The organism is Escherichia sp. S10b (assembly GCF_028421345.1).
Taxonomy (GTDB): domain Bacteria; phylum Pseudomonadota; class Gammaproteobacteria; order Enterobacterales; family Enterobacteriaceae; genus ECMA0423.
This window is the reverse complement of record NZ_JAHZSO010000166.1, coordinates 115,344-171,447: the sequence shown is the minus strand read 5'-3', so window position 1 is coordinate 171,447 and position 56,104 is coordinate 115,344. Positions and strand designations below refer to the sequence as shown.

At 51.1% G+C, this 56,104-nt stretch carries 46 protein-coding genes, 1 tRNA gene and 1 pseudogene (1 of these 48 running past the window's edge); 23 read left to right on the top strand and 25 right to left on the bottom strand.

Annotated features, from left to right (window positions below; genetic code table 11):
• Window positions 1–84: 84 nt before the first annotated feature.
• The 5 genes and pseudogenes from FTE26_RS15905 to actS all read right to left on the bottom strand — a co-directional run.
• Window positions 85–558: pseudogene (locus tag FTE26_RS15905) on the bottom strand (Rha family transcriptional regulator); the annotation flags it as partial.
• A gap of 923 nt (window positions 559–1,481) precedes the next feature.
• The gene (locus FTE26_RS15900) at window positions 1,482–2,141 is read right to left on the bottom strand and encodes a DUF4145 domain-containing protein (protein WP_000852869.1); all 660 of its coding nucleotides are present in this window, start codon (window positions 2,139–2,141) and stop codon (window positions 1,482–1,484) included.
• Complete coding sequence (locus tag FTE26_RS15895) at window positions 2,134–3,765, bottom strand: site-specific integrase (protein WP_000920420.1); 1,632 nt, start codon at window positions 3,763–3,765, stop codon at window positions 2,134–2,136. Before FTE26_RS15895 ends, FTE26_RS15900 begins: the two co-directional genes overlap by 8 nt.
• A gap of 134 nt (window positions 3,766–3,899) precedes the next feature.
• A tRNA-Gly gene (locus tag FTE26_RS15890) sits at window positions 3,900–3,973 on the bottom strand.
• Between the two features lie 78 nt (window positions 3,974–4,051).
• A complete protein-coding gene (actS, locus tag FTE26_RS15885; protein WP_001272558.1) occupies window positions 4,052–4,807 on the bottom strand; it encodes an amidase activator ActS in 756 nt (251 codons plus the stop codon).
• Window positions 4,808–5,221: 414 nt separating this feature from the next.
• Between actS and xdhA the strand changes: the two genes are divergently transcribed.
• From xdhA to xdhC, 3 genes are read left to right on the top strand one after another with little or no spacing between them, the layout of a single operon-like run.
• Window positions 5,222–7,519, top strand: a complete 2,298-nt coding sequence (gene xdhA, locus FTE26_RS15880) for a xanthine dehydrogenase molybdenum-binding subunit XdhA (protein WP_000388148.1) — start codon at window positions 5,222–5,224, stop codon at window positions 7,517–7,519.
• A 10-nt stretch (window positions 7,520–7,529) separates the two neighbouring features.
• The gene (gene xdhB, locus FTE26_RS15875) at window positions 7,530–8,408 is read left to right on the top strand and encodes a xanthine dehydrogenase FAD-binding subunit XdhB (protein WP_000459182.1); all 879 of its coding nucleotides are present in this window, start codon (window positions 7,530–7,532) and stop codon (window positions 8,406–8,408) included.
• A complete protein-coding gene (xdhC, locus tag FTE26_RS15870) occupies window positions 8,405–8,884 on the top strand; it encodes a xanthine dehydrogenase iron sulfur-binding subunit XdhC (RefSeq protein WP_001016586.1) in 480 nt (159 codons plus the stop codon). The genes xdhB and xdhC overlap by 4 nt, the downstream gene beginning before the upstream one ends.
• Before the next feature lie 39 nt (window positions 8,885–8,923).
• On the opposite strand, the gene FTE26_RS15865 is transcribed toward xdhC, so the two are convergent.
• Window positions 8,924–10,702, bottom strand: coding sequence for a sigma-54 interaction domain-containing protein (locus tag FTE26_RS15865; protein ID WP_000417808.1), 1,779 nt, complete (start codon window positions 10,700–10,702; stop codon window positions 8,924–8,926).
• Window positions 10,703–11,180: 478 nt separating this feature from the next.
• Here FTE26_RS15865 and ygeW point away from each other — a divergent pair, with 478 nt between their 5' ends.
• From ygeW to arcC, 5 genes are read left to right on the top strand one after another with little or no spacing between them, the layout of a single operon-like run.
• Window positions 11,181–12,368 carry a knotted carbamoyltransferase YgeW gene (gene ygeW / locus FTE26_RS15860; protein WP_001303128.1) on the top strand — a complete coding sequence of 396 codons (1,188 nt, stop codon included), beginning with the start codon at window positions 11,181–11,183 and terminating at the stop codon, window positions 12,366–12,368.
• Window positions 12,369–12,425: 57 nt separating this feature from the next.
• Window positions 12,426–13,622: a diaminopropionate ammonia-lyase gene (gene dpaL / locus FTE26_RS15855; protein WP_000110492.1), complete on the top strand. Its 1,197-nt coding sequence runs from the start codon at window positions 12,426–12,428 to the stop codon at window positions 13,620–13,622.
• A gap of 57 nt (window positions 13,623–13,679) precedes the next feature.
• A complete protein-coding gene (locus tag FTE26_RS15850; protein WP_001107117.1) occupies window positions 13,680–14,891 on the top strand; it encodes a YgeY family selenium metabolism-linked hydrolase in 1,212 nt (403 codons plus the stop codon).
• A gap of 52 nt (window positions 14,892–14,943) precedes the next feature.
• A complete protein-coding gene (gene hyuA / locus FTE26_RS15845) occupies window positions 14,944–16,329 on the top strand; it encodes a D-phenylhydantoinase (protein WP_001264452.1) in 1,386 nt (461 codons plus the stop codon).
• 47 nt (window positions 16,330–16,376) lie between these two features.
• A complete protein-coding gene (gene arcC / locus FTE26_RS15840; protein ID WP_000037992.1) occupies window positions 16,377–17,309 on the top strand; it encodes a carbamate kinase in 933 nt (310 codons plus the stop codon).
• Window positions 17,310–17,349: 40 nt separating this feature from the next.
• Here the strand turns inward: arcC and yqeB are convergent, their stop codons facing one another.
• Together yqeB and yqeC are read right to left on the bottom strand one after the other, a co-directional pair.
• Window positions 17,350–18,975 (bottom strand): selenium-dependent molybdenum cofactor biosynthesis protein YqeB, encoded by a 1,626-nt coding sequence (yqeB, locus tag FTE26_RS15835; protein ID WP_001020374.1) that lies wholly within the window; start codon window positions 18,973–18,975, stop codon window positions 17,350–17,352.
• A 47-nt stretch (window positions 18,976–19,022) separates the two neighbouring features.
• Window positions 19,023–19,793: a selenium cofactor biosynthesis protein YqeC gene (yqeC, locus tag FTE26_RS15830; RefSeq protein ID WP_001298920.1), complete on the bottom strand. Its 771-nt coding sequence runs from the start codon at window positions 19,791–19,793 to the stop codon at window positions 19,023–19,025.
• A 102-nt stretch (window positions 19,794–19,895) separates the two neighbouring features.
• Between yqeC and mocA the strand changes: the two genes are divergently transcribed.
• The 8 genes from mocA (at window position 19,896) to ghxQ (ending at window position 33,224) form a co-directional block, all read left to right on the top strand.
• On the top strand, window positions 19,896–20,474 hold the full coding sequence (gene mocA / locus FTE26_RS15825) for a molybdenum cofactor cytidylyltransferase (protein WP_001272856.1): 579 nt from the start codon (window positions 19,896–19,898) through the stop codon (window positions 20,472–20,474).
• Between the two features lie 321 nt (window positions 20,475–20,795).
• Window positions 20,796–23,894 (top strand): putative selenate reductase subunit YgfK, encoded by a 3,099-nt coding sequence (gene ygfK / locus FTE26_RS15820; RefSeq protein ID WP_000502429.1) that lies wholly within the window; start codon window positions 20,796–20,798, stop codon window positions 23,892–23,894.
• Window positions 23,895–23,896: 2 nt separating this feature from the next.
• Window positions 23,897–25,225 (top strand): putative aminohydrolase SsnA, encoded by a 1,329-nt coding sequence (gene ssnA / locus FTE26_RS15815; protein WP_000906276.1) that lies wholly within the window; start codon window positions 23,897–23,899, stop codon window positions 25,223–25,225.
• 50 nt (window positions 25,226–25,275) lie between these two features.
• Window positions 25,276–26,055: a molybdopterin-dependent oxidoreductase FAD-binding subunit gene (gene ygfM, locus FTE26_RS15810; protein WP_000572462.1), complete on the top strand. Its 780-nt coding sequence runs from the start codon at window positions 25,276–25,278 to the stop codon at window positions 26,053–26,055.
• Window positions 26,052–28,922, top strand: a complete 2,871-nt coding sequence (locus FTE26_RS15805) for a molybdopterin-dependent oxidoreductase Mo/Fe-S-binding subunit (RefSeq protein WP_000583611.1) — start codon at window positions 26,052–26,054, stop codon at window positions 28,920–28,922. Before ygfM ends, FTE26_RS15805 begins: the two co-directional genes overlap by 4 nt.
• Before the next feature lie 164 nt (window positions 28,923–29,086).
• Complete coding sequence (xanQ, locus tag FTE26_RS15800; protein WP_001280215.1) at window positions 29,087–30,487, top strand: xanthine/proton symporter XanQ; 1,401 nt, start codon at window positions 29,087–29,089, stop codon at window positions 30,485–30,487.
• Window positions 30,488–30,504: 17 nt separating this feature from the next.
• On the top strand, window positions 30,505–31,821 hold the full coding sequence (gene guaD, locus FTE26_RS15795; RefSeq protein ID WP_001295158.1) for a guanine deaminase: 1,317 nt from the start codon (window positions 30,505–30,507) through the stop codon (window positions 31,819–31,821).
• Between the two features lie 35 nt (window positions 31,822–31,856).
• Window positions 31,857–33,224 carry a guanine/hypoxanthine transporter GhxQ gene (ghxQ, locus tag FTE26_RS15790; protein ID WP_000012163.1) on the top strand — a complete coding sequence of 456 codons (1,368 nt, stop codon included), beginning with the start codon at window positions 31,857–31,859 and terminating at the stop codon, window positions 33,222–33,224.
• A gap of 35 nt (window positions 33,225–33,259) precedes the next feature.
• Here ghxQ and FTE26_RS15785 read toward each other — a convergent pair whose 3' ends face one another.
• Complete coding sequence (locus tag FTE26_RS15785; protein WP_000838404.1) at window positions 33,260–33,748, bottom strand: 4Fe-4S dicluster domain-containing protein; 489 nt, start codon at window positions 33,746–33,748, stop codon at window positions 33,260–33,262.
• Window positions 33,748–35,667, bottom strand: coding sequence for a formate-dependent uric acid utilization protein YgfT (gene ygfT / locus FTE26_RS15780; protein WP_001378370.1), 1,920 nt, complete (start codon window positions 35,665–35,667; stop codon window positions 33,748–33,750). Before ygfT ends, FTE26_RS15785 begins: the two co-directional genes overlap by 1 nt.
• Window positions 35,668–36,102: 435 nt before the next feature.
• On the opposite strand from ygfT, the gene uacT reads away from it, so the two are divergent.
• Window positions 36,103–37,551: a urate/proton symporter UacT gene (gene uacT, locus FTE26_RS15775; protein ID WP_001295374.1), complete on the top strand. Its 1,449-nt coding sequence runs from the start codon at window positions 36,103–36,105 to the stop codon at window positions 37,549–37,551.
• A 1-nt stretch (window position 37,552) separates the two neighbouring features.
• On the top strand, window positions 37,553–37,678 hold the full coding sequence (gene yqfG, locus FTE26_RS15770) for a protein YqfG (RefSeq protein ID WP_001050745.1): 126 nt from the start codon (window positions 37,553–37,555) through the stop codon (window positions 37,676–37,678).
• On the opposite strand, the gene FTE26_RS15765 is transcribed toward yqfG, so the two are convergent.
• Window positions 37,675–37,746, bottom strand: a complete 72-nt coding sequence (locus FTE26_RS15765; RefSeq protein ID WP_120795390.1) for a protein YqfH — start codon at window positions 37,744–37,746, stop codon at window positions 37,675–37,677. The two genes, yqfG and FTE26_RS15765, sit on opposite strands and share 4 nt — an antisense overlap.
• A 54-nt stretch (window positions 37,747–37,800) precedes the next feature.
• Here FTE26_RS15765 and idi point away from each other — a divergent pair, with 54 nt between their 5' ends.
• Complete coding sequence (gene idi / locus FTE26_RS15760; protein ID WP_001192790.1) at window positions 37,801–38,349, top strand: isopentenyl-diphosphate Delta-isomerase; 549 nt, start codon at window positions 37,801–37,803, stop codon at window positions 38,347–38,349.
• A gap of 42 nt (window positions 38,350–38,391) precedes the next feature.
• Here idi and lysS read toward each other — a convergent pair whose 3' ends face one another.
• From lysS to xerD, 5 genes are all read right to left on the bottom strand, one after another.
• The gene (gene lysS / locus FTE26_RS15755; protein WP_000003068.1) at window positions 38,392–39,909 is read right to left on the bottom strand and encodes a lysine--tRNA ligase; all 1,518 of its coding nucleotides are present in this window, start codon (window positions 39,907–39,909) and stop codon (window positions 38,392–38,394) included.
• Between the two features lie 9 nt (window positions 39,910–39,918).
• A protein-coding gene (gene prfB, locus FTE26_RS15750) for a peptide chain release factor 2 (RefSeq protein WP_001701073.1) occupies window positions 39,919–41,017 on the bottom strand; the annotation gives its coding sequence in 2 pieces (ribosomal slippage) (window positions 39,919–40,941 and window positions 40,943–41,017; 1,098 coding nt in all).
• Window positions 41,018–41,107: 90 nt separating this feature from the next.
• Complete coding sequence (gene recJ / locus FTE26_RS15745) at window positions 41,108–42,841, bottom strand: single-stranded-DNA-specific exonuclease RecJ (protein ID WP_000813220.1); 1,734 nt, start codon at window positions 42,839–42,841, stop codon at window positions 41,108–41,110.
• Between the two features lie 5 nt (window positions 42,842–42,846).
• Window positions 42,847–43,557: a bifunctional protein-disulfide isomerase/oxidoreductase DsbC gene (gene dsbC, locus FTE26_RS15740; RefSeq protein ID WP_000715214.1), complete on the bottom strand. Its 711-nt coding sequence runs from the start codon at window positions 43,555–43,557 to the stop codon at window positions 42,847–42,849.
• 24 nt (window positions 43,558–43,581) lie between these two features.
• On the bottom strand, window positions 43,582–44,478 hold the full coding sequence (gene xerD / locus FTE26_RS15735) for a site-specific tyrosine recombinase XerD (RefSeq protein ID WP_000806638.1): 897 nt from the start codon (window positions 44,476–44,478) through the stop codon (window positions 43,582–43,584).
• 111 nt (window positions 44,479–44,589) lie between these two features.
• Here xerD and fldB point away from each other — a divergent pair, with 111 nt between their 5' ends.
• Window positions 44,590–45,111 carry a flavodoxin FldB gene (gene fldB, locus FTE26_RS15730; protein ID WP_001055874.1) on the top strand — a complete coding sequence of 174 codons (522 nt, stop codon included), beginning with the start codon at window positions 44,590–44,592 and terminating at the stop codon, window positions 45,109–45,111.
• A 39-nt stretch (window positions 45,112–45,150) separates the two neighbouring features.
• Here fldB and FTE26_RS15725 read toward each other — a convergent pair whose 3' ends face one another.
• Entirely contained in the window at window positions 45,151–45,558 is a 408-nt protein-coding gene (locus tag FTE26_RS15725; protein ID WP_000244772.1) for a protein YgfX, read from the bottom strand.
• Complete coding sequence (gene sdhE / locus FTE26_RS15720) at window positions 45,539–45,805, bottom strand: FAD assembly factor SdhE (protein WP_000354046.1); 267 nt, start codon at window positions 45,803–45,805, stop codon at window positions 45,539–45,541. Before sdhE ends, FTE26_RS15725 begins: the two co-directional genes overlap by 20 nt.
• Window positions 45,806–46,047: 242 nt before the next feature.
• On the opposite strand from sdhE, the gene ygfZ reads away from it, so the two are divergent.
• Window positions 46,048–47,028 carry a tRNA-modifying protein YgfZ gene (ygfZ, locus tag FTE26_RS15715; protein ID WP_000886062.1) on the top strand — a complete coding sequence of 327 codons (981 nt, stop codon included), beginning with the start codon at window positions 46,048–46,050 and terminating at the stop codon, window positions 47,026–47,028.
• 76 nt (window positions 47,029–47,104) lie between these two features.
• Here the strand turns inward: ygfZ and trhA are convergent, their stop codons facing one another.
• Complete coding sequence (gene trhA, locus FTE26_RS15710) at window positions 47,105–47,764, bottom strand: PAQR family membrane homeostasis protein TrhA (RefSeq protein ID WP_000250274.1); 660 nt, start codon at window positions 47,762–47,764, stop codon at window positions 47,105–47,107.
• 163 nt (window positions 47,765–47,927) lie between these two features.
• Window positions 47,928–48,239 (bottom strand): N(4)-acetylcytidine aminohydrolase, encoded by a 312-nt coding sequence (gene yqfB / locus FTE26_RS15705; RefSeq protein ID WP_001182954.1) that lies wholly within the window; start codon window positions 48,237–48,239, stop codon window positions 47,928–47,930.
• Between the two features lie 44 nt (window positions 48,240–48,283).
• On the opposite strand from yqfB, the gene bglA reads away from it, so the two are divergent.
• On the top strand, window positions 48,284–49,717 hold the full coding sequence (gene bglA / locus FTE26_RS15700) for a 6-phospho-beta-glucosidase BglA (RefSeq protein ID WP_001344773.1): 1,434 nt from the start codon (window positions 48,284–48,286) through the stop codon (window positions 49,715–49,717).
• Window positions 49,718–49,773: 56 nt separating this feature from the next.
• Here the strand turns inward: bglA and FTE26_RS15695 are convergent, their stop codons facing one another.
• From FTE26_RS15695 to gcvT, 4 genes are all read right to left on the bottom strand, one after another.
• Entirely contained in the window at window positions 49,774–50,517 is a 744-nt protein-coding gene (locus FTE26_RS15695; RefSeq protein ID WP_000951940.1) for an SDR family oxidoreductase, read from the bottom strand.
• A 265-nt stretch (window positions 50,518–50,782) separates the two neighbouring features.
• Window positions 50,783–53,656 (bottom strand): aminomethyl-transferring glycine dehydrogenase, encoded by a 2,874-nt coding sequence (gcvP, locus tag FTE26_RS15690; protein ID WP_000195023.1) that lies wholly within the window; start codon window positions 53,654–53,656, stop codon window positions 50,783–50,785.
• A 118-nt stretch (window positions 53,657–53,774) separates the two neighbouring features.
• Entirely contained in the window at window positions 53,775–54,164 is a 390-nt protein-coding gene (gene gcvH / locus FTE26_RS15685) for a glycine cleavage system protein GcvH (RefSeq protein WP_001295377.1), read from the bottom strand.
• A gap of 23 nt (window positions 54,165–54,187) precedes the next feature.
• Window positions 54,188–55,282 carry a glycine cleavage system aminomethyltransferase GcvT gene (gene gcvT / locus FTE26_RS15680; RefSeq protein ID WP_000068701.1) on the bottom strand — a complete coding sequence of 365 codons (1,095 nt, stop codon included), beginning with the start codon at window positions 55,280–55,282 and terminating at the stop codon, window positions 54,188–54,190.
• A 290-nt stretch (window positions 55,283–55,572) separates the two neighbouring features.
• Here gcvT and FTE26_RS15675 point away from each other — a divergent pair, with 290 nt between their 5' ends.
• Entirely contained in the window at window positions 55,573–55,656 is an 84-nt protein-coding gene (locus FTE26_RS15675; RefSeq protein ID WP_122056850.1) for a hypothetical protein, read from the top strand.
• A 73-nt stretch (window positions 55,657–55,729) separates the two neighbouring features.
• Here FTE26_RS15675 and ubiI read toward each other — a convergent pair whose 3' ends face one another.
• Window positions 55,730–56,104, bottom strand: partial view of an FAD-dependent 2-octaprenylphenol hydroxylase gene (gene ubiI, locus FTE26_RS15670; RefSeq protein WP_001192185.1) — the 3' end only. 828 nt of this gene lie beyond the right edge of the window; the window shows 375 of its 1,203 coding nt (coding positions 829–1,203); its start codon lies off the right edge, out of view — the gene reads right to left on this strand; it ends in the stop codon at window positions 55,730–55,732.

Below are 56,104 nucleotides of genomic sequence, written 5' to 3'. Positions count from 1 at the left end.
CGATGTTATTCAGCGATCTGTTCAAATGTTATTACCCGATCTCGATGGAAGTTATTGAGTGATCTCCTTTCATGAAAATACGCAACGAAAGAGGCCACGATGCTGGAGAAGTGCGGTCATTAGCTTCTGAGCGGGCAGACCATAGGTTTTGCAGTAGTCGCCCCAAGTCACGCCTCGGCGGTTAGCGGACTGAATGGCTGCTCGCTTCTTCTGGTCTTCCAGTTGAAGGACTCGACGCTCTAACGTCTGAATATGGTCGTAACACTTGGCGCGGAGGTGAACGGAATAGCCAGCGACCAGAATGAAAGTATGCTTACGGTCGAGACGATACAGCGGCTGCTGTTTCCCCTGCGCGTTTAGATAGACATCTTCAGTCACCCCGATATGACTGCTCAGTTTTGAGCACTGCTCAGTTTTGAGCGCGTTAAGCTCCTCAGCCATATTGCGAATATCACGCAGGACATTTCGGTGCTCCTTGCCTGTCAGCTCAGCAATTTCAACTGAGGTCATGGAGACAAGCTGGTCGAGGTTAATGACGCTGATTTCTTGTTGGGACATTTACGTGTACTCCTTTTGTTTGCACCCTGAAGTCGCACCCCACTGACCTACTCAAGCCCCCACGTAAAGGGAGACCAGCAGGCAACAGGACGCAAACAGAATGACTTGAGGTAATTGGGGTTAGTGGTCTGCGATGACCATAGAGATGAAGGTTCGACAGCATGTCCGAGCGTGTGTGGTGATAGACTTAAGTCACGAGACCAAAGAACACACAGGCTGACCAGAGGCTGTCTTGCCTTAGGCTGGTGGCTAGCAAGCTAGCGTGGACCACGGTTTCTCGCTTGCCGTCTCTCAGGAGGTCAGAGGCGAGATATGGTCCCTATAGTGATAGTTTAGTCAAACAGGAATGAACTTCGGAGAACTTGACGCGAAAGTGTTCAGTACTTCCAGTTAGACCCGAAGCATGGAGACCACATCATAGCGACCGTAGTATACTTCGGGCTGACAGGACTGGAGGCTGGACTTAAAGTTCTTCTTATTGGAATTGTGATAACACAATCCATAACAAGATGAACTCATGGTCTCCTCAAGCCTGCTGGTCAGGCTCAAAGCTCCAACCTCAGACACCACTGGTCTAACCTCTTTGAGTTTCCGCCTGTCCACAAATGGATGGCAGACCTCAGCAATGATGTCTTGGTTCTTCAGTTATCCGCGCAGCGATTATCACAGAGCCAACTTAAAGTCGGATGTGGTCTACTGCTCCCCGCCTGTCAAAAGGGAAGATAGCTTACGTTAAAAGGAATGGTCTCAGGCCAAGGTGATTTAACACTAGGCGTCTGCGGATGGTTTCCAATCGGTCCGCTACCGGAAGCCTGAGACTTAATGAATGTGTGTATGGGTCGTGACTGCTATTAAGGTGGGGACTTAGGGTCTCTCCCCTATAGTGATAGTTTAGTCCCCCCCCTTCCCCTATAGTGTGGGTTTCATTCGTTAGCGGCCTGCTGCTGCTCCCTCGCCTGTCTGTCCTGATTCTCAATACCTTGACGTGGACCTTCAGGCATACTCTGGAACATAGCCTCAATTTCTTTCGGTCTCGTGATTCGGTCATCGACAATAATGTTCAGCAGCTTAAAGAGACCGTGTGCCAACTGCGGGTCATCATCAAGACTAATCTCTCCGGGATGGACCGCCTGATTGCCGACAATACGACAGATATCTGCCGCCTGCTGGATGCGTACAGGTAGTCCTTTCTGGACGAGTGACCGGATGTCTTTATTAATGTTTTCTCCCGGCTCGCCTAAGTGGACCATTAGCTTCTGAAGGCAAAGACGAAGGAGTGCAGCGGCCCCTTTAGGAGACAGATTAATGATGCTTCGGGCTTCCATATAGTCGGACTTGCAGTTATCTGGCATATCTGGATTTGGTAGTTCAACATTGCCAGCCGCCGGAATAATCATATTGCCGTCATACCAATAAGCATCATCACCGCAATGAGAGCATGTTGACATTCGGAACTCGGTTGTCCTTTGCGCCAACTCACGCGCACTTCCATACATCCTACGCCAGAACTGACGGGCATATACACCACAGTGAGGACAGTTAAAAGCCTCTGCTTCAAACACCGCCGGATAATACTCAGCCATTTAATCCAGTCTCCTTATAAACACCTGCCATCACATTAACCAATCTATCCACCTCGACCTCTTTAGCGTAACGGTCGTAAGTTATAGACCCTGAGCTATGACCCATAATCGCCTGAGCATACGCTAGCTCGACCCCATGTTGTTTTAACTGGGTCGCAACTGTATGTCTAAACGAGTGAAACGCTAAGCCGCTACGGTCAGCGAGAACTTTTGGTAACAAGGTCCGGTTAAACCATTTGCTCACCTGCTCACCGTAGCCATTCTTCATCAGCTTGAGGCCATCGAATACCATAGCATTATCACCCGCAGTCTTTCTACGGTCTTCCACGAGTGACATAAAGTCAGCCAATACAAAACCATAAGCACCATCTACCAACGGGACACAGCGGTCACTGTGGGCGTTCTTGATACTCTTACCCGGCAGGCTGCTATCGTCTTCGTTGATATGGATAAAAACGGTCCCAGCCTCAGTGGTCCTGACATCTTTAACCTGAAGTTGGGCCACCTCGTTAAGTCTTGCTCCAGTGATTGCAGCCAGAGCGGTGACGTAATAATGGTATGGCTTACCTGAGGTCTTCTGCGAGTACGCTTTAGCTGCGACCAGTAGTTGCCTTACCTGCTCAGGACTGAACGCATCACGAGCGTCGGAGGCTTTACGCTGCGGGACTTTCAGCTCAAGACCTTCTGTCAGGTTCTTAGCTATCAGGTCGTTGCGTACCGCCCACTTAAACACAGCAGCCATCTTGATAAGGTATTTATTGTTGATGGTAACGACATCCAAACAGTCAGTCTTAGACTCCCGGTTCAGCAGGTCAGACAGCGGTATGTCCTTAAAGCGTTGCTTGCGGTTCTTCGGTAGCTGCTGGAGGACTTCACGGACCCTAAGCATATCTGCACGGGTCGCCTTGCCGACATCCTGAATATCCAGATAGTCGAATATCTCGATTAGCGTAGAGTGTGACGCTCGGTTTTCGCTTAGGGTCGCTGGCTTCCAGTTCTGGGCGTTCTCCTGCTCGTACTGCTCAATGAGAGACGCGAGGGTCAGTGCTTTAGTTACTCGTTCCAGAGTCACGAGAGGTTCAGGGACTTCAGGCTCCGATGATACAGATAGGGAGACGGACGGTCTTAGACTGCCAGTCTCAGGCTCAAGGTAAGACAACAGGCCAGAGTTATCGCCCTTGAGTCTATCCTGACAGGCTTTAAGTACACCGATAACGTCATTGATATAGTGATGCTGGTCTACAGTCAGACGCTCAGTCGCTACAGCTTCCCGAAGGTTGGACTTGATGTCGTCGTACTGGTCAACGTAAAGCTGGTAGGACTCCGGGTCGTTAAGGTCATCACGGCTGACACTAAGTTCCCACTCGACAATGGTCTTCAGGTGCTCCCGTAGCTCCTCATAAGAGGCGTTAGGGTTATCTGCATGGATTGCTTTAAGTGCTGACTTGATGTGCCGTGAGTGAGCCATAGCGGTACGTCTATCCTTGGTCCGTAAAGATACTGACGCTAGTTTATAACGGTTGTGAGAAGGAAGCGAAGCGGTCAGGCGACTAGTGGTCTTCATCCTAAGACGGATGTAAAAGACACCATTACGCTGATAAAGGTAGGTTCTTGACTTGAGCATGTACTGAGACCTTAGGTCTGCTCACTACTTCAACAAAGTTAGTCACAGTGTTGGTTACAGTGAGTAAAACTATCGGAAGGCGTTAAGCCGTATCCCTTAGGATTCAGTAAGTTAGTAGACTTTAAGAAGTGTCATGGAGCGGGCGAAGGGAATCGAACCCTCGTATAGAGCTTGGGAAGCTCTCGTTCTACCATTGAACTACGCCCGCTTCGAGATGCGTAAGGCATTATAAACCTTACGCTCTCCTTAGCAAGTGCCGCGCTGCTGACTGCTGATTAATTCGCCATCAGCATTTTGGCTTGCTGCCCTGCGGCGGCAAGTAACGTAGCGGATCAATTGCCGTTGCACGGTAACGAATCTGGAAATGCAGGCGAACAGATGCCGCATCCGTGCTCCCCATAGTGGCGATTTTTTGCCCAGCCTTCACGCTTTGCCCATTATTTACCAGCATCGTGTCATTATGGGCGTAAGCCGTAATGTAATCTTCACTGTGTTTAATCATGATGAGATTACCGTAGCCACGCAGCTGGTTGCCCACATACACCACCTTTCCTGCACCCGCGGCGTAAATAGGTGTACCCCGTGGAGCTGAGATATCAATCCCTTTATTGCCGCCATCTGCTGTCGAATACGGCATGATAACTTTCCCTGTCGTTGGCCATAACCAACAACGTTGCCCTACTGGCGGCCAGGAAGATTTCGGTACCGCTGATGACGGTGTAACCGATGCGGTTTTGGTCGTTGATTTGGCGGTTGATTTACGTGTACTACTGCTACTTTTCGCCCCACCCAGTTTTAGTTTCTGACCAACTTCAATGGTGTAAGGGGGGGAAATGCCGTTCAGTCGCGCCAGTTCTTTTACGCTGGTTCCCGTGGTGCGCGAAATACGATATAGCGTATCCCCCCGTTTCACGGTGTAAACGGAGCCGGAATACGTTCCTGTATCGGATGATTTGCTACCCGAACAGCCCGCCAAAAGCAGTCCAACCGATAACAACATCACGATACCCAGAGATTTTTTATTCAGGCGTCCCGCACTCAAAATCTTTCCTCGCTTAAAAAACAAGACGCCTTATCATAGCAGCCAGCCTCTTGATACCCAATCTCTTGCTTCTGGAAAAACGTGGTAATAGAGAAAGAGGTTAATTTCATTTGGCAAAGGGAAGTATCATCAGCAAAATATTCGCTGTAGAGGTATCGAACTTCCTGACTTTTTACCCTATTTCCCATCCTGATGCGTAATAATCCCAATTTATCACATTGATTTTATCGCCACTCATATTGATACGTATCACTGCCCCTATTCAGAGTCCTGTTTCGTATCATATCTGTGTTTTTTTAACGTCATCACACTTCCTACCTCCCCTAACGCTTATCGTCGTTTCTGGCGTAAATCTTGCCTGCTTAGACTAAATCTTTGCCATAAGAACCAAATGTTCAAATCGAGGGGATTTCTATGGAAGCGCGGGAAGCAACCGCTACGGGTGAATCATGCATGCGCGTCGATGCCATTGCTAAGGTCACCGGGCGGGCACGATATACTGACGATTATGTTATGGCGGGCATGTGTTATGCGAAATATGTACGTAGCCCTATCGCACATGGTTATGCCGTAAGTATTAATGATGAACAAGCCAGAAGTTTGCCGGGCGTACTGGCGATTTTTACCTGGGAAGATGTGCCTGATATTCCATTCGCTACAGCTGGGCATGCCTGGACACTTGACGAAAACAAGCGCGATACCGCCGATCGCGCACTGCTAACTCGCCATGTTCGTCATCATGGTGACGCCGTTGCCATCGTCGTGGCCCGCGATGAACTCACGGCAGAAAAAGCGGCGCAATTGGTCAGCATTGAGTGGCAAGAATTACCCGTTATCACCACGCCAGAAGCGGCGCTGGCAGAAGACGCTGCACCAATCCATAACGGTGGCAATTTACTGAAACAAAGCACGATGTCGACGGGTAATGTCCAACAAACAATCGATGCCGCCGACTACCAGGTACAGGGGCACTATCAGACCCCCGTTATTCAACATTGTCACATGGAAAGCGTAACATCGCTGGCGTGGATGGAGGATGACTCGCGAATTACCATCGTTTCCAGCACCCAGATCCCGCACATTGTTCGCCGCGTGGTTGGTCAGGCGCTGGATATTCCCTGGTCATGCGTACGAGTCATCAAACCATTTGTCGGTGGCGGTTTTGGTAATAAACAGGATGTACTGGAAGAGCCAATGGCGGCATTCCTGACCAGCAAGCTTGGCGGCATTCCGGTGAAAGTTTCCCTTAGCCGTGAAGAGTGTTTCCTCGCAACCCGTACCCGCCACGCTTTTACCATTGACGGGCAAATGGGCGTGAACCGCGACGGAACATTGAAAGGTTATAGTCTGGATGTTCTGTCTAACACCGGCGCTTATGCATCTCACGGGCACTCCATCGCTTCTGCGGGGGGGAATAAAGTCGCTTACCTTTATCCTCGTTGTGCCTACGCTTACAGTTCAAAGACCTGCTATACCAACCTCCCCTCGGCTGGTGCGATGCGTGGTTATGGCGCGCCACAAGTCGTATTTGCCGTTGAGTCTATGCTTGATGACGCCGCGACAGCGTTAGGTATTGATCCTGTTGAAATTCGTTTACGCAACGCCGCCCGCGAAGGAGATGCTAATCCGCTCACGGGCAAACGTATTTACAGCGCAGGGTTGCCGGAGTGTCTTGAAAAAGGCCGGAAAATCTTTGAATGGGAAAAACGCCGTGCAGAATGCCAGAACCAGCAAGGCAATTTGCGCCGCGGCGTTGGCGTCGCCTGTTTTAGCTACACCTCTAACACCTGGCCTGTCGGCGTAGAAATAGCAGGCGCGCGCCTTCTGATGAATCAGGATGGAACCATCAACGTGCAAAGCGGCGCGACGGAAATCGGTCAGGGTGCCGACACCGTCTTCTCGCAAATGGTGGCAGAAACCGTGGGGGTTCCGGTCAGCGACGTTCGCGTTATTTCAACTCAAGATACCGACGTTACGCCGTTCGATCCCGGCGCATTTGCCTCACGCCAGAGCTATGTTGCCGCGCCTGCGCTGCGCAGTGCGGCACTATTATTAAAAGAGAAAATCATCGCTCACGCCGCAGTCATGCTACATCAGTCAGCGATGAATCTGACCCTGATAAAAGGCCATATCGTGCTGGTTGAACGACCGGAAGAGCCGTTAATGTCGTTAAAAGATTTGGCGATGGACGCTTTCTACCACCCTGAACGCGGCGGGCAGCTCTCTGCTGAAAGCTCCATCAAAACCACCACTAACCCACCGGCGTTTGGCTGTACCTTTGTTGATCTGACGGTCGATATTGCGCTGTGCAAAGTCATCATCAACCGCATCCTCAACGTTCATGATTCAGGGCATATTCTTAATCCACTGCTGGCAGAAGGTCAGGTACACGGCGGAATGGGAATGGGCATTGGCTGGGCGCTATTTGAAGAGATGATCATCGATGCTAAAAGCGGCGTGGTCCGTAACCCCAATCTGCTGGATTACAAAATGCCGACCATGCCGGATCTGCCACAACTGGAAAGCGCGTTCGTCGAAATCAATGAGCCGCAATCCGCATACGGACATAAGTCACTGGGTGAGCCACCAATAATTCCTGTTGCCGCTGCTATTCGTAACGCGGTGAAGATGGCTACCGGTGTTGCAATCAATACACTGCCGCTGACGCCAAAACGGTTATATGAAGAGTTCCATCTGGCAGGATTGATTTGAGGATAACATCATGTTTGATTTTGCTTCTTACCATCGCGCAGCAACCCTTGCCGATGCCATCAACCTGCTGGCTGACAACCCGCAGGCCAAACTGCTCGCCGGTGGCACTGACGTACTGATTCAGCTCCACCATCACAATGACCGTTATCGCCATATTGTTGATATTCATAATCTGGCGGAGCTGCGGGGAATTACGCTGGCGGAAGATGGCTCGCTACGTATCGGCTCTGCAACGACATTTACCCAGCTAATAGAAGATCCTATAACTCAACGTCATCTCCCGGCGTTATGTGCTGCGGCCACGTCCATTGCTGGACCGCAGATCCGTAACGTCGCTACCTACGGTGGAAATATTTGCAACGGTGCCACCAGCGCAGATTCTGCCACGCCAACGCTAATTTATGACGCGAAACTGGAGATCCACTCCCCGCGCGGTGTTCGTTTCGTCCCGATTAATGGCTTTCACACCGGGCCGGGCAAAGTGTCTCTTGAGCATGACGAAATCCTCGTCGCCTTTCATTTTCCGCCACAGCCGAAAGAACACGCGGGCAGCGCGCATTTTAAATATGCCATGCGCGACGCAATGGATATTTCAACGATTGGCTGCGCCGCACATTGCCGACTGGATAACGGCAATTTCAGCGAATTACGCCTGGCATTTGGTGTTGCCGCGCCAACGCCGATTCGCTGCCAACATGCCGAACAGACTGCACAAAATGCGCCATTAAACCTGCAAACGCTGGAAGCTATCAGCGAATCTGTCCTGCAAGATGTCGCCCCGCGTTCTTCATGGCGGGCCAGTAAAGAGTTTCGTCTGCATCTCATCCAGACGATGACCAAAAAAGTGATTAGCGAAGCCGTCGCCGCGGCGGGGGGAAAATTGCAATGAATCACAGCGAAACAATTACCATCGAATGCACCATTAACGAGATGCCTTTTCAGCTTCACGCCGCACCAGGCACGCCGCTCTCGGAATTACTCCGCGAACAAGGACTGCTAAGTGTCAAACAAGGGTGCTGCGTGGGTGAATGTGGTGCCTGTACGGTGTTGGTCGACGGCACAGCAATAGACAGTTGCTTATACCTTGCCGCCTGGGCTGAAGGAAAAGAGATCCGCACGCTGGAAGGTGAAGCGAAAGGCGGAAAACTTTCTCATGTTCAGCAGGCTTATGCGAAATCCGGCGCAGTGCAGTGCGGGTTTTGTACGCCTGGCCTGATTATGGCTACCACGGCAATGCTGGCGAAACCACGCGAGAAGCCATTAACCATTACGGAAATTCGTCGCGGACTGGCGGGAAATCTTTGTCGCTGCACGGGGTATCAGATGATTGTAAATACAGTTCTGGATTGCGAGAAAACGAAGTAAAAGGATATCCGGCCTGAATTCAGGCCGGATTCACTGAGGTTATGTGTTTAACAACTCATATTTCTTAATCTTGCGATAGAGCGTAGCAATGCCGATGCCCAGTTCATCAGCAACTTGCTTCTTGCTGTTATGACGTGAAAGCGCCTCGCGGATCATTTGCTTTTCCATCTCCTCCAGCGCCGTGCCGCCCGCATCATCGAGTGACAGGTGCGCCTCACTGACCTCTGTTACATCACTTTGCTCCGTTGTGCCATTATTCAGCAGATTTGGCGGCAATAGCGTGCTGTCGATAACTTCACCTGAAGGAACTACGTTAACCAGATATTCCATCAAATTGCTTAACTCGCGCAGGTTTCCGGGCCAACGATGCTTACGCAATATTTCGACGACATCGGGAGCAATGCCAGGATAAACCGATCCCAGACGACGGGTATGCAGATGTAAAAAGTAATGCACCAATAGTTCAATATCTTCCTGACGTTCACGCAGCGGTGGCAGAGTTATCGGGATAACATTAAGTCGGTAGAAGAGATCTTCGCGGAATTTACCTTCGGCAATGAACTGGGCCAAATTCTGATTAGTTGCAGAAATGATGCGAATGTCGACTTGTATTGGGCTACTGGCACCAATCGGCAGAATTTCACGCGCCTCAATAGCGCGCAGTAATTTAGCCTGCAACATTAATGGCATATCACCTATTTCATCGAGAAACAGCGTGCCCGTATTCGCCGCCTGAATCAACCCTGTTTTACCGTTGGCAGAAGCGCCAGTAAATGCGCCTTTAACATAACCGAACAGTTCGCTTTCCAGAAGCTGCTCCGGAATCGCGGCACAGTTGATAGCAATAAAGGGTTTATTCCGTCTTCCGCTCAACTTATGGATTGCTCGGGCGACGACTTCTTTACCCGTGCCGCTTTCACCAACCACCATAACGCTGGATGGGCTGGGTGCAATACGGCTAATGAGTCGTTTTAATTGCCGCATAACACGGCACTCGCCAACCAATTGTTCAATATGTGGTTCATCAGGTGCATTTGCTACAGAAAAACTGGTATGCGATTGGTGAAATGCCATTAAAAATAATTGTCGGCCCTGAATGTTATGCAATTGACCAATGATTAATTCACTTTTATCGTCCCACGAAACAATATGCTGCATATGTCCATGAGTAAAATTACTCTCAAATGTTAATGGTCTGAAACGGATAGGTTTCCCAATAATATTATTTTGTACAACACCAAGTGTTTTTAAGGCAGTCTGATTAACAAACTGAACCCGACTTTCATCATCAACAACTAATACGCCCTGATCCATATTATCGATCATGGTCGCGAATATTTTACTGATGTTATCTCCTGGCCCCTGATCCTCCAGAAGTTTCGAAACAAAAATGGTGGATATATGGCGAACATAATCAGAAAATTCGCGTAAATTATCACTGATATGCTCTTGTTGCTCGTGGGTAACGGCAATCAAACTTATCACCCCAACACAACGATCCTGTAAAATGACAGGCGTACCCAGAAATGCTTTTTCACGGCAATTTTCTTTACTATCGCAACCTTCGCAAAGGGGATCGAAGCGAGACTGTGTCACAACTTTTTCAGTTTTCGTTTCCAGGACGTGGCGGAGCAGGCGTGAGTTGCCGCTCAACTGGCGACCAAGAAACTTCCCATACGCGCCCGTTCCGGCGACGCGACACAAGTTTTCATCAACGATCTCAACCTCAAGCTGCAAAACGCTGGCAAGCATTCTGGCAAAACGCTGAATTGTCGGTTGAATTTGCATCAATACTGACTGCGTAGTAGCAAGCTCCATAGCTTTACCTTCCAGACTTACTTAAAAGTCGATCATTGAAGACGTTGATGGTTCACAGATCATGATGATATTAACTCAGGCGAAATTGGCTTTGATAAAAACATAAGATTTTTATCATTTTCTAATGAAATTATGGAAGAGATATCACATTTCTATATCAATATGAGAATTACGGCGGTGAGTTTATCAAACTGAAGAGAGATAGCCTGTCCCTTTATCTTATTTCTGATACTTAGCAGCAAATAAATAACGCGATAAAAAAAGCCAAACGTTTTCGTATTTTACAAACAACCGGAAGCTGGCATCAATTTGTGATCAACCCCACACATTATCCGTCAAATTAGTCTTTTGCAGCCCCGTGGATAATTCTGGCACACTTATTGTTAGTCCCAGGTATAGCTGTGAAAACACCAATCACTTTGGCAAGTCACAGTGAAATAAACCTCTTTGCCTGTCATTCCACTACCGGGACTTTATGATGAAAACTGTTAATGAGCTGATTAAGGATATCAATTCGCTGACCTCTCACCTTCACGAGAAAGATTTTTTGTTAACGTGGGAACAGACGCCAGATGAACTGAAACAAGTACTGGACGTTGCCGCAGCATTAAAAGCACTGCGTGCTGAAAACATCTCAACCAAAGTCTTTAATAGTGGATTAGGTATTTCCGTATTCCGCGACAACTCCACCCGTACCCGCTTCTCTTATGCTTCCGCGCTTAACCTGCTCGGCCTTGCACAACAAGATCTCGACGAAGGCAAATCACAAATCGCTCACGGCGAAACCGTGCGTGAAACCGCCAATATGATCTCCTTCTGCGCCGACGCTATTGGTATTCGCGACGATATGTATCTGGGCGCAGGCAACGCCTATATGCGTGAAGTTGGCGCTGCACTTGATGACGGTTACAAGCAGGGTGTACTGCCACAGCGTCCGGCTTTAGTGAACCTGCAATGCGATATTGACCACCCGACTCAGTCAATGGCTGACCTCGCGTGGTTACGTGAACACTTTGGTTCACTGGAAAACCTGAAAGGTAAAAAAATCGCCATGACCTGGGCCTACTCTCCAAGCTATGGCAAACCGCTCTCTGTACCACAAGGCATCATCGGTCTGATGACTCGCTTCGGTATGGATGTCACCCTGGCCCATCCGGAAGGCTACGACCTGATCCCGGATGTGGTTGAAGTGGCGAAAAACAATGCTAAAGCATCTGGCGGTAGCTTCCGTCAGGTCACCAGCATGGAAGAAGCGTTCAAAGATGCAGACATCGTTTATCCGAAGTCATGGGCACCTTACAAAGTGATGGAACAGCGTACCGAATTGCTGCGCGCTAACGATCACGAAGGCTTAAAAGCACTGGAAAAACAGTGTCTGGCACAGAACGCGCAACACAAAGACTGGCATTGTACTGAAGAGATGATGGAACTGACCCGTGATGGCGAAGCCCTGTACATGCACTGCCTGCCAGCTGATATCAGCGGCGTATCCTGCAAAGAAGGGGAAGTGACTGAAGGCGTATTCGAAAAATACCGTATCGCTACCTACAAAGAAGCCAGCTGGAAGCCTTATATCATCGCCGCGATGATCCTGTCCCGTAAATACGCCAAACCAGGTGCACTGCTCGAGCAACTGCTGAAAGAAGCGCAAGAACGCGTGAAATAACCCCTCGGGCCGATCAGCTGGTCGGCCCTCTATTTCCAGAGGCCAAAAGGATAGGATATGTCCGTTTTCTCATTGAAGATTGATATCGCCGATAACAAATTTTTCAACGGCGAAACATCACCGCTCTTTTCGCAAAGCCAGGCCAAACTGGCGCGCCAGTTCCACCAGAAAATAGCTGGTTATCGCCCAACACCGCTTTGTGCGCTGGACGATCTCGCAAACCTTTTTGGGGTGAAGAAAATTCTTGTCAAAGACGAATCAAAACGATTCGGTCTGAACGCCTTCAAAATGCTCGGCGGTGCGTACGCTATCGCTCAATTATTGTGTGAAAAATATCATCTTGATATCGAAACGCTGTCATTTGAGCACCTGAAAAATGCCATCGGCGAAAAAATGACTTTCGCGACCACCACCGACGGCAACCACGGGCGCGGTGTGGCGTGGGCAGCGCAGCAACTCGGACAGAATGCGGTGATTTACATGCCGAAAGGTTCTGCTCAGGAACGCGTTGACGCCATTCTGAACCTCGGTGCCGAGTGCATCGTCACAGATATGAACTATGACGATACCGTTCGCCTGACCATGCAACACGCGCAGCAGCACGGCTGGGAAGTGGTACAGGACACGGCATGGGAAGGTTACACCAAAATCCCAACCTGGATCATGCAAGGCTACGCAACCCTGGCAGATGAAGCCGTCGAGCAAATGCGTGAAATGGGCGTAACCCCGACGCACGTTCTGCTGCAAGCCGGTGTCGGAGCAATGGCCGGTGGTGTGCTGGGTTATCTGGTCGACGTCTATAGCCCGCAAAATCTGCACAGCATTATTGTTGAACCTGACAAAGCTGACTGTATTTATCGCTCCGGCGTCAAAGGCGACATCGTCAACGTTGGCGGTGATATGGCCACCATCATGGCAGGCCTGGCCTGTGGCGAACCTAACCCGCTGGGCTGGGAAATCCTACGTAACTGCGCCACCCAATTCATCTCCTGCCAGGACAGCGTTGCCGCATTAGGTATGCGCGTGCTGGGTAATCCGTACGGCAACGATCCGCGCATCATCTCCGGTGAATCCGGCGCTGTCGGTTTGGGCGTTCTCGCAGCGGTTCATTATCACCCGCAACGTCAAAGCCTGATGGAAAAACTGGCGCTGAACAAAGATGCCGTGGTGCTGGTTATCAGCACTGAAGGCGACACCGACATGAAGCACTACCGCGAAGTTGTCTGGGAAGGCAAACACGCTGTAGCACCTTAATCACTCTATTGGAACTACTCCCTGCAAAACGGGGAGTAAAAAATCTGGAGAAAAATAATGGCTAAGAATATTCCATTCAAACTGATTCTTGAAAAAGCAAAAGATTACCAGGCGGACATGACTCGCTTCCTGCGCGACATGGTTGCTATTCCCAGTGAAAGCTGCGACGAAAAACGCGTAGTACATCGTATTAAAGAAGAGATGGAAAAAGTCGGCTTCGATAAAGTTGAAATCGACCCGATGGGCAACGTTCTCGGTTATATCGGCCACGGCCCGCGTCTGGTGGCAATGGACGCTCATATCGATACCGTCGGCATTGGCAACATCAAAAACTGGGACTTCGATCCGTACGAAGGCATGGAAACTGATGAGCTAATCGGTGGTCGCGGTACTTCCGACCAGGAAGGCGGCATGGCATCTATGGTTTATGCCGGTAAAATCATTAAAGACCTCGGTCTGGAAGATGAATATACCCTGCTGGTTACCGGTACTGTGCAGGAAGAAGACTGCGACGGTCTGTGCTGGCAGTACATTATTGAACAATCCGGCATTCGCCCGGAATTTGTGGTCAGTACCGAACCAACCGACTGCCAGATATACCGTGGTCAGCGCGGTCGTATGGAAATTCGTATTGATGTTCAGGGTGTTAGCTGCCACGGTTCTGCGCCAGAACGCGGTGACAACGCCATTTTCAAAATGGGTCCGATTCTTGGCGAATTACAAGAACTCTCCCAACGTCTGGGTTATGACGAATTCCTCGGCAAAGGCACCCTCACCGTTTCTGAAATCTTCTTCACATCCCCAAGCCGTTGCGCTGTAGCAGATAGCTGCGCCGTCTCTATTGACCGCCGTCTGACCTGGGGCGAAACCTGGGAAGGCGCGCTGGACGAAATCCGCGCCCTGCCTGCAGTACAGAAAGCTAACGCGGTTGTTTCTATGTACAACTACGACCGTCCGTCCTGGACTGGCCTGGTTTACCCAACCGAATGCTACTTCCCGACCTGGAAAGTGGAAGAAGATCACTTCACCGTTAAAGCACTGGTGAATGCCTACGAAGGGCTGTTTGGCAAAGCGCCGGTTGTTGATAAGTGGACCTTCTCAACTAACGGCGTATCTATCATGGGCCGTCACGGCATTCCGGTGATCGGCTTTGGCCCGGGTAAAGAACCTGAAGCGCATGCACCTAACGAAAAAACCTGGAAATCTCACCTGGTGACCTGTGCCGCGATGTACGCTGCAATCCCGTTAAGCTGGCTGGCAACAGAGTAATTACTCTTCACTTATTCCCCTCCGGTTCGCCGGAGGGTTTTTGGAGTTTGCTATGCGCGTATTGATCAAAAACGGCACTGTCGTTAACGCAGATGGACAAGCCAAACAGGATTTGCTGATTGAAAGCGGGATTGTTCGCCAGTTGGGCAACAATATTTCGCCGCAGCTCCCGTATGAAGAAATTGATGCCACTGGCTGTTACGTTTTCCCTGGCGGCGTGGATGTCCATACGCATTTCAATATTGATGTCGGCATCGCGCGCAGTTGTGATGATTTTTTTACCGGTACCCGCGCAGCTGCGTGTGGCGGTACAACAACCATTATTGACCATATGGGATTTGGCCCAAACGGCTGTCGGTTACGCCATCAACTAGAGGTTTATCGTGGTTATGCCGCCCATAAAGCGGTCATCGATTACAGCTTTCACGGTGTGATCCAGCACATTAATCACGCAATCCTCGACGAAATCCCGATGATGGTCGAGGAAGGACTGAGCAGTTTTAAACTCTATTTAACCTATCAATACAAACTCAACGATGACGAGGTTTTGCAGGCATTACGCCGTCTGCATGAATCCGGCGCGCTGACCACCGTGCACCCGGAAAATGATGCGGCTATCGCCAGCAAGCGGGCGGAATTTATCGCCGCAGGGTTAACCGCGCCGCGCTATCATGCCTTGAGTCGCCCTCTGGAATGCGAAGCGGAAGCCATCGCCCGCATGATTAACCTGGCACAAATTGCCGGTAACGCCCCGCTCTATATCGTGCACCTGTCTAACGGCTTAGGTCTGGATTATCTGCGTCTTGCCCGTGCGAATCACCAGCCAGTCTGGGTTGAAACCTGCCCACAATACCTCCTGTTGGACGAACGCAGTTACGATACAGAAGACGGCATGAAGTTCATTCTTAGCCCACCGCTGCGTAACGTACGCGAGCAGGACAAACTGTGGTGTGGCATCAGCGATGGTGCGATTGACGTGGTGGCGACCGATCACTGCACCTTCTCGATGGCTCAACGCCTGCAAATTTCTAAAGGCGATTTCAGTCGCTGCCCAAATGGCTTACCCGGTGTGGAAAACCGCATGCAGTTACTGTTTTCCAGTGGCGTGATGACGGGACGTATAACACCGGAACGCTTTGTTGAATTAACCAGCGCAATGCCCGCCAGGCTGTTTGGCCTGTGGCCGCAAAAAGGATTATTAGCGCCCGGTTCCGATGGCGACGTGGTGATTATCGACCCACGTCAGAGCCAACAAATTCAGCATCGCCATCTCCACGACAACGCCGACTACTCGCCATGGGAGGGTTTTACCTGTCAGGGCGCGATTGTCAGAACCTTATCCCGTGGTGAAACGATTTTCTGTGACGGCACCTTTACAGGCAAAGCCGGGCGAGGTCGTTTCCTGCGACGCAAACCGTTTGTCCCTCCCGTGCTCTAACCACTGTCAGGGATCTATACACAATCAAGAATGATGAGTGAGGAAAAATGAGTAAGAAAATTGTTCTCGCCCTGGGCGGGAATGCGCTGGGCGATGACCTGGCCGGACAAATGAAAGCGGTAAAAATTACTTCTCAGGCAATTGTTGATTTAATTGCCCAGGGACATGAAGTTATCGTCACTCATGGTAACGGGCCGCAGGTGGGCATGATTAACCAGGCCTTTGAAGCTGCTGCAAAAACTGAAGCGCACTCGCCAATGCTGCCGATGTCTGTCTGCGTTGCCTTAAGCCAGGGTTATATTGGTTACGATCTACAAAACGCCTTAAGAGAAGAACTGCTTTCTCGGGGCATTAATAAACCGGTAGCAACGCTGGTTACTCAGGTCGAAGTCGACGCTAACGATCCGGCATTCCTCAACCCGACCAAGCCGATCGGTTCGTTCTTTACCGAGCAAGAAGCAGAGCAACTGACAAAACAGGGTTACACTCTGAAAGAAGATGCTGGTCGCGGCTATCGCCGTGTTGTTGCCTCGCCAAAACCGGTTGATATTATTGAAAAAGAAACGGTTAAAGCTCTGGTAGATGCAGGCCAGGTGGTGATCACCGTTGGCGGTGGTGGTATTCCTGTTATTCGTGAAGGTAACCATCTGCGTGGTGCCAGCGCGGTTATCGATAAAGACTGGGCCAGCGCCCGTTTAGCAGAAATGATTGATGCCGATATGCTGATCATTCTGACTGCGGTAGAAAAAGTGGCCATTAACTTCGGTAAAGAGAATGAACAGTGGCTCGATCGCCTGTCATTAAGTGATGCTGAACGCTTTATCGAAGAAGGTCATTTTGCGAAAGGTTCTATGCTGCCTAAAGTGGAAGCTGCCGCCTCGTTTGCTCGCTCTCGCGCAGGTCGTGAAGCACTGATTACCGTATTGAGCAAAGCGAAAGAGGGGATTGAAGGCAAAACCGGAACGGTGATTTGTCAGTAATTTTAAGGCCGGGTGGGTAATACCATCCGGCCATTTTCATTTAAGCCACTTCCAGCACTTCTTTTGTCGCTTTCACGCCCTGATGCATCAACATCATTAACGCCTCAAGTACGCCGCCGCCAATCGCCCGGGCTTTATCAGAAACGCTGGTGAAATCAGCCGTTTCACCACGAGGATCGATATCACCAATTTTAAAACCACCGACCACTGCCAGGCCGTCGTTCAACAAGCCACGCACCATCCCCGTCAACGGTGCTTTAATTTCATGCTCACCAATCCAGGCAATCACATCGCCCTCTTTCACCAGATCGCCTAATTTCACGTTGGATCGCATAATGCCTGCAGCAGGAGCACGGATCACCCGTCGGGTGGTATGCCCCATAATATTGCCAGGAACACCGGTATTCTCCTGCGCACAACCAGAGTAAATCACCTGACCGAGCCAGTGCCCGCGATTTGTTTCAATTACCGCATGACAATCCTTCCCTGCAGTAAAGCCCGGCCCAAGCGCGATTGTTACTGGTGCCATATCTGCCCGCGTTCCCAAATTCTGTTTCGCCAGAATAGCGTCCACCACGCAAAGCGGTTTCAGTTCATCAAGCAATGAACAGGCGGGATCTGCCATCACAGGGATGAATCCGCGTTCGGTAAGTTTCATCGCTTCCGCAGAGCTGGTTGCCAGGCGAGCAGTAACGCCTTCGACCGTCATTTCGCCATCGAACACGGCCTGGGCAAACGCCACGGTACAACGAATCACTGTCGGTTTTTCCACTTCCAGCATGATCACTTTAAAACCCGCATGATACAGACGTAGCGCCACACCACTGGCGATATCTCCCGCACCGCGAATCACCACCAGCTGGTGTCCGGAAGGATGAGAAGGTTTCATCATCAGCCCACCCGGCGCGTTATTTTTCACCTGTAATATTTCTGCCAGCACGCTGATGGCGATCTCCTGCGGCGTTTCCGCACCTATGTTGTAACCAACGGGCGCATGTAAACGGGCAATATGTTCTTCAGCCACGCCTTTCTCACGCAATTGACGCAGGAAAAGCTGAACCTTGCGGCGACTTGCCAGCAACCCCAACCATGCAATGGGCTGTTCAATGAGTTTGTCGAGGGCTTCACGATCCTGATTATTCGTGGCAATCAGGACAAAATTATCAGGGCGAATATCCAGTGCTTCCACTGCTGCACCAAACGACTCAGCATGGAGAAGCGTGGTTGATGGAGGGAATAGTTCAGGATTGAGGCTTTCGCGATAAATATCGGCAACGGCAATATCAAATCCTAATAGCGCCGCACTCTGGGCTATCGCCCGGTTGACATGCCCCGCGCCAATCAACACCAGACGTGGACGCATACCATGGACGCTGATAAATACTGACATTGCACCTCCACAATCTGACCCGACAGCATCCGCACCGTTACGAGCCATACGTCCATGGAATAATCGCGGCTTACGTTCCTGCAATGCCTGAAGTGACTCTTCAATCACCTTCCGCTCAACCATTCCGCCACCAATTGTACCGACGATAGAACCATCGGCGCGCACTAACATTTGTGCAGAATGGCGGGGAGTCGAGCCTCGGCTATCAACAATTTGCGCCATCGCAAACGGACAATTTTGCTCTTCGAGTTTTGCAGCCTCTGTGAAAATATTCATACCAACCTCAATGGATATCCTTTCAGTAACCCGGAATACCCGGGCCGCTAATTCACAAATCTGCGCGCGATTGCAGGATGTTCTTGTATATCGCCCAGCCAGATTGCCTCTACGTCGTGTTGTTGCAGCGGTTGAAGGAGCTCGCTTTGTGCAATCGCATTCTCACATTGAGAAAAACGGTTAATGAACCAGACTCGCCGACAACCTTGCGGTACGTTTTTAAACGCCCCCTGAGGGTGGCGAACCAGCGCAACGAGATCGCTCAGTTGCAAGGTTGCATCAGGTGTTAACCCGGTAATATCAGCAAACTGCGACCAGCGATGGACATTTTCTGTGCTCACTTTCGCGCCCAAAGTATGTCCTCCCATCACAGCAATCACGCAGCAACTGCTTTTGGGTATGCAAGGTTCGTGCTCATCAGGCGCTTTTAACGGCATTCCACGCGAGCCATCTGCTTCAATGAGAATTACGTCACACTCTGGTCGTTGCACCAGTGCATCAATCGCTTCTGGCGTAAATCCCTGCACTTTTCCCTGGTTCGCTTTCCAGCTGTGAAAACAAAATGAAATGGGGGATGTAAGAGACGCATGAGGAAGCATGGCGGGATCACGACAGAAAACCACGGGCCAGTGAGACGTTGGCATAAACATATGTGTCGTCGTCGTGATTAACACACGCCTGCCGCTAGCCTGGAGCAGTTCTGCCAGCCAAAAAAGCAAGCTGGTTTTCCCCCCAGCACCAACAACAGAAATCACAGTGGGACGTTTCTGCGCACCTAAATCAATGACTAATGCCGATGGGTCAACTATACTTTTCACGAGTCTTTATGACCTCTCTGGGATAAATTATCCCCAACTTAATCCATCAGGAAGTAACGCAATTATCAGGCGTTATTAGCCCCTATAAATAATGGAGCCACTATGTCAGCCATCGACTGTATAATTACCGCTGCCGGATTATCATCAAGAATGGGGCAATGGAAAATGATGTTACCCTGGCAACAGGGGACAATTCTTGATACAAGTATCAAAAATGCGTTGCAGTTTTGTAGCCGAATTATTTTAGTCACCGGCTATCGTGGTAATGAACTGCACGAACGTTATGCGAACCAGAGCAATATCACTATTATCCACAACCCAGATTATGCGCAGGGTTTACTAACATCAGTAAAGGCCGCAGTACCCGCAGTGCAAACAGAACATTGTTTTCTCACCCACGGTGACATGCCAACCCTCACCATCGATATTTTTAGAAAAATCTGGTCGTTACGAAATGATGGCGCAATACTGCCACTCCATAATGGCATCCCCGGCCATCCGATTTTAGTGTCAAAACCATGCTTGATGCAGGCAATCCAACGACCCAATGTCACCAATATGCGTCAGGCACTCCTTATGGGAGCTCATTATTCCGTCGAGATAGAAAATGCAGAAATAATTTTAGATATTGATACTCCGGACGACTTTATTACAGCGCAAAAAAGGTATACTAAAATTTAGAAAATGTAGTTAAACGATTGCGTTCAAATATTTAATCTCTCCAGCACTCTTTATCATAATGATAAGGAATCACTGATTTTGAGAAAAGAGAAAAAGTGATAAATGGGCTGACAATAATAATTTTCAGGAGTGATTTTAATTCTCATTTGGCACCTGTGAGTTCATTCACAAAAAGCCTTTAAGTTTCGAGCCGCCTCACATTTTTTTATATTTCCCGCCAAACCTGGCAAGAGTGGTGCGATTGTTGCTCTATCCCCCTAAACCACCGGATTTCTCAACACCGGTCACTCAATGATATCTGTATAAGCTAAGGAGAGGGTTATGGGGGATATTATGCGTCCCATTCCGTTTGAGGAACTTTTGACGCGCATATTTGATGAATACCAACAACAACGCTCAATCTTTGGTATTCCCGAGCAACAGTTTTACTCACCTGTAAAAGGTAAAACTGTTAGCGTCTTCGGTGAAACCTGTGCCACTCCCGTCGGCCCTGCCGCTGGCCCGCACACGCAGCTCGCGCAAAATATTGTCACTTCCTGGCTGACTGGCGGACGCTTCATCGAACTAAAAACCGTCCAAATTCTTGACCGCCTGGAGCTGGAAAAGCCCTGTATCGATGCCGAAGACGAGTGCTTTAACACCGAATGGTCTACCGAATTTACCCTGCTTAAAGCCTGGGATGAATACCTCAAAGCCTGGTTTGCCCTGCACCTTCTCGAAGCGATGTTCCAGCCTTCTGATTCCGGTAAATCGTTCATCTTTAATATGAGCGTCGGTTACAACCTCGAAGGTATTAAGCAACCGCCAATGCAACAGTTCATCGACAATATGATGGACGCATCTGACCATCCGAAATTCGCGCAATATCGCGATACGCTGAATAAATTACTCCAGGATGACGCATTTTTAGCCCGCCACGGATTGCAGGAAAAACGCGAAAGCTTGCAAGCCTTACCCGCTCGCATCCCCACCAGTATGGTGCAGGGCGTCACCCTCTCCACCATGCACGGCTGTCCTCCGCATGAAATCGAAGCCATTTGCCGCTACATGCTGGAAGAAAAAGGGCTCAACACCTTTGTGAAACTTAACCCGACCTTACTGGGATACGCGCGTGTTCGTGAGATCCTCGATGTCTGCGGTTTCGGTTACATAGGCTTAAAAGAAGAGTCATTTGATCACGACCTCAAGCTGACGCAAGCACTGGAAATGCTGGAACGCCTGATGGCACTGGCAAAAGAAAAATCACTCGGCTTTGGCGTAAAACTGACTAACACTCTCGGCACCATCAACAATAAAGGCGCACTGCCTGGTGAAGAGATGTATATGTCAGGCCGTGCGCTGTTCCCGCTCTCCATCAATGTTGCAGCAGTTCTCTCTCGCGCCTTTGACGGCAAACTGCCCATTTCTTATTCCGGTGGTGCCAGTCAGCTGACTATCCGCGATATTTTTGATACAGGTATTCGCCCTATTACTATGGCAACCGACCTGCTGAAACCTGGCGGCTATTTGCGCTTAAGTGCCTGCATGCGCGAGCTGGAAGGCTCCGACGCCTGGGGACTTGACCATGTTGACGTCGAACGACTGAACAGACTGGCAGCAGATGCGTTAACCATGGAATACACCCAGAAACACTGGAAGCCAGAAGAGCGTATTGAAGTGGCAGAAGACCTGCCGCTGACCGATTGCTACGTTGCCCCCTGTGTTACTGCCTGCGCTATCAAGCAAGATATTCCGGAATACATCCGTCTGCTTGGCGAACACCGCTATGCCGACGCGCTGGAACTCATCTACCAACGCAACGCTCTGCCCGCCATTACCGGTCATATTTGCGATCACCAGTGCCAATACAACTGTACCCGCCTGGATTACGACAGTGCGCTGAATATCCGCGAACTGAAAAAAGTCGCGCTGGAAAAAGGTTGGGATGAATATAAGCAACGCTGGCACAAACCAGCCGGTTCTGGTTCACGCCATCCGGTTGCCGTGATTGGTGCAGGTCCGGCGGGTCTGGCAGCAGGTTACTTCCTTGCCAGAGCGGGCCATCCGGTTACGCTGTTTGAACGCGAAGCCAATGCGGGCGGCGTGGTGAAAAATATCATTCCTCAGTTCCGTATTCCGGCTGAGTTAATTCAGCACGATATCGATTTTGTTGCCGATCACGGCGTGAAATTTGAGTATGGCTGCTCACCCGATTTGACCGTTGAACAGTTAAAAAATCAGGGCTTCCACTATGTTCTGATTGCCACCGGCACTGATAAAAATAGCGGTGTGAAACTGGCGGGTGACAACCAAAATGTTTGGAAATCACTCCCCTTCCTGCGTGAATACAACAAGGGTACAGCGCTCAAGCTGGGCAAACATGTGGTCGTTGTCGGGGCGGGTAACACCGCAATGGACTGCGCTCGTGCGGCGTTACGCGTTCCAGGCGTAGAAAAAGCAACGATCGTTTACCGTCGTTCACTGCAAGAGATGCCCGCATGGCGCGAAGAGTATGAAGAAGCGTTGCACGACGGCGTGGAGTTCCGTTTCCTGAATAATCCGGAACGTTTCGATGCTGATGGCACCTTAACCTTGCGCGTTATGTCGCTTGGCGAACCCGATGAGAAAGGCCGTCGCCGTCCGGTTGAAACCAACGAAACAGTAACACTGCATGTAGACAGCCTGATCACCGCCATTGGTGAACAGCAGGATACTGAAGCCCTGAATGCGATGGGCGTGCCGCTGGACAAAAACGGCTGGCCAGACGTCGACCACAATGGCGAAACTCGTCTGACTGACGTCTTTATGATCGGCGACGTACAGCGCGGACCATCCTCCATTGTCGCTGCTGTCGGAACCGCGCGTCGGGCGACCGATGCCATCCTTAGTCGGGAAAATATCCGTTCCCACCAGAACGATAAATACTGGAACAACGTCAATCCGGCGGAAATCTATCAACGTAAAGGCGATATCTCTATCACTCTGGTGAACAGTGACGATCGTGACGCGTTTGTCGCCCAGGAAGCCGCTCGCTGCCTCGAATGTAACTACGTTTGCAGCAAGTGTGTGGATGTCTGCCCGAACCGCGCCAACGTCTCCATTGCGGTCCCAGGCTTCCAGAATAGATTCCAGACGCTGCACCTCGACGCTTACTGTAACGAATGCGGCAACTGCGCTCAGTTCTGTCCGTGGAACGGTAAACCATACAAAGACAAAATCACCGTTTTCAGCCTGGCGCAAGACTTTGATAACAGCAGCAACCCAGGCTTCCTTGTGGAAGATTGCCGGGTACGAGTACGACTGAATAACCAAAGCTGGGTGTTAAACATCGACAGCGAAGGTCAGTTCAACAACGTACCACCGGAGCTGAACGATATGTGCCGCATCATCAGCCATGTCCACCAGCATCATCATTATCTGCTGGGCCGCGTGGAGGTGTAATCATGTTGATTCTGAAGAATGTCACCGCAGTGCAGTTACACCCGGCGAAAGTGCAGGAAGGCGTTGATATCGCTATCGAAAATGATGTGATTGTCGCTATCGGCGATGCCCTGACGCAACGCTACCCCGATGCCAGCTACAAAGAGATGCATGGTCGGATTGTGATGCCGGGAATTGTCTGCTCGCACAACCATTTTTACTCGGGGCTTTCCCGCGGAATTATGGCAAACATCGCCCCCTGCCCGGATTTCATCTCAACGCTGAAAAATCTCTGGTGGCGGCTCGATCGCGCCCTTGATGAAGAGTCGCTCTATTACAGCGGGCTGATTTGTTCCCTAGAAGCGATTAAGAGCGGATGTACATCGGTTATCGATCACCATGCCTCTCCGGCGTATATCGGCGGGTCGCTCTCCACATTGCGCGACGCATTTTTAAAAGTTGGCCTGCGCGCGATGACCTGTTTTGAAACTACTGACCGTAACAACGGCATCAAAGAGTTGCAGGAAGGTGTAGAAGAAAACATCCGCTTCGCCCGTCAGATTGATGAGGCGAAGAAAGCAGCAACCGAGCCGTATCTGGTGGAAGCACATATCGGTGCTCACGCGCCGTTTACCGTGCCAGATGCCGGTCTGGAGATGCTACGTGAAGCCGTGAAAGCCACAGGCCGTGGTTTGCATATTCACGCTGCGGAAGACCTTTACGACGTTTCCTACAGTCACCACTGGTACGGCAAAGACCTGCTGGCACGACTGGCGCAATTCGATCTCATCGATAGCAAAACGCTGGTCGCTCATGGGCTGTACTTGTCGAAAGATGACATCGCCCTACTCAATCAGCGCGATGCGTTCCTGGTGCATAACGCCCGTTCAAACATGAACAACCATGTCGGCTACAACCATCACCTTAGCGACATCCGCAATCTGGCGTTGGGAACGGACGGCATTGGTTCGGACATGTTTGAAGAGATGAAATTTGCCTTCTTTAAACATCGCGATGCGGGTGGTCCGCTGTGGCCTGACAGTTTTGCCAAAGCCCTGACTAACGGTAACGAACTGATGAGCCGCAACTTTGGCGCGAAATTTGGACTTCTGGAAGCCGGTTACAAAGCTGATTTAACCATTTGCGATTACAACTCACCGACGCCGCTGCTGGCAGACAATATCGCCGGGCATATCGCTTTCGGTATGGGCTCAGGCAGCGTTCACAGCGTGATGGTCAATGGTGTGATGGTCTATGAAGACCGTCAGTTTAACTTCGATTGCGATTCCATTTATGCACAAGCCAGAAAAGCCGCTGCCAGTATGTGGCGTCGGATGGATGCGCTGGCATAAATGACAGATGCCCTCTTCCCGCAGGGAAGAGGGTTAAATAAGGAAAGAAGATGATTGAACAATTTTTCAGGCCCGACTCTGTCGAACAGGCGCTGGAACTGAAGCGCCGCTACCAGGATGAAGCCGTCTGGTTCGCCGGGGGCAGCAAACTCAATGCTACACCAACCCGTACCGATAAAAAGATTGCCATTTCCTTACAGGATCTGGAACTGGACTGGGTTGACTGGGATAACGGTGCACTGCGGATTGGCGCAATGTCTCGCTTGCAGCCACTGCGTGATGCGCGATTTATTCCTGCAGCGCTGCGTGAAGCCCTCGGTTTTGTTTACTCACGCCATGTTCGTAATCAGTCGACCATTGGTGGTGAAATCGCCGCCCGCCAGGAAGAGTCGGTGCTGCTTCCCGTCCTGTTGGCACTGGATGCTGAACTGGTTTTTGGCAACGGCGAAACGCTGTCAATCGAGGACTACCTGGCCTGCCCATGCGATCGCCTGCTAACCGAAATTATCATTAAAGATCCGTATCGCACCTGTGCGACCCGCAAAATTAGCCGTTCTCAGGCAGGTTTAACCGTCGTGACGGCAGCCGTTGCAATGACAGACCACGACGGTATGCGAATTGCGCTGGATGGCGTCGCCAGTAAAGCACTGCGTCTGCATGATGTCGAAAAACAAAATCTGGAAGGCAATGCACTTGAACAGGCTGTCGCCAACGCCATTTTCCCGCAGGAAGATTTGCGGGGCAGCGTGGCCTATAAACGCTATATCACGGGAGTTCTGGTAGCCGACCTGTATGCCGACTGCCAACAGGCTGGGGAGGAAGCCGTATGATCATCCACTTTACTTTAAATGGCGCGCCTCAGGAGCTAACCGTTAATCCAGGCGAAAACGTGCAAAAGCTGTTGTTTAACATGGGAATGCACTCTGTACGCAACAGTGATGATGGCTTCGGGTTTGCCGGTTCTGACGCAATAATCTTTAACGGTAATATCGTTAACGCGTCCTTGCTTATTGCCGCACAGTTAGAGAAGGCAGATATTCGTACCGCAGAATCTTTGGGCAAATGGAACGAGTTAAGTCTGGTTCAACAGGCAATGGTTGATGTTGGCGTGGTGCAGTCTGGTTATAACGATCCAGCTGCAGCTCTGATTATCACCGATCTTCTCGATCGCATCGCCGCACCTACCCGCGAAGAGATCGACGACGCGCTTTCTGGTTTGTTCAGCCGCGATGCAGGCTGGCAACAATACTATCAGGTCATTGAACTGGCGGTTGCACGTAAAAATAATCCGCAGGCCACCATTGATATCGCTCCGACTTTCCGTGACGACCTTGAAGTCATTGGCAAGCATTATCCTAAAACTGATGCCGCGAAAATGGTGCAGGCGAAACCCTGCTATGTTGAAGACCGCGTAACGGCTGACGCCTGCGTCATTAAAATGTTACGTAGCCCACACGCTCACGCACTGATTACTCATCTGGATGTCAGCAAAGCTGAAGCCTTACCGGGCGTCGTTCACGTTATTACTCACCTGAATTGCCCGGATATCTACTATACCCCGGGTGGTCAGAGCGCACCGGAACCGTCACCGCTTGACCGCCGTATGTTCGGCAAGAAAATGCGTCACGTCGGCGATCGTGTTGCTGCGGTCGTCGCAGAAAGTGAAGAAATTGCGCTCGAAGCATTGAAGCTCATCGACGTTGAATATGAAGTGCTTAAGCCGGTAATGTCGATCGACGAAGCAATGGCGGAAGATGCGCCTGTCGTGCACGATGAACCGGTGGTGTATGTTGCTGGTGCGCCAGATACTCTGGAAGACGATAACAGCCATGCAGCCCAGCGCGGCGAGCATATGATCATCAACTTCCCGATCGGTTCTCGCCCTCGCAAAAATATCGCCGCCAGTATTCATGGTCATATTGGCGATATGGACAAAGGCTTTGCCGATGCCGATGTGATCATTGAGCGAACCTATAACTCAACGCAGGCACAGCAGTGCCCGACTGAAACACATATCTGCTTTACCCGGATGGACGGCGATCGTCTGGTTATCCACGCCTCCACCCAGGTACCATGGCACTTACGCCGCCAGGTCGCGCGCCTCGTAGGCATGAAACAGCATAAAGTTCATGTCATTAAAGAGCGAGTTGGCGGCGGTTTTGGTTCCAAACAGGACATCCTGCTGGAAGAAGTGTGCGCCTGGGCAACCTGCGTGACCGGGCGTCCGGTACTGTTCCGCTACACCCGTGAAGAAGAGTTTATTGCTAACACCTCTCGTCACGTCGCGAAAGTCACCGTCAAACTGGGAGCGAAAAAAGATGGTCGCCTGACGGCAGTGAAGATGGATTTCCGCGCCAACACTGGCCCTTACGGCAACCACTCACTCACCGTACCGTGTAACGGACCGGCGCTGTCGCTGCCGTTATATCCGTGCGATAACGTCGATTTCCAGGTCACCACCTACTACAGCAACATTTGCCCAAATGGTGCTTATCAGGGTTATGGCGCACCGAAAGGTAACTTCGCTATCACCATGGCATTAGCGGAACTGGCTGAACAGTTACAGATCGACCAACTGGAAATTATCGAACGTAACCGGGTACACGAAGGGCAAGAGCTGAAAATTCTCGGTGCAATCGGTGAAGGTAAAGCGCCGACCTCCGTTCCTTCCGCCGCCAGCTGTGCACTGGAAGAGATCCTGCGTCAGGGTCGCGAGATGATCCAATGGTCGTCACCGAAACCGCAAAATGGTGACTGGCACATCGGTCGCGGCGTCGCCATTATCATGCAGAAATCGGGTATCCCGGATATCGATCAGGCTAACTGCATGATCAAACTGGAATCGGACGGCACCTTTATCGTTCATTCTGGCGGTGCGGATATTGGTACTGGTCTGGATACTGTGGTGACGAAACTGGCAGCAGAAGTGCTGCATTGTCCACCGCAGGACGTGCATGTTATCTCCGGTGATACCGATCATGCGTTGTTTGATAAAGGCGCATATGCCTCGTCCGGTACTTGCTTCTCGGGTAACGCGGCGCGTTTGGCAGCGGAAAATCTGCGGGAGAAAATTCTGTTCCACGGCGCGCAAATGTTGGGTGAGGCAGTGGCAGATGTTCAACTGGCAACGCCGGGCGTCGTGCGCGGCAAGAAAGGCGAAGTCAGCTTCGGGGATATTGCTCATAAAGGCGAAACCGGCACCGGCTTTGGTTCACTGGTGGGAACTGGCAGTTATATCACGCCTGATTTCGCCTTCCCGTATGGCGCAAACTTCGCTGAAGTTGCCGTCAACACGCGTACGGGTGAAATCCGCCTGGATAAATTCTACGCCTTGCTGGACTGCGGTACACCGGTCAACCCGGAATTAGCATTGGGACAAATCTACGGTGCTACCCTGCGAGCTATCGGCCACAGTATGAGCGAAGAGATCATTTATGACGCCGAAGGTCACCCGTTAACGCGTGATTTACGCAGTTACGGCGCACCGAAAATTGGTGACATTCCGCGTGATTTCCGCGCTGTGCTGGTGCCGAGCGACGATAAAGTCGGCCCGTTCGGGGCGAAATCGATCTCGGAAATCGGTGTAAATGGCGCAGCTCCGGCGATTGCTACCGCAATTCACGATGCATGCGGCATCTGGTTACGCGAATGGCATTTCACACCGGAGAAAATACTCACTGCGCTGGAAAAAATATAAATAATAAATGGCCGCTTCGGCGGCCTGTTTCTCTGTTTGGACGATGACTAAATAGTGACTGCGAAAATGAGATAAGCCGTTCTCAAGGCGTCCTGCGCCCCAAATTCGTGGGAATTTATTTTACTAATTCAGATGATCAAATTTACTTTAAAAGGAGTGAAGGGATGTCTGATATAAACAATGCAGGTTCTGACCTTATATTTGAACTGGAGGATCGCCCTCCCTTTCATCAGGCTCTCGTTGGTGCCATTACCCATCTGTTGGCAATTTTCGTTCCGATGGTAACCCCCGCGTTAATCGTGGGGGCGGCCTTACAGCTTTCCGCTGAAACAACTGCCTATCTTGTTTCTATGGCGATGATCGCCTCTGGTATTGGTACCTGGTTACAAGTAAACCGCTACGGCATCGTCGGTTCTGGCCTACTCTCAATTCAGTCAGTCAATTTTTCATTTGTTACGGTCATGATTGCGCTGGGCAGCAGCATGAAAAGCGACGGTTTTCACGAAGAGTTAATCATGTCGTCGCTTCTCGGCGTCTCCTTCGTTGGCGCATTTCTGGTTGTCGGATCTTCATTTATCTTGCCCTATTTACGTCGGGTTATTACGCCTACCGTCAGCGGTATTGTGGTACTGATGATCGGCTTAAGCCTGATTAAAGTCGGCATTATCGATTTTGGTGGAGGATTTGCAGCCAAAAGCAGCGGTACGTTCGGCAATTACGAACATCTCGGCGTTGGTTTATTGGTTTTAATTGTGGTGATCGGCTTTAACTGCTGTCGCAGTCCGTTGCTACGCATGGGAGGGATCGCCATTGGGCTATGTGTCGGCTATATCGCATCGTTATGCCTGGGCATGGTGGATTTCAGCAGTATGCGCAATTTGCCGTTAATCACCATCCCGCATCCGTTCAAATACGGCTTTAGTTTTAGCTTCCATCAGTTCCTGGTGGTTGGCACGATTTATCTGCTTAGCGTGCTGGAAGCTGTCGGCGATATCACCGCCACGGCAATGGTTTCCCGCCGACCCATTCAGGGAGAAGAGTATCAGTCCCGACTGAAAGGCGGCGTGCTGGCAGACGGTCTGGTTTCTGTTATCGCCTCCGCTGTCGGGTCATTACCCTTAACCACGTTTGCGCAAAATAATGGGGTTATTCAGATGACTGGCGTCGCTTCACGTTATGTCGGGCGAACCATCGCGGTAATGCTGGTTATCCTCGGTTTGTTTCCGATGATTGGCGGCTTCTTCACGACCATTCCCTCGGCAGTTCTGGGAGGCGCAATGACGTTGATGTTTTCCATGATTGCCATCGCTGGGATTCGCATAATCATCACCAACGGTTTAAAGCGCCGAGAAACACTTATTGTCGCCACTTCTTTAGGTTTAGGACTTGGCGTCTCCTACGATCCCGAAATTTTTAAAATATTGCCAGCCTCTATTTATGTACTAGTTGAAAACCCTATTTGTGCTGGCGGGTTAACTGCGATTTTATTAAATATTATCCTCCCTGGTGGCTACCGACAGGAAAACGTTCTGCCTGGTATTACCTCAGCGGAAGAGATGGATTAACAGTAAAGGAGTCAATGATGTCAGGAGAACACACGTTGAAAGCGGTACGAGGCAGTTTTATTGATGTCACCCGTACGGTCGATAACCCGGAAGAGATTGCCTCTGCGCTGCGGTTTATTGAGGATGGTTTATTACTCATTAAACAGGGAAAAGTGGAATGGTTTGGCGAATGGGAAGACGGAAAGCATCAAATTCCTGACACTATTCGCGTGCGCGACTATCGCGGCAAACTGATAGTACCGGGCTTTGTCGATACACATATCCATTATCCGCAAAGTGAAATGGTGGGGGCCTATGGTGAACAATTGCTGGAGTGGTTGAATAAACACACCTTCCCTACTGAACGTCGTTATGAGGATTTAGAGTACGCCCGCGAAATGTCGGCATTCTTCATCAAGCAGCTTTTACGTAACGGAACCACCACGGCGCTGGTGTTTGGCACTGTTCATCCGCAATCTGTTGATGCGCTGTTTGAAGCCGCCAGTCATATCAATATGCGTATGATTGCCGGTAAGGTGATGATGGACCGCAACGCACCGGATTATCTGCTCGACACTGCCGAAAGCAGCTATCACCAAAGCAAAGAACTGATTGAACGCTGGCACAAAAATGGTCGTCTGCTATATGCGATTACGCCACGCTTCGCCCCGACCTCATCTCCTGAACAGATGGCGATGGCGCAACGCCTGAAAGAAGAATATCCGGATACGTGGGTACATACCCATCTCTGTGAAAACAAAGATGAAATTGCCTGGGTGAAATCGCTTTATCCTGACCATGATGGTTATCTGGATGTTTACCATCAGTACGGCCTGACCGGTAAAAACTGTGTCTTTGCTCACTGCGTCCATCTCGAAGAAAAAGAGTGGGATCGTCTCAGCGAAACCAAATCCAGCATTGCTTTCTGTCCGACCTCCAACCTTTACCTCGGCAGCGGCTTATTCAACTTGAAAAAAGCATGGCAGAAGAAAGTTAAAGTGGGCATGGGAACGGATATCGGTGCCGGAACCACTTTCAACATGCTGCAAACGCTGAACGAAGCCTACAAAGTATTGCAATTACAAGGCTATCGCCTCTCGGCATATGAAGCGTTTTACCTGGCCACGCTCGGCGGAGCGAAATCTCTGGGCCTTGACGATTTGATTGGCAACTTTTTACCTGGCAAAGAGGCTGATTTCGTGGTGATGGAACCCACCGCCACTCCGCTACAGCAGCTGCGCTATGACAACTCTGTTTCTTTAGTCGACAAATTGTTCGTGATGATGACGTTGGGCGATGACCGTTCGATCTACCGCACCTACGTTGATGGTCGTCTGGTGTACGAACGCAACTAATAATAAAACTTTAACATCCTCGTGAGGACATCATTATGTCTGGAGACATCCTACAAACACCGGACGCACCAAAGCCACAGGGCGCGCTGGATAATTATTTTAAAATTACCGCTCGTGGCAGTACCGTTCGTCAGGAAGTACTGGCTGGCTTAACGACCTTTCTGGCCATGGTTTATTCCGTTATCGTCGTTCCGGGAATGCTGGGCAAAGCAGGTTTTCCTCCCGCAGCTGTGTTTGTTGCCACCTGTCTGGTCGCGGGCTTCGGCTCGTTGCTGATGGGGTTGTGGGCCAATTTGCCAATGGCGATTGGTTGTGCGATTTCCTTGACGGCATTTACCGCATTCAGTCTGGTACTCGGGCAACAAATTAGCGTTCCTGTCGCACTGGGCGCGGTCTTTCTGATGGGCGTCATCTTCACCGCTATTTCCGTAACCGGTGTGCGTACCTGGATCTTACGTAATTTACCGATGGGTATCGCTCACGGTACAGGTATCGGTATCGGCCTGTTTCTGCTGCTGATTGCTGCTAACGGTGTGGGTATGGTTATCAAAAACCCGATTGAAGGCTTGCCAGTGGCGCTCGGTGCGTTTACCTCCTTCCCGGTGATGATGAGCTTGCTGGGGCTGGCGGTCATCTTCGGTCTGGAGAAGTGCCGCGTACCCGGCGGGATCTTGTTGGTGATTATCGCAATTTCGATTATCGGCTTAATCTTTGACCCAGCGGTGAAATACCACGGTCTGGTGGCGATGCCAAGTCTGACTGGCGAAGATGGTAAGTCTCTGATTTTCAGCCTCGATATTATGGGCGCACTCCAGCCAACCGTACTTCCGAGTGTACTGGCATTGGTGATGACCGCAGTGTTCGACGCCACTGGCACCATCCGTGCCGTCGCCGGTCAGGCGAATTTGTTGGATAAAGACAACCAGATCATCAATGGCGGCAAAGCCCTGACCAGTGACTCAGTAAGTTCAATATTCTCCGGTCTGGTGGGCGCAGCGCCCGCAGCGGTTTATATCGAATCAGCGGCAGGAACCGCCGCCGGGGGTAAAACAGGGTTGACCGCAACCGTAGTGGGGGCGTTATTCCTGCTGATTCTGTTCTTATCACCGCTGTCATTTTTGATCCCTGGTTACGCCACTGCACCCGCTCTGATGTACGTGGGTTTGCTGATGTTAAGTAACGTCTCGAAGCTGGATTTCAACGATTTTATTGACGCAATGGCTGGCCTGGTGTGTGCCGTGTTCATCGTTCTGACTTGTAATATCGTTACCGGTATTATGCTGGGCTTTGTGACACTGGTCGTAGGCCGTGTCTTTGCTCGCGAATGGCAAAAGTTGAATATTGGTACGGTGATCATTACTGCCGCACTGGTCGCATTTTACGCGGGTGGTTGGGCAATCTAATAGATTCTCCGCGCCTTTCAGCGCGGAGATTTCTTTCACAGAGGATTCTCACCGCTGGCAACAATACGCTGCTGGCGGACTCGCCTGAGTTCTCTTTCAGTAAGCAACTGCAGCGCCTGTGTCGGGCAAGATTCAACACAGGCTGGCCCCTCTTCCCGCTGTTCACAGAGATCGCATTTCACAATTTGTTGTCGGGTATCCCCCGGCAACGACTGAATGGAGATCATTCCAAACGGGCACGCACTGACGCAACTCTGACAGCCAATACAACGGGCAGAATTGGTCTGCACCACCTGCTCGCCCATCGTCAGCGCCCCCACGGGGCAAGCGCCAACACAAGGGGCGTTTTCACACTGATGGCACATCACCGGCGCACTGATGCTGTCCAGTCGCTGTACCTTCAGCCGGGGTAAAAAGACATCGGCATTCAACTCCTGTTCTGGAGGGTGAGCGACCACACAGGCTACTTCACAAGTACGGCAGCCAATACAGTCAGCCGGATTAACGATAATTAACGATTTCATCACGATGCCTTCGTATCAAACAGAGTTAACATATCGCGCGCCGCCTGCCTTCCTGCGGCCATTGCAGTGACAACCAGATCCGCGCCATGAACTGCATCACCACCAGCAAAGACTTTTTTCAGATGCGTCTGGGTAGGTAAATACCCGACGTCACCGGTTTGAATCAGGCCCCATTTATCGAGTTTAATTCCGCTGCCCTGCAACCACGGCATGGCATGCGCCTGGAAACCAAAGGCCATAATCAGAACATCGGCGGGCAATTCAAACTCTGAACCCGCAACCGCACGAGGACGACGGCGACCATCCGGCCCCGGCTCACCCATGGCGGTACGAATCAGGCCCACCGCAGTTAAACGCCCATCTTCGTCACAAGCGATATATTGCGGTTGAACATTGAACTGAAACTCGACACCTTCCTCGCGCGCATTAACCACCTCTTTGCGCGAGCCCGGCATACTGACTTCATCACGACGATACGCGCAGGTCACGCTGGCGGCATTGAGGCGGATGGAAGTCCGCAAACAATCCATTGTCGTATCGCCACCGCCCAATACCACGACTCGCTTACCTTCCACGTCCGTCAGCGGATACTCTTCAGACTCCGGCAATCCCATGAGCTGGCGGGTATGGGCAGTCAGGAACGGTAGAGCCTGAATGACACCGGGCGCATCTTCATGCGGCAGATCTGCTCGCATCATCCCGTAAGTCCCCACGCCGATGAAAACTGCATCATATTCAGAAGTTAAATCGCTAAAGGTAATATCGCGGCCAATTTCACAGTTGAGATGAAAGTCGATTCCCATTGCGGTGAATATCTCTCGCCGCTGGCTTAATACCGTTTTATCGAGTTTGAAAGGAGGAATGCCAAAAGTCAGCATACCGCCAATTTCTGGATGGCGATCAAAGACATCAACCTGAACTCCTGCGCGCGCCAGAATATCAGCACACCCTAACCCTGCTGGCCCAGCGCCAATCACCGCCACTTTTTCGCTACGGGGAACAACTTTGCTGACATCGGGACGCCAGCCCATCGCCAGCGCGGTATCGGTGATGTAGCGTTCCAGATTACCGATAGTGACTGCGCCAGAGTGATCTTTCAAAGTACATGCGCCTTCACAAAGACGGTCCTGTGGACATACCCTGCCGCAGATTTCTGGTAAGGAACTGGTCTGGTGGCAAAGTTCTGCCGCTTCAATAATCTTTCCCTCCTGTACCAGACGGATGTAATCCGGAATAGCGTTATGCAGCGGGCAATGCCAGTTGCAGTTAGCTTTTTCGGCACAATAAACACAGCGGTCACTCTCATAAGTCGCTTGCAGTGGATCCAGCCCGCAATAGATTTCGCCAAAGTGGTTTTTCCGTTCACTTGCTGAAATTTTATCTGCGCCTTTACGCGAGTTAACGGGGAGCAACGCTGCACTGCGAGATGGCTGAGCGACTGATGACGCTTTTCCTGCTGCCGTTTTGCGCTGGCGGGCCACCTTTATCTGCTGTAACCCTTTATCGTCCATCAGTCGTAACGCCTGTGTTGGGCAGACTTCAATACAGGCTTGCGTGCCAGAACTGCGCTGGTTACAAAGGTCGCATTTCTGCGCAATCGTATCGACCATCTCAACGACGCCAAAGGGGCAAGCGATTGCGCATCTTTTACAACCAATACATTTTTGCTCGTCCAGTTGTACGCTATCGGACTGGAAAGTCAGAGCATTAACCGGACAAGCCGTAACGCAAGGGGCATTGTTGCAGTGATGGCAGGCCACCGGATTCGCAGCCTGGCCTTTCCCTACAACGTGGATACGCGGTCTAAAGTCACTGTGACTCAGCGGCCAGTTTTCTTGATTGTGTGCCACCGCACAGGCAATTTCACAAGCATGACAGCCTATACATTCCGCAGCTTCAGCAGCGATAAACTTATTCATTTGCATCCCTTTCATTTAATGAGTTATGTCTTCTCAAATTTCGCGATGCAATAAACGGGCATATATTAGGTAGCATGACCGTTTTAATTATAATTTTGCGACTGAGTTCAAATTATTGCCCCTCAATCTATGCCGCTTTCATTATTTCAACATTGCCGATCAAAAGAGCGCTATCCAGATAAAAACGATTAAATGCGAGAGTGCGACATGCCAGAATGATTAATGAAATATCAATATGAGAAAATTACAGATAATTCCATTGTCAGGTTCTCTTGTCATTTTCGTGGTTTAAGCACGATTATGTGATTGCCTCCGCAATTCCTGTCTCTAACTCCCCTTCCTCGCAAAAACTGGCACTCCACGAGCATGTGTTTAGACAGTTTCATTAACGTAAACGGTTGCTTTTTACTCTGGCGGGCGAAAGGAGAAACACTGATGAGCGCCATAGATTCCCAACTTCCCTCATCTTCTGGGCAAGACCGCCCAACTGATGAGGTTGACCGCATATTATCACCAGGAAAGCTGATCATACTCGGTCTGCAACACGTCCTTGTCATGTACGCAGGTGCAGTCGCTGTTCCTCTTATGATTGGTGACCGACTGGGCCTCTCAAAAGAAGCTATTGCGATGCTCATTAGCTCGGATCTCTTTTGCTGCGGGATCGTCACATTATTGCAATGTATCGGTATCGGCCGCTTTATGGGGATCCGCCTGCCGGTGATTATGTCGGTGACCTTTGCTGCTGTAACACCAATGATAGCTATTGGGATGAACCCGGATATCGGCCTGCTGGGGATATTTGGTGCCACTATCGCCGCGGGTTTTATCACCACATTATTAGCGCCACTTATCGGTCGCTTGATGCCTTTATTCCCGCCACTGGTTACCGGTGTGGTTATTACTTCTATCGGGCTTAGCATCATTCAGGTGGGTATTGACTGGGCCGCCGGAGGTAAAGGGAATCCGCAATATGGTAATCCCGTTTATTTAGGTATCTCCTTTGCCGTCTTAATTTTTATCTTGCTCATTACTCGCTATGCGAAAGGATTTATGTCCAACGTCGCCGTATTACTGGGGATTGTATTTGGCTTTTTACTTTCGTGGATGATGAATGAAGTCAATTTATCCGGGCTACATGATGCCTCGTGGTTTGCGATTGTCACCCCGATGTCGTTTGGTATGCCGATTTTTGATCCCGTTTCCATTCTGACCATGACTGCCGTGTTAATCATCGTGTTTATCGAGTCGATGGGGATGTTCCTGGCACTGGGTGAAATAGTTGGTCGTAAACTCTCTTCACACGATATTATTCGCGGGCTGCGTGTCGATGGCGTAGGGACAATGATAGGCGGAACGTTTAACAGCTTCCCCCACACGTCATTTTCACAAAACGTTGGCCTGGTTAGCGTGACGCGCGTTCATAGCCGCTGGGTGTGTATTTCTTCGGGAATTATATTAATCCTGTTTGGCATGGTGCCAAAAATGGCGGTGCTGGTCGCCTCCATTCCGCAATTTGTGCTGGGCGGCGCTGGGCTGGTGATGTTCGGCATGGTACTGGCGACAGGGATTCGAATTCTGTCGCGCTGTAACTACACCACCAACCGTTACAACCTCTATATTGTGGCGATCAGTCTCGGCGTTGGCATGACTCCGACGCTCTCTCACGATTTCTTTTCTAAGTTACCGGCCGTACTGCAACCGCTGCTACATAGCGGCATTATGCTCGCAACCCTTAGCGCCGTTGTGCTGAACGTCTTCTTTAATGGCTATCAGCATCATGCTGACCTGGTGAAGGAATCCGTCTCTGATAAAGATTTAAAAGTCAGGACAGTACGTATGTGGCTTCTGATGCGCAAGCTGAAGAAAAATGAGCATGGAGAATAATATGAATCTTTTAATGCGCGCTATATTCAGTCTGCTGTTGCTTTTTACTCTCTCTATTCCTGTCATTTCTGACTGTGTTGCAATGGCCATTGAAAGTCGCTTCAAATATATGATGCTACTTTTTTAAATGGTTTTTACCTGTCGGCATCCGCTCAAAACGGGCGGTTGTCGATAAACGCTCACTTGGTTAATCATTTCACTCTTCAATTATCTATAATGATGAGTGATCAGAATTACATGTGAGAAATTATGCAAACGGAACACGTCATTTTATTGAATGCACAGGGAGTTCCCACGGGTACGCTGGAAAAGTATGCCGCACACACGGCAGACACCCTCTTACATCTCGCGTTCTCCAGTTGGCTGTTTAATGCCAAGGGGCAATTATTAGTTACCCGCCGCGCACTGAGCAAAAAAGCATGGCCTGGCGTGTGGACTAACTCGGTTTGTGGGCACCCACAACTGGGAGAAAGCAACGAAGACGCAGTGATCCGCCGTTGCCGTTATGAGCTTGGCGTGGAAATTACGCCTCCTGAATCTATCTATCCTGACTTTCGCTATCGCGCCACCGATCCGAATGGCATTGTGGAAAATGAAGTGTGTCCGGTATTTGCCGCACGCACCAACAGTGCGTTACAGATCAACGATGATGAAGTGATGGATTATCAATGGTGTGATTTAGCAGATGTATTACACGGTATTGATGCCACGCCGTGGGCGTTCAGTCCGTGGATGGTAATGCAGGCAGCCAATAGTGAAGCAAGAAAATTGTTGTCTGCTTTCGCGCAGCACAATTAAAAAACCCCGACATTTGCCGGGGTTATGAGCATAACGTAATGCTTATTTTACTGGACGCATCGCCGGGAACAGAATAACGTCGCGGATGGTATGGCTGTTGGTGAACAGCATTACCATACGGTCGATACCAATTCCCAGACCTGCTGTCGGCGGTAAGCCGTGTTCCAGTGCGGTGACGTAATCTTCATCGTAGAACATCGCTTCGTCGTCACCTGCGTCTTTCGCGGCAACCTGATCCAGGAAGCGTTGCGCCTGATCTTCCGCGTCATTCAGCTCGCTAAAGCCGTTACCGATTTCACGACCACCGATGAAGAACTCAAAGCGGTCTGTGATTTCCGGGTTAATGTCGTTACGACGCGCCAGCGGAGAAACTTCTGCCGGATATTCAGTAATGAAGGTCGGCTGAATCAGATGTGCTTCTGCCACTTCTTCGAAGATCTCGGTAACGATACGGCCCAGACCCCAGCTCTTCTCAACGTGGATACCGATAGATTCAGCAATCGCTTTCGCAGAGTCGAAGTTATCCAGATCCGCCATGTCGGTTTCCGGGCGATATTTCTTGATCGCTTCACGCATGGTCAGTTTTTCGAACGGTTTACCGAAGTCCAGCGTCACGTCGCCGTAGGTCACTTCCGTCTTACCGAGAATATCCTGTGCCAGAGTACGGAACAGCGATTCGGTCAGCTCGATCAGATCTTTGTAATCTGCGTAAGCCATGTAGAGTTCCATCATGGTGAACTCTGGGTTATGACGTACGGAGATACCTTCGTTACGGAAGTTACGGTTGATTTCGAATACACGCTCGAAGCCACCGACCACCAGACGCTTGAGGTACAGTTCCGGCGCGATACGCAGGTACATGTCGAGATCCAGCGCGTTATGGTGGGTGATAAACGGACGCGCAGCGGCACCGCCAGGGATCACCTGCATCATCGGCGTTTCAACTTCCATAAAGCCGCGGTTCACCATGAACTGGCGAATACCAGAGAGGATCTGCGAGCGTACTTTAAAGGTGTTACGGGATTCATCGTTAGAGATGAGATCCAAATAACGCTGACGATAGCGCGCTTCCTGATCCTGCAAGCCGTGGAATTTATCCGGCAGCGGACGCAGTGCTTTGGTCAGCAGACGCAGCTCGGTACAGTGGATAGACAGTTCGCCGGTTTTGGTTTTGAACAGTTTACCTTTCGCGCCGAGGATGTCGCCGAGGTCCCATTTTTTGAACTGCTCGTTGTAAACGCCTTCCGGCAGATCGTCACGGGCAACGTACAGCTGAATGCGACCGCCAACGTCCTGCAGGGTAACGAAAGACGCTTTACCCATAATACGACGGGTCATCATGCGGCCAGCAACGGCGACTTCGATGTTCAGCGCTTCCAGTTCTTCGTTCTCTTTACCGTCGAATTCTGCGTGCAATTGGTCAGAGGTATGATCGCGACGGAAATCGTTCGGGAAGGCAATCCCCTGCTCGCGCAGGTTCGCCAGCTTCTCACGACGCGTTTTCAGTTCATTGTTAAGATCGACTACCGCGTCAGCGCCCTGTGCGTGTTGTTCAGACATGTTGGTTCCTCATAACCCTGCTTTCAAACTTGCTTCGATAAATTGATCCAGGCTGCCGTCCAGCACGGCCTGCGTGTTGCGGGTTTCTACCCCGGTACGCAGATCTTTAATGCGGGAGTCATCAAGGACATAAGAACGAATCTGGCTGCCCCAGCCGATGTCGGATTTGTTATCTTCCATCGCCTGTTTCTCGGCATTTTTCTTCTGCATCTCCAGTTCATAAAGCTTCGCTTTCATCTGCTTCATGGCCTGGTCTTTGTTCTTGTGCTGGGAACGGTCGTTCTGGCATTGGGTCACGATCCCGGTTGGGATGTGGGTAATACGCACCGCAGATTCGGTACGGTTAACGTGCTGACCGCCCGCGCCGGACGCGCGATAAACGTCAATGCGCAGATCCGCCGGGTTGATTTCGATATCAATATCATCATCAACTTCCGGGTAAACAAACGCAGAGCTGAACGATGTGTGGCGACGACCGCCGGAGTCAAACGGGCTTTTACGCACCAGGCGGTGAACGCCAGTTTCTGTACGCAGCCAGCCGTAAGCGTAATCGCCGGAGATTTTGATCGTCACGGATTTAATACCCGCCACTTCACCTTCCGACTCTTCGATGATTTCAGTTTTGAAACCACGCGATTCTGCCCAGCGCAGATACATACGCTCAAGCATGCTCGCCCAGTCCTGTGCTTCCGTACCGCCAGACCCCGCCTGAATATCGAGGTAGCAGTCGGCGCTGTCATATTCGCCAGAGAACATACGGCGGAACTCAAGCTGCGCCAGTTTTTCTTCCAGGGCGTCGAGTTCAGCAACGGCTTCGTTAAAGGTTTCTTCGTCGTCAGCTTCTACAGCCAGTTCCAGCAGACCAGAAACATCTTCCAGCCCCTGTTTCATTTGGTCGAGGGTGTCGACAACGGCTTCGAGGGAGGAACGCTCTTTACCCAGCGCCTGTGCGCGTTCGGGTTCGTTCCAGACATCCGGCTGTTCCAGCTCGGCGTTTACTTCTTCCAGACGCTCTTTCTTGGCGTCGTAGTCAAAGATACCCCCTAAGAACGTCGGAGCGTTCCGTGAGGTCCTGAATGCGATTATTTACCGGATTAATTTCAAACATGGTCTGATTTCTTTTATTGAGCTAGTCAAAATGCGGTGATAAGAGCGGGATTGTACCCAATCCACGCTCTTTTTTATAGAGAAGATGACGCTAAATTGGCCAGATATTGTCGATGATAATTTGCAGGCTGCGGTTGCCGCGAAACTCGTTGATATCGAGCTTGTAAGCCAGTTGCACTTCGCGCACGCCGTTATCCGGCCAGAGGGCGGTATCGACATTAAAAGCAATACCATCCAGCAGCGGACCGCCGCCGACCGGTTCGACCATCACCTTCAAATGACGTTCGCCCACCAGCCGCTGTTGCAGCAGACGGAAATGACCGTCAAACAGCGGCTCCGGGAACATCTGCCCCCACGGGCCAGCATCGCGCAGCAACTGCGCCACTTCCATGGTCATTTCGGCCGGGCTTAACGGACCGTCTGACACCACTTCGCCTTGCAATAGCGAAGGGTCCAGCCACTCTGTAACCAGTTCGCCAAACCGTTGTTGAAAGAGTTCGAATTTATCCTCTTCCAGCGACAAACCCGCCGCCATCGCATGACCGCCAAACTTCAGTATCATGCCAGGGTAGAGTGTGTCTAATCGCTCCAGTGCATCACGCATATGCAGCCCCTGAATGGAGCGACCTGAACCTTTCAGCGTACCATCACCTGCTGGCGCAAAGGCGATAACCGGACGGTGAAAACGCTCTTTGATGCGCGAAGCCAGAATACCGACAACGCCCTGATGCCATTCGGGGTGATACATTGCCAGCCCGCCGGGTAGCGTGTCGCGACTTCGCTCCAGTTTCTCGCACAGGGTCAGGGCTTCAACTTGCATTCCTTGTTCGATCTCTTTTCGCGTCTGGTTTAGCGCATCGAGTTCATTTGCCAGCACGCGCGCTTCGCCGATGTTGTCGCACAGCAAGAGCGCCACACCGACGGACATATCGTCCAGTCGTCCGGCAGCATTGAGACGTGGCCCCAGCGCAAAACCTAAATCGCTGGCGGCGAGTTTTTGTGCATCACGGTTTGCCACTTCCAGCAGCGCTTTAATCCCTGGACGGCACTTTCCGGCACGGATGCGACTCATCCCCTGCCAGGTCAGAATGCGATTATTAGCGTCCAGCGGCACGACGTCCGCCACTGTTCCCAGCGCGACCAGATCCAGCAGTTCTGCCAGGTTAGGAATTGCGATGCCACGCTCATCAAACCAGCCCTGATCGCGCAAAAAGGTGCGCAGCGCCAGCATCAGATAAAACGCCACACCCACGCCTGCCAGTGATTTCGACGGGAAATTACAGTCGCGCAAGTTAGGGTTAATGATCGCTTCCGCCGCGGGTAATGTTTCGCCTGGCAAATGGTGATCGGTAACAATAACCGGAATGCCCAACGAGCGAGCGTGTACAACCCCCGCATGGGAGGAAATACCGTTATCCACCGTGACAATTAACTGCGCGCCACGGGCATGGGCCTGATCGACCACTTCCGGGCTTAAGCCGTAACCGTCTTCGAAACGGTTTGGTACCAGGTAGTCGATATTGCTGCAACCAAGCGAGCGCATCGCCAGCACGCTTAGAGCCGTGCTGGTCGCGCCGTCGGCGTCGAAATCACCGACCACAATAATCCGCGTTCCTTCGCGAAAAGCGTTGTAAAGGATCTCAACGGCCTTTTCGACGCCGCTCAGTTGCTGCCAGGGCAACATACCTTTAACACTGCGTTCCAGTTCTTGCGCACTGCGCACGCCCCGGCTGGCGTATAAACGGCGCAGCAAGGGAGGCAATTCAGCGGGCAAGTCTGCCGTTTCATCGACTTCACGGCGACGAAGTTGTATCTGTTGTTTCACGCGAATTATTTACCGCTGGTCATTTTTTGGTGTTCGTCAAGGAATTCTTTCATCTCTTTCGGCGGCTGGTAACCCGGAACAAGTGTGCCATTGCTCAGCACAACTGCCGGAGTACCGCTAACGCCAAGCTGGACGCCAAGTGCGTAATGGTCGGCAATATCCACGTCGCAGCTGGCTGGTGCGACGCTTTTACCTGCCATCACATCATCAAACGCTTTGTTTTTATCTTTCGCACACCAGATAGCTTTCATTTCTTTCTCTGCATCGCTGTCCAGCCCCTGGCGCGGGAAAGCAAGATAACGCACGGTGATCCCCAGCGCGTTATAGTCTGCCATTTGCTCATGCAGTTTGTGGCAGTAACCACAGGTAATATCAGTAAACACGGTGATGACGTGTTTTTCCTGCGGCGCTTTATAAACGATCATCTCTTTTTCAAGCGCATTCAACTGCTTTAACAGCATCTTATTGGTGACATTGACCGGAGCCGTGCCGCTAACGTCATACATTGGCCCCTGAATGATATGTTTACCATCATCGGTGATGTACAACACGCCGCTGTTAGTCAGAACTGTCTTCATGCCAGCTACGGGCGCGGGCTGAATATCGCTGCTTTTGATGCCCATTTTGGCTAACGTTTGTTGAATTGCCGCGTCATCAGCCTGAGCAAAACCTGAAAACGCCGCTAACAAAGTAAACAACATAAAACCTTTCTTCATAAATCTTCCCGTTCTTTTCAGACATCACGCCCGCGGGTGATGCTGTTGATGAAGTTGCCGCAGACGCTCGGTAGCGACATGCGTATAAATTTGCGTGGTGGAAAGATCGCTGTGGCCCAGTAGCATCTGCACCACGCGTAAATCCGCACCATGATTTAATAAATGAGTGGCAAAAGCGTGACGCAACACATGCGGTGACAGCTTTTCGCTGTCGATACCCGCCAGCACAGCATAATGTTTAATGCGGTGCCAGAAGGTCTGTCGCGTCATCTGCTGCGCACGCTGGCTGGGAAACAACACGTCAATTGACACACCATTCAGCAGCCACGGACGCCCATGTTCCAGATAGGTTTCCAGCCAGTAAACCGCCTCTTCACCTAACGGTACCAGGCGCTCTTTGTTGCCTTTACCAATGACCCGCACTACGCCCTGACGCAGGCTGATATCACTCATTGTCAGTCCGACCAGTTCAGAGACACGCAGCCCGGTAGCATACAACACTTCAAGCATGGCTTTATCGCGTAGCTCCAGTGGCTGATCAATTAATGGTGCCTGTAATAAACGTTCGACCTGCGCTTCGCTTAAATCTTTTGGCAAACGCTGGGGCAATTTCGGTGAAGCGAGATGCGCACTGGGATCGTCTTCACGAAACTTTTCGCGATAAAGATACTGGAACAATCGGCGCACTGCACTCAGCAAACGCGCTGAGCTGGTGGCTTTATACCCGCCCTCCAGCCGTTCTGCCAGTAATGCCTGCAAATCGTCACTTTGCGCCGTCGCCAGCGTCAACCCGCGGTGATGCAACCACTCCACCATCATTGACAGATCGCGACGGTAAGCGTTCAACGTATTTTCAGCCAGATTTTTTTCCAGCCACAGAGCATCAAGAAACTGCTCGATGCGTGCCAGATCCTGTTTCACTTGCGCCCCTTATGGTCACTCATTTGATCCATTATGCCTTATTGTGCCGTGACTAAAGCGATTCTGATACACTAGCAGCAAAAGCCACAGCAGAATCGAGAAGCTTACGTTATGAATATGGGTCTTTTTTACGGTTCCAGCACCTGTTACACCGAAATGGCGGCAGAAAAAATCCGCGATATTATCGGCCCAGAACTGGTGACCTTACATAACCTCAAGGACGACTCCCCGAAATTAATGGAGCAGTACGATGTGCTCATTCTGGGTATCCCGACCTGGGATTTTGGTGAAATCCAGGAAGACTGGGAAGCCGTCTGGGATCAGCTCGACGACCTGAACCTTGAAGGTAAAATTGTTGCGCTGTATGGGCTTGGCGATCAACTGGGATACGGCGAGTGGTTCCTCGATGCGCTCGGTATGCTGCATGACAAACTCTCGACCAAAGGCGTGAAGTTCGTCGGCTACTGGCCAACGGAAGGATATGAATTTACCAGCCCGAAACCGGTGATTGCTGACGGGCAACTGTTCGTGGGTCTGGCGCTGGATGAAACTAACCAGTATGACCTTAGCGACGAGCGTATTCAGAGCTGGTGCGAGCAAATCCTCAACGAAATGGCAGAGCATTACGCCTGATCTCACTGACGGCTTAGCGCATATGCTTTGCCGTCATCTTTATCTTTGCGTCTCTTGTTGCAACAAAATCCGCCGTAAATCCCGCCATTCGGCTTCGTCCATGCTGTCGGCTGCCAGCCATAAATGTTGCCGTTTACCGCCATCAGAACGTAAACGCAGCATCATGCCGCTCTTAATCATCCACGGTGCTTTGACGATGCACCACTCCTGCCCTTGCCAACGCAAACGCCCGTCCATCAACAAGCGAATTTCCCCCTGGCGAGCATTAATACGCCGCTGGCTGCGAACGCAATCAAACACCACCAGCGAAAGTAACACCATCCATAACGGGGTGTAACTGAGTGGCCAGGGCATGAGTAAAATAACAGCGGCAACCAGCCCATGAATCAGCAAGGAAAGCCACTGTGCGCGCCAGGAGACGCGCAAATCAGATTGCCACAGGACCACGTTCCCGGTTCCGTGTCTGGATGAGTCGGACCATCATTTCCAGTTCTGCATCGGCCGGTTTACCGTGATTCATCAGCCAGTTAAACAGGTCCGGATCGTCACATTCCAGCAGACGAATAAAGATGCGTTTTTCGTCATCGCTTAAGCTGTCGTACTCATGTTCGAAAAACGGCATGATTGAAATATCGAGTTCGCGCATACCACGGCGGCATGCCCAATGAATGCGGGCTTTGTTGTTAATGTCCATCTTCTTCCTGTCTCACGAAAATCCAGTACCCGGCTATTGTAACGTGTTTTTCGCCTTCTTTTACGGGAATATCAGTAAACACCATCGCGATCGCGAAATTAATTCACAACAATTCAAGGGCTTCATTTTTTTGGAAGTCGCCTCGCAGAAGGCACAGATCGCGTAGTGAAAGCACTTGCATTGCCTCATAGCTCTTTTACCATTAGTCATTAATACGCCGTTAAGCAACTCAGGACTCTATTATGGCTTTTACACCTTTTCCTCCCCGTCAGCCTACGGCTTCTGCCCGTTTACCGCTGACGCTGATGACGCTTGATGACTGGGCGCTTGCCACCATTACTGGCGCGGACAGCGAAAAATATATGCAGGGTCAGGTGACAGCAGATGTCAGCCAGATGGCAGAAGATCAGCACCTGCTCGCCGCCCATTGCGACGCCAAAGGTAAAATGTGGAGCAATTTACGTCTGTTCCGCGACGGCGATGGCTTTGCATGGATTGAACGGCGCAGCGTGCGTGAACCGCAGCTGACTGAACTGAAAAAATATGCGGTATTCTCTAAAGTGACCATCGCGCCAGACGACGAGCGTGTGCTGCTTGGTGTTGCCGGTTTTCAGGCGCGCGCCGCGCTGGCAAATCTCTTTAGTGAACTGCCTTCGAAAGAAAAACAGGTAGTTAAAGAAGGCGCGACCACTTTGCTATGGTTTGAACACCCGGCAGAACGTTTCCTGATCGTAACCGATGAAGCTACTGCTAATATGCTGACCGATAAACTGCGCGGTGAAGCGGAACTGAACAATAGCCAACAGTGGCTGGCATTAAACATTGAAGCGGGTTTCCCGGTGATTGATGCCGCCAACAGCGGGCAGTTTATCCCACAGGCGACCAACCTCCAGGCGCTGGGCGGCATCAGCTTTAAAAAAGGCTGCTATACCGGACAAGAGATGGTGGCGCGAGCAAAATTCCGTGGTGCCAATAAACGTGCGCTCTGGTTGCTGGCAGGTAGCGCCAGCCGACTGCCGGAAGCTGGTGAAGACTTAGAGCTGAAAATGGGCGAGAACTGGCGTCGTACCGGTACGGTGCTGGCTGCGGTAAAACTGGAAGATGGTCAGGTCGTGGTACAGGTCGTCATGAATAACGATATGGAACCGGATAGCATCTTCCGCGTACGCGACGATGCGAATACACTGCATATCGAGCCGCTGCCGTATTCGCTCGAAGAGTAAATCTCTTTATCGCATCAGGCATTTATCGCCTGATGCGACGCTGGCGCGTCTTATCAGGCCTACAAAGGCATACCCATTACGCCTGCCCAATATACAAATAGATCGCCAGAAAGTGGCACACACTACCGCCGAGCACGAAGCCGTGCCAGATGGCATGGTTGTATGGAATGCGTTTGCAGACGTAGAAAATCACCCCGAGCGAATAAACCACGCCGCCTACCGCCAGTAAGGTAACGCTGCCCGCCGCGAGCTTAACTGCCATTTCATAAATTACCACCAGCGACAGCCAGCCCATCGCCAGATAGGTCACCAGAGATAAAATTTTGAATCGGTGCGCGATGGTCAGTTTAAACAGAATACCCAGCAATGCCAGGCTCCAGATAACAATCATCAACCCGCGCGCTAACGGAGAATCCAGCCCCACCAGCAAAAACGGCGTGTAGGTTCCGGCAATCAACAGGTAAATAGCGCAATGGTCAAATTTCTTCAGCCACATTTTTGCCCGTTGATGAGGAATGGCGTGATAGAGCGTCGAAGCGAGGAACAGCAGGATCATACTGCCGCCATAGAGGCTGTAACTGGTTATCGCTGTGGCGCTGGCATTGAGATCCACCGCCTGAACCAGTAGCAACACCAGCCCAACGATACCAAACACCAACCCAATGCCGTGACTGACGCTGTTGGCAATTTCCTCTGCCAGCGAATATCCCTGCTTAATGAGGGGCTTCTGAACCATAACTTACTCCGGAGAAACGTACACGCACATGTATACCTCTCCAGCGTAACTGAGAATAGTTCCAGTGAACACCTGTTAGCTAAAATAAATTCTGATTTGAGACTAATCTCCTAAAAATCATGAAATTAAATGCGAAATTTCAACTAACAGGCGTGAGTTCAATTTAAAGACATTTAAATTCAATCACATAAAACTGTGTCTGACCGGGATAGATGTCGGCAATGACCTTTATCAGTTCAGTCAGGGTCATATTTTCCTGCTCTGCATGTTTTTCCGTCAGCGTATCCAGCGTTACGGTTGAGGTTGCGGTGACTTCAATCGTGCAAAAATAACCGTCATCTTCAAAACGCCCGACACGAAGCACATCACCCGTTTTGAAGTGCGATTCAGACTCGTCGCGGATGGTGATGGTTTTACGCCCAGCCAGAATGTCATCCTGGAAACGTTGAAAAAAAGTGATGTCGTTTGGCTGCATGGTACTATTTCCTGTAAGAATTGACTCATCTGGAGCCTATGATAGTGAAAAAACTCACCTTACCGAAAGATTTCTTATGGGGCGGCGCAGTTGCCGCTCATCAGGTCGAAGGCGGCTGGAACAAAGGCGGCAAAGGGCCGAGCATTTGTGACGTTCTGACCGGTGGCGCACACGGCGTGCCGCGCGAAATCACCAAAGAAGTCTTGCCAGGCAAATACTATCCAAACCATGAAGCCGTTGATTTTTATGGTCACTACAAGGAAGACATCAAGCTATTTGCCGAAATGGGCTTCAAATGTTTTCGGACTTCCATCGCCTGGACGCGTATTTTTCCAAAAGGTGATGAAGCTCAGCCAAACGAAGAAGGGCTGAAGTTCTACGATGATATGTTCGATGAACTGCTGAAATACAACATCGAACCGGTGATCACCCTCTCCCACTTTGAAATGCCGCTGCATCTGGTGCAGCAATACGGTAGCTGGACCAACCGTAAAGTGGTTGATTTCTTTGTCCGTTTCGCGGAAGTGGTGTTTGAACGCTATAAGCATAAAGTCAAATACTGGATGACCTTCAACGAAATTAACAACCAGCGTAACTGGCGTGCACCGCTGTTCGGTTACTGCTGCTCCGGCGTGGTTTATACCGAGCATGAGAACCCGGAAGAGACGATGTATCAGGTGCTGCATCACCAGTTTGTCGCCAGCGCCCTGGCGGTGAAAGCTGCGCGTCGCATTAACCCGGAGATGAAAGTCGGCTGTATGCTGGCGATGGTGCCGCTCTATCCCTACTGCTGTAACCCGGACGATGTGATGTTCGCTCAGGAGTCGATGCGCGAACGCTACGTCTTTACCGATGTGCAGCTACGCGGCTATTACCCGTCCTATGTGTTGAACGAGTGGGAGCGTCGCGGATTTAACATCAAAATGGAAGACGGCGATCTCGATGTACTGCGTGAAGGCACCTGCGATTATCTTGGTTTCAGCTATTACATGACCAACGCAGTGAAGGCCGAAGGCGGCACCGGCGATGCGATCTCTGGTTTCGAAGGCAGCGTACCGAACCCGTATGTTAAAGCGTCTGACTGGGGCTGGCAGATTGATCCAGTAGGTCTGCGCTATGCCCTTTGCGAACTGTATGAGCGTTATCAGAGGCCGCTGTTTATTGTCGAAAACGGTTTTGGCGCTTACGACAAAGTGGAAGAAGATGGCAGCATCAACGACGACTACCGCATTGACTACCTGCGCGCCCATATCGAAGAGATGAAAAAAGCGGTGACTTACGATGGCGTGGATCTGATGGGCTACACACCGTGGGGCTGCATCGACTGCGTATCGTTCACCACCGGGCAGTACAGCAAACGCTACGGCTTTATCTATGTGAATAAACATGACGACGGTGCTGGCGATATGTCGCGTTCACGTAAGAAGAGCTTTAACTGGTACCAAGAGGTGATTGCCAGCAACGGCGAGAAGCTTTAAGTCGATGAAGTACCGGATGCAATACTTGTTGCATCCGGTCAGACAACTTCCCTGTTTTATTTCCCGCCCGCCAAATCGATAAAACTTCCCGTGACGTAAGAGGCTTTATCACTTAGTAGCCAGACAATGGCCTGCGCGACCTCTTCTGCCTGTCCACCACGCTGCATGGGGATGTTCGACTTAACGCGATCGACGCGTCCAGGCTCGCCGCCGCTGGCGTGCATTTCGGTATAAATAAACCCTGGCCGCACGCAGTTAACGCGGATCCCCTGCGCGGCGACTTCCAGCGATAGTCCGGTGGTTAACGTATCAATCGCCCCTTTCGATGCCGCGTAATCAACATATTCCCCTGGCGAACCCAACCGTGAGGCCACCGAAGAGACATTGACGATAGCGCCGCCACTGCCACCATTTTTAAGCGCCATGCGTTTTACCGCCTCGCGGCAGCAGAGAAAATATCCCGTCACGTTGGTGGAAAGTACTCGGTTGATTCGCTCTGCGGTAAGGTTTTCAACGGTGCACTGGGTAAACAAGATCCCGGCGTTATTGACCAGCGCTGCTAGCGGTTCATCGTGCTGATCGATTGCTGTAAACATTGCGATGACCTGATTTTCATCGCTGATATCCGCCTGGAGCACGAATGCCTTGCCACCGGCTTGCGTGATTAAGTTCACCACTTCCTGCGCCGCATGGAGGTTTTGTTGATAATTAACCGCCAACGTATACTCTTCTTTCGCCAACAGTAATGCAGTTGCCCGCCCGATGCCGCGACTGCCACCGGTCACAAGTGCTATAGCCATTTGTTTTTCCGAGAAAAATTAATTCGTTGACGTATCTTTGAGATTGCTAACAAACTGGCTCAATCTTCAATGTTGGCACGCTTTTCCCCTCGCCCTTTCAGGGAGAGGGCCGGGGTGAGGGTAAATATTCGCGCCAGTGCCGGCCTGTTCCCCTCACCCTAACCCTCTCCCCAAAGGGGGGAGGGGACTGTCTGAGCGCTTTTGTACTTTGTCATCTGACTAAAAAGGCGCCGAAGCGCCTTTAGAAGATAGTCGAATCAGTGAATTACTGGTATTCGCTAATCGGTACGCAGGAGCAGAACAGGTTACGGTCGCCGTAAACATCATCCAGACGTTTCACCGTCGGCCAGTATTTGTCTGCCACACCTGCCGGGAATACTGCAACTTCACGGCTGTACGGATGCGCCCACTCGGCGACCAGTTCGTTCTGAATGTGCGGCGCGTTCACCAGCGGGTTATCTTCCAGCGGCCAGACACCGGCTTTAACCTGGTCGATTTCTGCGCGGATAGCCAGCATCGCGTCGATAAAGCGATCCAGTTCCACTTTGCTTTCAGATTCAGTCGGTTCAACCATCAGCGTACCCGCCACCGGGAACGACATGGTCGGCGCGTGGAAACCGTAGTCGATCAGGCGCTTGGCAATATCCAGCTCGCTGATGCCGGTTTCTTCTTTCAGCGGGCGAATATCGAGAATACATTCGTGCGCCACGCGACCGTCGCGACCGGTATACAGCACCGGGAAGGCATCCTGCAGGCGGCTGGCAATATAGTTGGCGTTGAGGATTGCCACCTGGCTTGCTTTTTTCAGCCCTTCTGCGCCCATCATGCGGATGTACATCCAGCTGATTGGCAGGATAGAGGCGCTACCGAACGGTGCCGCAGAAACTGCGCCCTGACGGGTTAACATGCCTTCGATTTGCACCACGCTATGACCCGGTACAAACGGTGCCAGATGCGCTTTCACACCGATCGGTCCCATACCCGGACCACCACCGCCGTGCGGAATGCAGAAAGTTTTATGCAGGTTGAGGTGCGAAACGTCCGCGCCAATAAAGCCCGGCGAGGTGATGCCAACCTGGGCGTTCATGTTCGCGCCATCAAGGTAAACCTGACCGCCGAACTGATGCACGACTTCACACACTTCACGGATCGTTTCTTCATACACGCCGTGGGTAGAAGGATAAGTCACCATGATACAGGAGAGGTTATCGCCCGCCTGTTCCGCTTTCGCGCGCAGATCAGTCAGATCGATGTTGCCGTTTTTATCACACGCCACAACCACCACCTGCATTCCTGCCATATGTGCAGAAGCGGGGTTAGTTCCGTGCGCAGAAGCCGGGATCAGGCAGATATCGCGATGCCCTTCGTTGCGGCTTTCATGATAATGACGAATCGCCAGCAGGCCCGCGTATTCGCCCTGTGCGCCGGAGTTCGGCTGCATACAAACGGCGTCGTAACCGGTCAGTTTCACCAGCCAGTCAGCCAGCTGCGCAATCATCTGCTGATAACCTTCAGCCTGTTCCGGCGGACAAAACGGGTGCAGTTCGGCAAATTCCGGCCAGGTGATTGGGATCATCTCGGCGGCGGCGTTCAGTTTCATGGTGCAGGAACCCAGCGGGATCATCGCCTGATTCAGCGCCAGATCTTTACGCTCCAGCGAGTGCATATAGCGCATCATTTCGGTTTCGCTGTGGTAGCGATTAAACACCGGATGGGTGAGGATTTCGTCGTCGCGCAGCATCGCAGGCTGGATAGAGCGGCTGTCGTGAGCCACGTCTTTGTCCAGCGTGTCGATGTCCAGGCCGTGGTTATCGCCCAGCAGCACGTTGAAAAGCTGCATTACGTTTTCACGCGTGGTTGTTTCATCAAGGGTGATCCCAACCGCGTTCAGAATATCGCTACGCAGGTTGATTTCAGCCGCTTCGGCACGCGTCAGTACGCCCGCTTTGTCGGCCACTTCCACACACAAGGTGTCGAAATAGTGCGCATGGCGCAGTTTCAGACCTTTTTGTTGCAGGCCCGCCGCCAGGATATCGGTCAGACGGTGAATGCGGTTAGCGATACGTTTCAGGCCAATCGGGCCGTGATAAACGGCATACAGGCTGGCGATGTTTGCCAGCAGCACCTGGGAAGTACAAATGTTGGAGTTCGCTTTCTCACGGCGAATATGTTGCTCGCGAGTCTGCATCGCCATGCGCAGCGCGGTATTGCCAGCTGCATCTTTCGATACACCGATAATACGGCCCGGCATTGAGCGTTTGTATTCATCTTTCGCCGCAAAGAAGGCCGCGTGTGGGCCACCGTAGCCCATCGGCACGCCGAAGCGTTGCGCCGAACCAAAAACAATATCCGCGCCCTGTTTACCCGGCGCAGTTAACAGCACCAGCGCCATAATATCGGCGGCGACACTGACCACAATTTTGCGTGATTTCAGTTCGCTAATAAGCGCGGTGTAGTCGTGGATTTCACCGGTTGTGCCAACCTGCTGTAACAGCACGCCGAAGACGTCCTGATGGTCGAGCACTTTTTGCGCGTCATCGACAATCACTTCAAAACCAAAGGTTTCGGCACGAGTACGGACCACATCCAGCGTTTGCGGATGCACATCGGAAGCCACGAAGAAGCGGTTGGCATTTTTCAGTTTGCTGACGCGTTTCGCCATCGCCATTGCTTCGGCGGCAGCGGTGGCCTCGTCCAGAAGAGAAGCAGAGGCCATATCCAGTCCAGTCAAATCCAGCGTTACCTGCTGGAAGTTGAGCAGTGCTTCAAGGCGGCCCTGGGAGACTTCAGGTTGATACGGAGTGTACGCGGTATACCAGCCCGGATTTTCCAGCATGTTACGCAGGATAACCGGCGGTAGCTGCACGGCGGTGTAACCCATGCCGATGTAAGACGTGAAGCGTTTATTGCGACTGGCAATAGCCTTGAGTTCTGCCAGTGCGGCGTATTCGGTCGCCGGTGCGCCAACCTGCGGCGGGGTCGCAAGCTGAATATCTTTCGGCACAATCTGGCCGGTCAGCGCGTTTAACGATTGTGCACCAACGGCATTCAGCATTTCTTGCTGTTGCGCGGCGTCCGGTCCGATATGGCGTTCAATAAAAGCGCCGCTGTTTTCAAGCTGGCTTAACGTCTGTGTCATGAGCGATGGTTCCTGAAACGTGCAGTGAATTGTGAACCTCTCTCCTTACGAAGAGAGTGAGGGTGAGGCATAAATTTTCCTCACCCTGATCCTCTCCCGCAGAAGAGGAATAAAGCCGTTACTCGTCTTCTAACAATGCTTCGTATGCGGTCGCATCCAGCAGTGATTCCAGTTCGCTTTCATCGCTGGCTTTGATTTTAAAGATCCAGCCACCTGCATACGGTTCGCTGTTCACCAGTTCCGGGGAATCGCTCAGTGCGTCGTTTACCGCCACGATTTCACCGCTTACTGGCGCATAAATGTCTGACGCCGCTTTTACTGATTCGGCAACCGCGCAGTCATCGCCCGCGCTAACCGTTGCGCCCACTTCCGGCAGGTCAACAAACACCATATCGCCTAACAGCTCCTGGGCATGTTCGGTTATACCAACGGTGTAAGTGCCGTCGGCTTCTTTACGCAGCCATTCGTGTTCTTTGCTGTATTTCAGTTCTGCTGGTACGTTGCTCATCAATCAATCTCCAAAAAAGTAAATCACGCGACGGCTTTACCGTTACGCACAAAAACAGGTTTCGTCACTTTAACCGGCATTTCACGGTTGCGAATTTGCACAATCGCCGTTTCGCCAATACCTTCCGGCACGCGTGCCAGCGCAATGCTGTAACCCAGCGTCGGGGAGAAAGTCCCGCTGGTGATAATGCCTTCATGCTGGTTGCCCTGCGCATCGGTAAAACGTACCGGCAGTTCATTACGCAGCACGCCTTTTTCGGTCATCACCAGACCAACCAGTTTTTCTGTGCCATGCTCACGCTGCACTTCCAGGGCTTCACGACCGATGAAGTCACGATCTGCCGGTTCCCAGGCGATAGTCCAGCCCATGTTGGCGGCTAACGGAGAGATGGTTTCGTCCATCTCCTGACCATAAAGATTCATGCCCGCTTCCAGACGCAGCGTGTCACGCGCGCCCAGACCGCATGGCTTAACGCCCGCTTCCACCAGCGCACGCCAGAAATCGGCCGCTTTTTCATTGGGCAGCGCAATTTCATAGCCCGCTTCACCGGTATAACCAGTGGTGGCAATAAACAGATCGCCCGCCTGCACGCCAAAGAACGGTTTCATCCCTTCCACCGCCTGACGCTGAGCATCATTAAACAGTGTGGCAGCTTTTGCCTGCGCATTCGGCCCTTGTACGGCGATCATGGAAAGGTCATCACGAACGGTAATTTCGATGCCGAAAGGTTCAGCGTGTTGGGTAATCCAGGAGAGGTCTTTTTCGCGGGTGGCGGAGTTAACAACGAGGCGGAAGAAATCTTCAGTAAAGTAGTAGACGATGAGGTCATCTATCACACCGCCAGAGGCATTCAACATCCCCGAGTAAAGGGCTTTGCCGCTTTTGGTGAGCTTCGCCACATCGTTCGCCAGCAGATAACGCAGAAACTCCCGGGTGCGGCTGCCGCGAAGATCGACGATGGTCATATGTGACACATCAAACATTCCGGCATCGGTACGTACCGCATGATGTTCGTCGATTTGCGAACCGTAATGCAGCGGCATCATCCAGCCGTGGAAATCCACCATGCGAGCGCCGCAAAGCGTGTGTTGTTCGTACAAAGGAGTCTGTTGTGCCATCTTGTCCTCATTGAATAAGCGGGGCTGACAACTTTTTCATGGTGAAATTATCACTACGAAACCCAGCATCGGAGCCACTCCCGGTCCCCAACGCAATCGTTCTCTTTTACCTGAACTTACCACCGAAACAGACTGTTAACCATAAGGTAAAATTGATCATCACATTAGCTTATGGTTAAAAAACGCCAAAATCGCGACAGAATAAAAAACCAAAAAACACACCAGTTTCTATATAAAGATGATGCCATTAGAAAGCTAATTTGAATAAGGCAATATTAAGAGCTAAAAAAATGTCAAAAAACACTAAATCAAAAAATAATGACATTAGAAAATATAATGCGAAAACGGAGGTGAAATTAGTTTATTTCAAATGAGGAAAATCTCCCGGCGAAAAAACCGGGAGATGAAAGTGTGATGGGTATCAAATAAACAGCAGAAGAGAAATTTTTAACGCAGCCATTCAGGCAAATCGTTTAATCCCATTGCCTGGCGGATAAGTTGTGGTTTAACGCCAGGAAGCGTGTCGGCCAGTTTCAAACCAATATCACGCAGCAGTTTTTTCGCCGGATTGGTACCGGAAAACAGATCGCGGAATCCCTGCATACCAGCCAGCATCAGCGCCGCACTGTGCTTGCGGCTACGCTCATACCGGCGCAGGTAAATGTACTGCCCGATGTCTTTCCCCTGACGATGCAACCGTTTCAGTTCAGCAATCAGCTCTGCAGCATCCATAAAGCCGAGATTTACTCCCTGCCCCGCCAGCGGGTGAATGGTATGCGCGGCGTCGCCCACCAGCACCAGACGGTGCGCGGCAAACTGGCG

Excerpts from the sequence above, each read along its gene's own strand:
- yqeB (WP_001020374.1), bottom strand. The coding sequence starts at position 18,975 with ATGAATATTTTCACAGAGGCTGCAAAACTCGAAGAGCAAAATTGTCCG.
- gcvT (WP_000068701.1), bottom strand. The coding sequence starts at position 55,282 with ATGGCACAACAGACTCCTTTGTACGAACAACACACGCTTTGCGGCGCT.
- fldB (WP_001055874.1), top strand. The coding sequence starts at position 44,590 with ATGAATATGGGTCTTTTTTACGGTTCCAGCACCTGTTACACCGAAATG.
- FTE26_RS15865 (WP_000417808.1), bottom strand. The coding sequence starts at position 10,702 with ATGGAGCTTGCTACTACGCAGTCAGTATTGATGCAAATTCAACCGACA.
- dpaL (WP_000110492.1), top strand. The coding sequence starts at position 12,426 with ATGTCCGTTTTCTCATTGAAGATTGATATCGCCGATAACAAATTTTTC.
- idi (WP_001192790.1), top strand. The coding sequence starts at position 37,801 with ATGCAAACGGAACACGTCATTTTATTGAATGCACAGGGAGTTCCCACG.
- yqfB (WP_001182954.1), bottom strand. The coding sequence starts at position 48,239 with ATGCAGCCAAACGACATCACTTTTTTTCAACGTTTCCAGGATGACATT.
- FTE26_RS15900 (WP_000852869.1), bottom strand. The coding sequence starts at position 2,141 with ATGGCTGAGTATTATCCGGCGGTGTTTGAAGCAGAGGCTTTTAACTGT.
- xdhC (WP_001016586.1), top strand. The coding sequence starts at position 8,405 with ATGAATCACAGCGAAACAATTACCATCGAATGCACCATTAACGAGATG.
- FTE26_RS15895 (WP_000920420.1), bottom strand. The coding sequence starts at position 3,765 with ATGCTCAAGTCAAGAACCTACCTTTATCAGCGTAATGGTGTCTTTTAC.
- dsbC (WP_000715214.1), bottom strand. The coding sequence starts at position 43,557 with ATGAAGAAAGGTTTTATGTTGTTTACTTTGTTAGCGGCGTTTTCAGGT.
- trhA (WP_000250274.1), bottom strand. The coding sequence starts at position 47,764 with ATGGTTCAGAAGCCCCTCATTAAGCAGGGATATTCGCTGGCAGAGGAA.
- hyuA (WP_001264452.1), top strand. The coding sequence starts at position 14,944 with ATGCGCGTATTGATCAAAAACGGCACTGTCGTTAACGCAGATGGACAA.
- ygeW (WP_001303128.1), top strand. The coding sequence starts at position 11,181 with ATGAAAACTGTTAATGAGCTGATTAAGGATATCAATTCGCTGACCTCT.
- ygfZ (WP_000886062.1), top strand. The coding sequence starts at position 46,048 with ATGGCTTTTACACCTTTTCCTCCCCGTCAGCCTACGGCTTCTGCCCGT.
- lysS (WP_000003068.1), bottom strand. The coding sequence starts at position 39,909 with ATGTCTGAACAACACGCACAGGGCGCTGACGCGGTAGTCGATCTTAAC.
- ygfM (WP_000572462.1), top strand. The coding sequence starts at position 25,276 with ATGATTGAACAATTTTTCAGGCCCGACTCTGTCGAACAGGCGCTGGAA.
- mocA (WP_001272856.1), top strand. The coding sequence starts at position 19,896 with ATGTCAGCCATCGACTGTATAATTACCGCTGCCGGATTATCATCAAGA.
- FTE26_RS15850 (WP_001107117.1), top strand. The coding sequence starts at position 13,680 with ATGGCTAAGAATATTCCATTCAAACTGATTCTTGAAAAAGCAAAAGAT.
- FTE26_RS15785 (WP_000838404.1), bottom strand. The coding sequence starts at position 33,748 with ATGAAATCGTTAATTATCGTTAATCCGGCTGACTGTATTGGCTGCCGT.
- sdhE (WP_000354046.1), bottom strand. The coding sequence starts at position 45,805 with ATGGACATTAACAACAAAGCCCGCATTCATTGGGCATGCCGCCGTGGT.
- FTE26_RS15675 (WP_122056850.1), top strand. The coding sequence starts at position 55,573 with ATGTCAAAAAACACTAAATCAAAAAATAATGACATTAGAAAATATAAT.
- ygfK (WP_000502429.1), top strand. The coding sequence starts at position 20,796 with ATGGGGGATATTATGCGTCCCATTCCGTTTGAGGAACTTTTGACGCGC.
- ghxQ (WP_000012163.1), top strand. The coding sequence starts at position 31,857 with ATGTCTGGAGACATCCTACAAACACCGGACGCACCAAAGCCACAGGGC.
- yqfG (WP_001050745.1), top strand. The coding sequence starts at position 37,553 with ATGAATCTTTTAATGCGCGCTATATTCAGTCTGCTGTTGCTTTTTACT.
- ygfT (WP_001378370.1), bottom strand. The coding sequence starts at position 35,667 with ATGAATAAGTTTATCGCTGCTGAAGCTGCGGAATGTATAGGCTGTCAT.
- xdhB (WP_000459182.1), top strand. The coding sequence starts at position 7,530 with ATGTTTGATTTTGCTTCTTACCATCGCGCAGCAACCCTTGCCGATGCC.
- xdhA (WP_000388148.1), top strand. The coding sequence starts at position 5,222 with ATGGAAGCGCGGGAAGCAACCGCTACGGGTGAATCATGCATGCGCGTC.
- gcvH (WP_001295377.1), bottom strand. The coding sequence starts at position 54,164 with ATGAGCAACGTACCAGCAGAACTGAAATACAGCAAAGAACACGAATGG.
- FTE26_RS15695 (WP_000951940.1), bottom strand. The coding sequence starts at position 50,517 with ATGGCTATAGCACTTGTGACCGGTGGCAGTCGCGGCATCGGGCGGGCA.
- xanQ (WP_001280215.1), top strand. The coding sequence starts at position 29,087 with ATGTCTGATATAAACAATGCAGGTTCTGACCTTATATTTGAACTGGAG.
- FTE26_RS15805 (WP_000583611.1), top strand. The coding sequence starts at position 26,052 with ATGATCATCCACTTTACTTTAAATGGCGCGCCTCAGGAGCTAACCGTT.
- arcC (WP_000037992.1), top strand. The coding sequence starts at position 16,377 with ATGAGTAAGAAAATTGTTCTCGCCCTGGGCGGGAATGCGCTGGGCGAT.
- gcvP (WP_000195023.1), bottom strand. The coding sequence starts at position 53,656 with ATGACACAGACGTTAAGCCAGCTTGAAAACAGCGGCGCTTTTATTGAA.
- guaD (WP_001295158.1), top strand. The coding sequence starts at position 30,505 with ATGTCAGGAGAACACACGTTGAAAGCGGTACGAGGCAGTTTTATTGAT.
- ssnA (WP_000906276.1), top strand. The coding sequence starts at position 23,897 with ATGTTGATTCTGAAGAATGTCACCGCAGTGCAGTTACACCCGGCGAAA.
- uacT (WP_001295374.1), top strand. The coding sequence starts at position 36,103 with ATGAGCGCCATAGATTCCCAACTTCCCTCATCTTCTGGGCAAGACCGC.